Raw genomic sequence first — 57671 nt, forward strand, 5'->3', positions numbered from 1 at the left:
TGTTCTGGCCATGGTGCATGGTCACCGGGTTCGGACCGGTGACCATGCAGGCTGGCCGGGCAAGTGTTCACGATGTTCTGAGACATAAACTGTTCACGATGTCCTGGGCTGGGACAGCCGGTTCTAAGTGGCCGCAACACTCACGAGGCGGGCGGGCTGGGTCGTTACTGGCAGGCTTCGCAGTCCGGGTCGTCGATGCGGCAGGCGGCGCCGTCGACGGTGGCGAAGTCCATGTCCTCGAGCACCGCCATCGGCTTCGGCTCGGCCTTGACGGCGGGAGTCGCGGGGACGACGGCGACCGGCGGGGTCACCGGAACCGCGGGCACGGCGGCGGCCGGTGACGGCGCGATCGCGGGGGCCGGAGCCGACGCAGCCGACGTGGCCGTGGCGGTGTTGGCCGAGACGGCGTTGAGCTTGCCGTCGGTGCCGCGCAGGGTGGACTTCTCCACGTGCGTCGCGGACTGGGCCCGTAGGTAGTACGTGGTCTTCAGGCCCTTGTGCCACGCGTAGCGGTACAGCTCGTCGAGCTTGCGTCCGCTCGGCGCCGCGATGTACAGGTTCAGCGACTGCGCCTGGTCGATCCACTTCTGCCGGACCGAGCCCGCGTCGACGATCCACTTGCTCTCGATCTCGAAAGCCGTGGCGTACAACGCCTTCAGGTCCTCGGGGACCCGGTCGATCTGGCCGAGGCTGCCGTCGAAGTACTTGAGGTCGGAGACCATGACCTCGTCCCACAGGCCGCGTTCCTTGAGGCTGGCGACCAGGTGCGGGTTGATCACGGTGAAGTCGCCGGACATGTTCGACTTCACGAACAGGTTCTGGAACAGGGGCTCGATGGACTGCCCGACCCCGCTGATGTTGGAGATCGTCGCCGTCGGCGCGATCGCCATCACGTTGGAGTTGCGCATCCCCACGGTCTTGACGCGCTCACGCAGCGGCGCCCAGTCCAAAGTGGACGAGGTATCGATGTCGAGGCCGTCGCCCTGGCGGGCGTCGATGAGCAGCTGCAGCGAGTCGATCGGCAGGATTCCCTTGCTCCACAGCGAGCCCTCGAACGTCTGGTACTGCCCGCGCTCGGCGGCGAGGTCGGTCGAGGCCGAGATCGCGTAGTAGCTGACGTGTTCCATGCTGACGTCGGCGAACTTGACGGCGTCGGCGGAAGCGAACGGCACGCCGATCTCGAACAGCGCGTCCTGGAAGCCCATGATGCCCAGGCCGATCGGACGGTGACGCAGGTTGGAGCGACGGGCCTCGGGGATCGTGTAGAAGTTGATGTCGATCACGTTGTCGAGCATGCGGACCGCGGTGCGCACGGTCTTCTCGAGCAGCGCGGTGTCCAGGCCCTCGGACGTGACGTGCTTGAGCAGGTTCACCGAACCGAGGTTGCAGACCGCGACCTCGTCGACGCTGGTGTTCAGCGTGATCTCGGTGCACAGGTTGGACGAGTGCACGACGCCGATGTGCTGCTGCGGCGAGCGCAGGTTGCACGGGTCCTTGAAGGTGATCCACGGGTGGCCGGTCTCGAACACCATGGTCAGCATGCGGCGCCACAACTCGACGGCGCGGACCGTGCGGAAGACCTTCATCTCGCCGCGCGCGGCCATCGCTTCGTACTCGGCGTACCGGGCCGAGAACTCGTTGCCGTAGAGGTCGTGCAGGTCGGGGGCCTCGTTCGGGGAGAACAGGGTCCAGTCCGCGTCGGCCTCGACCCGGCGGAGGAACTCGTCGGGCACCCAGTTCGCGGTGTTCATGTCGTGCGTGCGGCGGCGATCGTCGCCGGTGTTCTTGCGCAGGTCGAGGAACTCCTCGATGTCCACGTGCCAGGTCTCGAGGTACGCGCAGGCGGCGCCCTTGCGCTTGCCGCCCTGGTTGACGGCGACGGCGGTGTCGTTGGCGATCTTGAGGAACGGCACGACGCCCTGGGACTGGCCGTTGGTGCCCTTGATGTGCGCGCCGAGGCCGCGGACCGGGGTCCAGTCGTTTCCAAGGCCGCCGGAGTACTTCGCCAGCAGCGCGTTGTTCTTGTACGCCTGGAAGATCGAGTCGAGATCGTCGTCGACCGTGGTCAGGAAGCACGAGGACAGCTGCGGGCGCGTGGTGCCCGAGTTGAACAGCGTCGGGGTGGACGCCATGAAGTGGAAGCTCGACAGGAGTTCGTAGAACTCGATCGCGCGGGCTTCCTTGTCGTCCTCGCGGATCGCCAGGCCCATCGCGACGCGCATGAAGAACGCCTGCGGCAGCTCGAATCGGACGCCGTCGTGGTGCTGGAAGTACCGGTCGTACAGCGTCTGCAGGCCGAGGAAGCCGAAGTCCTGGTCGCGCTCGGGCTTGATCGCGGCGGTGATCTTGTCCAGGTCGAACGCGTTCAGTTCGGCGTTGACCAGCTCGAGCTCGATCGCGCGCTTGAGGTAGGCGCGGAAGTACTTGGGGTAACCGGCGGTCATCTCCTGCTGGCTGGCCAGGGTCGGCTTGCCGGTGAGCATGGTCAGCGCCTCGCCGCGGAGCTTGTCCAGCAGCAGCCGTGCACTGACGTAGGAGTAGTTCGGCTCCTGCTCGACGAGCACGCGGGCGGCCATGATCTGGGCCAGCGCCAGCTCGTCGGCGCTGATGCCGTCGTAGAGGTTGCGCTTGGCCTCGGCCAGCACCGGTACGGCGGAGACGTCCTCGAGACCGTCCACGGCCTCACCGACGACGTGCGACACGCGGGCCCAGTCGAGCGGCTGGAGCGTGCCGTCGGCGATCCGGACCTTGATCGCGACGTCGGAGTGGACCGGCTCGGCCGACTTGCGGGCCTTGGAGCGCTCTTCGCGGTAGAGGACGTACGCGCGGGCGACCTTGTGGTGCTCGCCGCGCATGAGCGCCAGTTCGACGATGTCCTGGATCTGCTCGATGTGCAGCGCGGTCTCGGGGCCGGCGTGGCGCAGCAGCGAGGCCTCGACCTGTTCGGTCAGCTCGGCGACGACGTGGTGGATGCGGGAGGACGCGGCGGCGTCGTCGCCCTCGACCGCGAGGAACGCCTTCGTCAGGGCAACCGAGATCTTGCCGGAGTCGAAGGGCGAGGAGCTGCCGTCGCGCCGGATGACTCTCACGGACACGCCCGCCGAATCCGCGGAGGGTGGGCGCTGACTGGTTTCCACTGACATAGATGTCTCCAAAAAGGGCGCGTCGAATCGGCACACCGTCTATCAGGACGGGATGCTGCGGTACTTCCAGGTGGTGCCTTCAAGGTCTGCCGGCCTGGGGCTGGGGCCCGATTGCGTGCTGAGGAGCGGTCTCCCGTCGCTCCTGCGCTGCCGGTTCCAAGAGACTACATGTAGGGGTCGGAGTCTGCACGTGCCCCAATGGGTGGCGTGTCGCTGTGATGTGCTGGGCTCACCCAGCCGGGTTAGGTGGTCACGGAACGCGCCCGCCGAGGGCGGTTTAAAGGCGTACTTGAGGGAGTCCACGAGGTGGAACGCGTCCTCTAAATAGCAGCCCGGCGCACCGACGGGTGAGAGCGCGACGGGGAGTGGGTTTCTCCGCCGAACTTGATCTCGAAGTCGCGGAGGATCATGCTCGCCACCGGCCTGCGGCCGGCCAGATAACCGAGCGGACCGTCCGGGTTGATGTTCCAGTTCGCCGACGCGAGATGCGGTCGCGCCTTCGCGCGGACCGGGCTGCGTCGGGGCCGGCCGCCCAGAGTCTGGACGACGTCGAAGGCGGCCGGGGCCGCAAGGGGGACGCCGACGCGGCGGGTGAACGCGGCGGTGGCGTTCCAGTCGTCCTCGGTGCTCGCGGACGCGGTGAACGTGCGGCCTTCGTGGAACGGCAGCGTCGCGAGGTCCTTCGGGATGCCCCACAGGGCGCGTCCGCCGGCGAGCGAGACCTTGCTGTCGACCCAGATCTCGGTGATCGAGGCGGCGGCCCGCCTGCCGCGGACGGCGACGGTCGACAGCAGCTCGTGGTAGGTCAGCTGCCCGGGCTTCCGGTAGTCGATCCAGGCGGTGACGACCACGGCTTTGCCGCCGAGGACGACCGGCTCGGCACCCTCGGGCAGCGCGGGCAGATCGGGGAGCGGGACCCGCCACGTCGAGACGTACGCCTGGCCGGCGAGGTTCCAAGGCTCGGGCGGGTAATCGGTCACTGTTCTTTCCAGGGCAGGAACTTCGGCAGGTCGGTGTCGACGCGCATCTTGAACTCCGGCGGCCGCTTCTGGAGGAACGACATGACCCCCTCGGCGGCGTCCGGGTTGATCGGCAAGCTCCCGATCAGGCGGGAGTCGAGGTCGTGGACCTCGAACGGTGACGGCGCGCTCGCCATGCGGTAGAGCAGCTGGCGGGTGACCGCAACCGAGACCGGCGCGGTGCTCGCGATGAGTTCGCGGGCGAGTTCGTAGGCCTTGGCGAGCAGGTCCTCGCGCGGGTACAGGTGGTGGACCAGGCCTTTGGCCAGCGCTTCCTCGGCGCCGAACACGCGGCCGCTGATCATCCAGTCCGTCGCCGTGCCCATGCCGACCAGGCGCGGCAGGAACCAGGCGGACGCGCCCTCGGGATAGATGCCGCGGCGGACGAACACGAACCCGAACTTCGCGTCGTCCGAGGCGAGCCGGTAGTCGCAGGAGAGAGTGATGGTGATGCCGCCGCCGACGGCCGCGCCCTGGATCGCCGCGATGACCGGCTTGTCCATCGTGAAGATGCGCTTGGACGCCCGCCCGGCCGGCTCCTGCCAGCCCTCGGGTGAGCCGTTCTCGACGTCGAAGTCGAACCCGCCGCCGGACAGGTCGGCGCCGACGCAGAAGTCCTTGCCGTTCGCGGCGAGGACCACGACGCGGACGTCCTCGTCGAGGTCCGCCCGGTTCACGGCGTCGCCGAGCTCGTCCGACATGCGCACGGTGTAGCCGTTGCGGGCGGCGGGTCGGTTCAGGGTGATCGTCGCGATGCGATCGGCCACCTCGTAGGTGATGTCGGCGTAGTCCACTCCGCCACGCTAGCCACCCCACCCGCTACTGGCAAGGTGTCAATAGTGCAGGTGGGGCGAAGCCCCCTCGGGGCCACCCTTGTGGCGTTAGAAGCCACAAGGGTGGCCCCGAGGGGTCCTGGAGCCGCACGTCCAAAAACAAGCATGCGCGCTTGATTTTTAGTGGGAGCGGTGCGAGGGTGGAGGGGACGCGAGGAGGCGGGCTGTGGCTGATCTTGGTGCGATCCTGGGGGATCTCGCGACGGAGACCCAGGTGATCGACGACGTGGTGGCGGCGCTCCCGGCGTCGGGCTGGGCTCGCGCGACGCCGGCGGAGGGCTGGACGATCGCGCATCAGATCGCGCACCTGGCCTGGACAGACCGGAAGTCGCTGGTCGCGGCTTCTCGACCGGAAGACTTCCCCGGCGAGGTCGAGAAGGCGCTCAGCGTCGGTGCGGACTTCGTCGACCAGGGTGCGGCCGAGGGCGCCGACAAGGCGCCCCGCGAGTTGCTCGCCGAGTGGCGTGAGGGCAGGACGGACCTCGTCGTCGCGCTGGCCGCCGTGCCGGACGGCCAGAAGCTGCCTTGGTACGGCCCGCCGATGAGCGCGGCGTCCATGGCGACAGCGCGGATGATGGAGACCTGGGCCCACGGGCAGGACATCTTCGACGCGCTGGGCCAGGAACGTGTGCCGACGGCCCGGCTCTGGCACATCGCCCGCTTCGGTACCCGCACCCGGGACTTCGCCTTCAAACTCAACTCGCTGGCCCCGCCCGTCGACGAATTCCGCGTCGAACTGACCGCGCCGGACGGCTCCACCTGGGCGTTCGGGCCCGAGGATGCCGAGCAGCGGGTCACCGGCAGCGCACTGGACTTCTGCCTCGTCGTGACGCAGCGCCGCCATCCGGACGACACGGACCTCGTCGCCACCGGCGAAGGCGCGCGGGAGTGGCTCGGCATCGCCCAGGCGTTCGCCGGGATGCCCGGCGCCGGCCGGAAAGCGGGCCAGTTCTCGTGACCGGTCCGCTGCGCGTCGGAAACGCGTCAGGGTTCTACGGTGACCGGTTTTCGGCGGTCCGCGAGATGCTCACCGACGGTCCGCTGGACGTGCTGACCGGTGACTATCTTGCCGAGTTGACCATGTTGATCCTCGGCCGCGACCGGATGAAGGACCCGAACCGCGGCTATGCCAAGACGTTCCTCCGCCAGATGGAGGAGAACCTCGGTCTGGCCAAGGAAAAAGGCGTCAAGATCGTCAGCAACGCCGGTGGGCTCAACCCGGCGGCGCTGGCCGAGGCGTTGCGTGAGCTGGCCGCGAAGCTGGGGTTGGACATCGCCGTCGCGCATGTCGAAGGTGACGATCTGGTCGCTCGCGCGGGCGAGCTGAAGCTCGGGAAACCGTTGACGGCGAACGCCTATCTCGGTGCGTGGGGCATTGTGGACTGTCTGAACGCCGGTGCGGACGTGGTCGTCACGGGTCGGGTCACCGACGCTTCGGTCATCGTCGGGCCGGCCGCCGCGCACTTCGGCTGGGCTCGCGACGACTACGACGCGCTGGCCGGCGCGGTCGCTGCCGGGCACGTCATCGAATGCGGCGCGCAGGCCACCGGCGGCAACTATGCATTCTTCGCCGAACACGAACTCGGCGTGCCCGGTTTCCCGATCGCGGAGATTCACGGCGACGGGTCGAGTGTGATCACCAAGCACGAAGGCACCGGCGGCGTGGTCAACGTCGGCACGGTCACCGCGCAACTGCTCTACGAGATCACCGGCGCCCGGTATGCCGGCCCGGACGTGACTACCCGTTTCGACACCATGGAACTTGCGCCGGAGGGCCCGGACCGCGTCCGGATCAGCGGCGCGCACGGCGAGCCGCCGCCTCCGACGTTGAAGGTGTGCCTCAACAGCCTCGGTGGTTTCCGCAACGAGACGACGTTCGTCCTCACTGGACTGGACATCGAGAAGAAGGCCGAACTCGTGCAGTCGCAGCTCGAGCTGGCGTTGAAGGCGAACCCGCCCGCGGAACTCAAGTGGACACTCGCCAGGACCGACCACCCTGACGCCAACACGCAGCAGCGCGCGAGCGCGCTGCTGCACTGTGCGGTCAAGGACGCCGACGCGAACGTGGCCGGCCGCGCCTTCAGCGGCGCGGCGATCGAGCTCGCGCTGGCGAGCTATCCCGGCTTCCATGTCACCGCACCACCGTCGAACGCTTCACCGTACGGCGTCTACACGGCGTCCTTTGTGGATGCGAAAGAGGTTCCGCACGTCGCGGTTCGCCCGGACGGGACGCGTGTCGACATAGTGCCGATCGTCGAGACGCTGCAGTTGTCCGATGTGGACGATCCGGAGCTGCCGCCTCGGCCGACGTCCGGGCCGACGCGACGCGTGCCGCTGGGCACGATCGTCGGTGCCCGCAGTGGAGACAAGGGCGGCAATGCGAACCTCGGCGTCTGGGTGCGGTCGCGCGAGGCGTGGGACTGGCTCTGCCACCGGCTGACGGTCGCCGAGTTCCGGTTGCTGCTGCCCGAAACCGCGGACCTGCCGGTGCGGCGCTACCTGCTGCCGAACCTGCTCGCGATGAACTTCGTGGTCGAGGGGCTGCTGGGTGAAGGGGTCGCGTCCCAGGCGCGGTTCGACCCGCAGGCCAAAGCCCTCGGCGAGTGGTTGCGCGGGCGCGAGATCGACATCCCGGAGGCGCTCCTGTGACCGATCCCTTCAGCACGCCGGAACGGGTCGCGCTGCGCAAGACCGTCCGCCGGTTCACCGAAACCGAGATCCTGCCGTACCTCGACGAGTGGGAGCGCGCCGGAGAACTGCCTCGCGAACTGCATCGCAAGGCTGGTGACCTCGGCCTGCTCGGCGTCGCGTTCCCGGAGAGCGCGGGTGGCGGCGGAGGTGACTATGTCGACGCGCTGACCATCACCGAGGAAATGCACTACGCGGGCGGTTCCGGCGGGCTCACGGCGTCGTTGTTCACCTGCGGGATCGCCGTGCCGCACCTGGTCGGCGCCGGGGATCCGGTGCAGATCGAGCGCTGGGTGCGGCCGACGCTGGCCGGCGACAAGATCGGGTCGCTGGCGATCACCGAGCCGGACGGCGGTTCCGACGTCGCCGGGATCCGCACCACGGCCCGCCGTGAAGGTGACGAGTACGTCATCAACGGCGCCAAGACCTTTATTACTTCGGGCTGCCGCGCCGACTTCGTCACCACGGCCGTGCGGACGGGCGGTCCGGGCGCCCACGGGATCTCGCTGATCGTCGTCGAACGCGGTACGCCCGGTTTCACGGTGACGCGCAAGCTGGAGAAGATGGGCTGGCTCTGCTCGGACACTGCCGAACTGTCGTATGTGGATGTACGGGTGCCGGTGGAGAACCTCGTCGGCGCCGAGGACAGCGGGTTCGTGCAGATCGCCACGCAGTTCGTCACTGAACGGCTTTCCATGGCAGTAGAGGGTTACGCGCACGCCCAGCGCGCCCTCGACCTGACGCTGGATTGGTGCCGGCTGCGGGAGACGTTCGGGCGTCCGCTGATCTCGCGTCAGCTCGTGCAGCACAAGCTCGTCGAGATGGCCAGGAAGATCGACGTCGTCAGGACCTACACCAGGCAGATCGCGCTGCGGCACGTCGCCGGTGAAGAGGTGATCGTCGAAGCCTGCTTCGCGAAGAACACCGCGGTCGAAACGGCAGAGTGGGTGGTCAACGAGGCCGTGCAGCTGCACGGCGGGATCGGCTACCTGCGGGAGTCCGAAGTGGAACGCCACTACCGCGATGTCCGGATCCTGGGCATCGGCGGCGGAACCAACGAGATCCTCGCCGGGCTGGCCGCGAAGCGATTGGGATACACGTCATGACCACGATCAGGTCCACAGTGGATGTCGAAGGCACGGATTTCGCCGAAAACCGCGAGTCGATGCTAGAGAAGCTCTCCGCGCTGGAAACCGAGCACGGCAAGGCGATCGCAGGCGGCGGTGAGAAGTACGTCGAGCGCCATCGCAAACGCGGCAAGCTCATGGCCAGGGAACGCATCGAGCTGCTGATCGACGAGGATTCGCCGTTCCTCGAACTTTCGCCGCTTGCCGCCTGGGGTTCGGCCTACCACGTCGGTGCCAGCGTCATCACCGGGATCGGGGTGGTCGAAGGCGTCGAATGCATGATCGCCGCGAGCGACCCGACGGTGAAGGGTGGCGCGAGCAACCCGTGGACCACCAAGAAGTCCTTCCGGGCCGCGGACATCGCCGCGCAGAACCGGCTGCCGATGATCAACCTCGTCGAGTCCGGCGGCGCGGACCTGCCGACGCAGAAGGAGATCTTCATCCCGGGCGGGCGCGTGTTCCGCGACCTTACGAGGTCTTCCGCGGCCAAGGTGCCGACCGTCGCGCTGGTGTTCGGGAACTCGACGGCCGGCGGCGCGTACCTGCCGGGCATGTCGGACTACGTCGTCATGGTCAAGGAACGCGCGAAGGTGTTCCTCGGCGGACCGCCGCTGGTGAAGATGGCCACCGGTGAGGAGTCCGACGACGAGTCGCTTGGCGGCGCGGAGATGCACGCGCGGACATCCGGGCTCGCCGACTACCTGGCCGTCGACGAGCAGGACGCGATCCGCCTCGGCCGGAGCATTGTCCGGCGGCTGAACTGGCGCAAACACGGCTCCGCGCCCGTCGCCGGCTACGCCGAGCCGGTGTTCGACGAAGAGGACTTACTGGGCATCGTGCCCGGCGACCTCAAGATCCCGTTCGACCCGCGTGAGGTCGTCGCGCGCGTGGTCGACGGCTCGGACTTCGACGAGTTCAAGCCGCTCTACGGTTCCAGCCTGGCGACCGGATGGGCGTCGATCCACGGCTACCCCGTCGGCATCCTGGCGAACGCGCGCGGTGTCCTCTTCGGACAGGAAGCGCAGAAGGCCGCGCAATTCATCCAGCTGGCCAACCAGACCGACACCCCGCTGCTGTTCCTCCACAACACCACCGGCTACATGGTCGGCAAGGAGTACGAGCAGAGCGGCATCATCAAGCACGGCGCGATGATGATCAACGCGGTGTCCAACTCGAAGGTGCCGCACATCTCGGTGCTGATGGGCGCGTCCTACGGCGCCGGGCACTACGGCATGTGCGGGCGGGCGTACGACCCGCGGTTCCTGTTCGCCTGGCCGAGCGCGAAGTCCGCGGTGATGGGACCGGCCCAGCTGGCCGGTGTGCTGTCCATTGTGGCTCGTCAGGCCGCCGCGAGCCGGGGGCAGGACTACAGCGAAGAGAACGACGCGGCCATGCGCTCGATGGTCGAGGCGCAGATCGAAGCGGAGTCGATGCCGATGTTCCTGTCCGGGATGCTCTACGACGACGGGATCATCGATCCCCGCGACACCCGCACCGTGCTCGGGCTCAGCCTGTCCGCCATCCACAACGGACCAGTGAAGGGCGCCGAAGGTTTCGGCGTCTTCCGGATGTAGGGGCGACACCAGTGATCACCAACTTGCTCGTCGCCAACCGGGGCGAAATCGCGCGCCGGGTGTTCCGCTCGTGCCGTGACGCCGGGATCGGCACGGTCGCGGTGTTCTCCGACGCCGACATCGATTCGCCGCACGTCTACGAGGCCGACGCCGGCGTGCGGCTGCCCGGCAACGCGCCTTCGGAGACCTACCTGCGCACCGAGCTACTCGTCAAAGCCGCGGTTACGACCGGAGCGGACGCCGTGCATCCGGGTTACGGCTTCCTGTCCGAGAACGCCGCGTTCGCGCGTGCCGTGCTCGACGCCGGGCTCGTGTGGGTCGGCCCGCCGCCCGAAGCGATCGACACCATGGGGTCGAAGGTCGAGTCGAAACGGCTGATGTCGGCGGCCGGGGTACCGGTACTGTCCGAACTGGACCCGGCCGAGGTCACCGAGGACGATCTCCCGTTGCTGGTCAAGGCTTCCGCGGGTGGGGGCGGTCGCGGCATGCGGATCGTCCGGCACGTCGGTGAACTCGCCGAAGCCATCGAAGGCGCCCGTGCCGAAGCCGGGTCCGCCTTCGGCGACCCGACCGTGTTCTGCGAGCGGTACCTCGAAACAGGACGGCATATCGAGGTCCAGGTGATGGCCGACCGGCACGGGACGGTGTGGGCACTCGGGGAGCGGGAATGCTCCATCCAACGCAGGCACCAGAAGGTCATCGAAGAGGCACCGTCACCGCTGGTGGATCCGGCGATGCGCGAAGAGCTGTTCGAAGCCGCACGTAAAGCGGCCAAGGCGATCGACTACGTCGGCGCGGGCACGGTCGAGTTCCTTGCCGGGCCGGACGGCCGGTTCTACTTCCTCGAGATGAACACGCGCCTGCAGGTCGAGCATCCGGTGACGGAGTGCACCACCGGGTTGGATCTGGTCGCGTTGCAGCTTCGGGTCGCCGACGGCGGACGGCTCCCGCTCGATCCACCGGAGTCGACCGCGCACGCGATCGAGGTCCGGCTCTACGCGGAGGATCCCGCCGCGGGATGGCAGCCGCAGAGCGGGACGTTGCACCGGTTCGAGGTCCCCGGAGTCGACGCGGAGTTCGAGATTCCGGCGAAGTTCGGGTTGCGCCTGGACTCCGGGGTGATCAGCGGATCGGTTGTCGGCGTGCACTACGACCCGATGCTGGCGAAGGTCATCGCGTGGGCGCCGGATCGTGCCGAAGCCGCTCGACGTCTCGCCACCGCGCTGGCGGGCGCGAAGATCCACGGCGTGGTCACCAACCGGGACCTCCTGGTGAACGTGTTGCGGCACGACGCTTTCCTGGCTGGCGAGACGGACACCGCCTTTTTTGACAGGCATGGTCTCGACACCTTGTCGCGGCCGTTGGCGAATGACGAGGCGACACGGCTTTCGGCGCTCGCGGCGGCTCTCTCCGATGCGGCAGCCAATCGTGAGTCGGCGAAGACGCAGTCGCGCTTGCCGAGTGGCTGGCGCAACGTACCGTCGGCTCCACAACGTAAGCGGTACTCGGCGGGTGGGGTGGAATACGAAGTCGCCTACCGGCTGGGCAGGTCCGGGTTGGTCGCCGAGGGACACTCCGATGTGGACCTTGTCGAAGCCCGGCCCGGAACCGTGGTACTCGACGTCGCAGGTGTCCGGCGGACGTTCGGTGTCGGCCGGTACGAAGGACTGTCGTGTGTGGACTCGGCGTTGGGCTCGGTCGCGTTCGTCGCCGAACCTCGCTACGCCGATCCCGACGCCGCGCTCGCGGCGGGCTCACTGGTCGCGCCGATGCCGGGCACGGTCGTGCGGGTCGCGGTGTCCGATGGGGACACCGTCGCCGCCGGGGACCCGTTGCTGTGGCTGGAAGCGATGAAGATGGAACACAAGATCTCGGCGCCGACAGGCGGAGTGGTCTCCGAGCTGGTGGCCGTGGGCAAGCAAGTCGACCTGGGCACGATTCTGGCTGTGGTGAAGGAGCAGGAGTGACGACGAACTTCCAGGAGTCGCAGGAGCGGGCCGATCTGCGCACGGCGGTCGCGGCCCTCGGCGCCAAATACGGCCACGATTACTACCTCAAGCAGGCGCGGTCCGGCGGCAAGACCAACGAGCTGTGGGACGAGGCCGGACGGCTGGGCTACCTCGGTGTTTCGGTGCCGGAGGAGTTCGGCGGCGGTGGCGGCGGGATCGGCGACCTCGCGGCGGTGTGCGAGGAGCTGGCCGCGGCCGGGACGCCGTTGCTGCTGATGGTGGTGTCCCCGGCCATCTGTGCCACGGTCATCGCGCGGTTCGGCACCGGCGAACAGAAGCAGCAGTGGCTGCCGGGCTTCGCCGGAGGCGAGGTGCGGATGTCCTTCGCCATCACCGAACCGGACGCCGGCTCGAACTCCCACCGCATCACCACGACCGCCGCCCACGACGGCGACGGCTGGGTCCTCAACGGACGCAAGGTGTACATCTCCGGAGTGGATGAAGCCGACGCGGTTCTTGTCGTCAGCCGGATGGCGGACGCGAAGACGGGCAAGCTCAAGCCGGCGCTGTTCATCGTCCCGACCGGCACCCCGGGCTTCGAGTACCGCCAGATCGACATGGACATGGTGTCGGCCGACAAGCAGTTCGGCCTGTTCCTCGACGACGTCAAGCTGCCGCGCGAGGCGCTTGTCGGTTCCGAGGACGCTGCGATCGCGCAGCTGTTCGCCGGGCTGAACCCCGAACGCATCATGGGCGCGTCGTTCTCCTGCGGGATCGCCCGATACGCGCTGGACAAGGGCGTGGCTTACGCGAAAGAGCGCAACGTCTGGGGCACGCCGATCGGGGCGCACCAAGGTCTCGCGCACCCGCTCGCGCAGATCAAGATCGAATTGGAACTGGCGAAGCTGATGACCCAAAAGGCCGCCGCGCTCTACGACTCCGGGGACGACTTCGGCTCGGGTGAGGCGGCCAACATGGCCAAGTACGCGGCCGCGGAGGCGGCGATCCGCGCGGTGGACCAGTCCGTGCAGGTCCATGGCGGCAACGGGCTGGCGTCGGAGTACGGCCTCGGCACATTGCTTTCGGCCGTCCGGCTCGGCCGCATCGCCCCGGTGAGCCGGGAGATGGTGCTGAACTTCGTCGGCCAGCACAGCCTCGGCCTGCCCAAGTCCTACTGAAAGCCTCACCGAACCAGGAGCGCACGTGTCGAATCTTGCAGGGAAGACGATCATCATGTCCGGCGGCAGCCGCGGGATCGGCGAGGCGATCGCGATCCGAGCCGCCAGGGACGGCGCGAACATCGCGCTGCTCGCGAAGACGACCGAGCCGCACCCGAAGCTTCCGGGCACCCTCTACACCGCCGCGAAGGCGATCGAGGACGCCGGCGGCCACGCGCTGCCGATCGTGGGCGACGTCCGTGACGACGAGGGTGTCGCGGCGGCCGTCGCGCAGACCGTGGAGCAGTTCGGCGGGATCGACATCGTGGTGAACAACGCGAGCGCCATCGATCTCACCCCGACCGACTCGGTGAGCATGAAGCGTTACGACCTCATGCAGGACATCAACGCGCGCGGTTCGTTCCTGCTGTCGAAGACGGCGATCCCGCACCTCCGAAAGTCGTCGAACGGCCACGTGCTGACGCTGTCGCCGCCGATCAGCCTCGACCCGAAGTGGTTCGCCGCCGGGCACCTCGCGTACAGCATCGCGAAGTACTCGATGAGCCTGGTGACCGTCGGTCTGGCGGCTGAGCTGCGCAAGGACGGAGTCGCGGCGAACTCGCTGTGGCCGCGGACGACCATCGACACCGCCGCGATCCGCAACGTCGTCGGCGCGGAGCTGGCCGACCGCTCGCGGACGCCGGAGATCATGGCCGACGCCGCGTACGTGATTCTCACGAAGTCGAGCCGGGCCGTCTCGGGGAACTTCTTCATCGACGACGAGGTGCTCGCGGCCGAGGGCGTCACCGACTTCGCCAAGTACCGGATCGGCGGCACGGAAGAGGACCTCCAGCTGGACTTCTGGGTGGAGCCCTGAGCGGGGCGATCCGGGAGCCCCAGCAGGAGCGCAGCCGGACCACGCGGCGGCGTCTGGTCGAGGCCGCGGTCGAGTGCATTGCCGAGCTCGGCTGGTACGGGACGACGGTCGCGGTGATCGCCGAGCGGGCCGGGGTTTCTCGCGGCGCCGCGCAGCACCATTTCCCGACCAGGGAGGACCTGGTGGCCGCGGCAGTGGAACATGTCGGCGAGGTGCAGATCGTCGAGCTTCGTCGGCGGGCGGGGGAGCTACCCACGGGTGAGTCGCGCACCGAGCGCGTGGTCGACATGGTGCTCAACCTGTACGCGGGACCGCTGTTCCGCGCGGCGTTGCACCTGTGGGTCGCGGCGTCGACCGACGAGGCGCTGCGGCGGACGCTGGTACCGCTGGAGGCGCGGGTCGGACGCGAGGCGCACCGCGTCGCGGTCGAGCTGCTCGACGTCGACGAGTCGCACCCGGGCGTCCGGGAGATGGTTCAGGCCACGCTGGATCTTGCCCGCGGGCTCGGCCTGGCGAACCTGCTGACCGACGACACGAAACGGCGTCAGCAGATCGCTCGGCAGTGGATCCAGGTCCTCGGACCGGCCGTCGGCGAAAAATGACCACTCACCGCTACGGATACTGATGGGTCTAGACAACATCTGAGAGATCGTTAACACTTTTGGAGCAGCGGGCGATAACCCGGTGTAAGTGTTTTGGGGTTTCTGGCGAGAGGTAGTCCGGTGTCCGGTTCCAGTGTCGAGCTTTCCCATCGAGCCATGGCGATGCTTCGGGCGGTGGCTTCCCACCGCGCGCAGATGTCGTGCAGCTGCGAGCCCGACCTGTTCATCGACGGCTTCGCCTGCTGTGACCAGATGACCGCACACCAGCTCGCCACCGCCGGCTACATCCGCCCCGCGGATCTGACCGTGGCCACCGGCCGTGTCCCCGCCGAGCTCACCGAAGCCGGCTTCGCAGCCCTCGCCATCACGGCCACCACCGCCGCCTGAGTGCACTCGGCGCACACCTGCGTGCGCCCTGCGCGCACTCGCATGCGCTTCGCGTCCGCCTAGCGGGCACTTTTCCACTTTTGTGCCCTCGTTGCACGCGCCGATTATTGCGCACGCGCCCTACCCCGCAAAAGCGCAAAAGTGGGAGCCCAGGCCTCCGCAACTCGACGGCGACTTGCGATCGTTGCAAGCCCTAAGTACCGCAACTCGCCGTCGAGTTGCGATGGCTAGGGTGGGGGCGTGACTACCGATCCTCGCCAGGCAAGGTTCGGCGTGTCGGTCGTGTTCGCCGTCTGCGGCGCCGCGTTCGCGACCTGGGCCGCGCGGATTCCCGCGGTGCAGGAGAAGCTCGGACTGAGCGCGGGACAGCTCGCGATCGGCCTGTTCGGGCTCGCGGCGGGCGCGGTGATCGCGCTGCTGGGCGCGGGAGGTTTCATCACCAAGGTCGGCAGCCGGGTCGGTGTCGTCGTGGGTGCCACGGTCCTCTGCGCCGGGCTTCCGCTGGTCGCCTTCGCCCCAGGGTTGCCGTGGTTCGTGGCGGCGCTGGTCGTCCTCGGCTTCGGCAACAGCCTGCTCGACGTGTCGATGAACGCCCACGCCGCACGGGTGGAGAGCGAGTACGGTCGCCCGATCTTCGCCGGGTTCCACGCCTTCTGGAACGTCGGCGGGCTCGCCGGCTCGGGCCTGGGTGCGTTGATGGCCATGTGGCGCGTCCCGCTGGAACTGCACTTCTCGGCGACGGCTGTCGTGCTCTTCCTGGCCGGGATCTGGGCGGTGACCACGCGTTTCCTCTCCGGCGCCGAGCAGGGTCAGGGCGAAACCGCGTTCGCCCTGCCGAGCCGCGTCCTGCTACCGCTCGGGTTGGTCGCCTTCTGCGGATTCTTCGCCGAAGGGACGGTGAACGACTGGAGCGCGGTGTACCTCACGAACGTCTCCGAGGCTTCCGCCGCGTTCGCCTCGCTCGGCTACTTCGCCTTCTCCATCACGATGATCGTCGTTCGCCTGGGTGCCGACCGGATCGTGCTCCGCACCGGGGCCGTGCTGTTCATGCGGGTCGCCACCGTCATCACCGTCGGTGGTTTCGCGCTGCTGGTCGCCGTGCCTGTCCCGGCCGTGGGCATCGCCGCGTTCGCCGTGATCGGACTCGGGGTCTCGGGCATCGTGCCGCTGGCGTGGAGCGCGGCCGGGCGCAAGCAGCCGGACTCGCCTGGCAAGGCCATCGCGGCCGTCGCCGCCTGCGGTTACCTGGGCTTCCTGGTCGGCCCGGTCATCATCGGGGCGCTGAAGAACCTCGTCGGACTGCATCTGGCCCTGGCCGCCGCCGGGCTGCTCACGGCCTCGATCTACTTCGTCGCGCCCGCTATGCGCGTCTCACGAGGCTCGCTCGTCGATCAGGTCGAGCAGCGTTCGTAACGCCCGGCTGGGCGGCCGATCCGCGAGCGTCACGATGGTGAACGGCCAGACCAGCGCCAGCTCGGCGATCGGCACCGTGACCGCGCCCTGATGCCGCAGGCCGCCGACGTCGGGGATCACCGCGACACCCAGGCCCTCCCCGACGTAGTTCGGCACCGTGCTCAGGTCAGCCACCTCGATGCTGACGCGGCGGGGTGCGTCGAGCAGCTCGAACGCGCGGTCGATGGCCATGCGGTTGCTGAACCCCGGCGGGGCGTCGACGAACCGTTCCCCGGCCAAGTCCGCCAGCGTCACGGTTTCGGCGTCCGCCAGCCGGTGACCGAGCGGGACGACAGCGATGTAGGGCACGGTGCCCAGCCGCCGCGACCGCAACCCGGACAGCTCCGGCTCGGACGCGCCGACCAGCGCGACGTCGAGCCTGCCGTGCCGGACGTCCTCGGCGAGGCCCGTCGACCCGGTCGGGGACACCGAAACGGCGATCTCCACCAGCGGGTATCGCTGGTGGAACGCGCCGAGCAGGCCCGGCAGGTCGAGTACGCCGACGCTGGACATCGTGCCGAAGCGGATGCTGCCGCGCAGTCCCTCGGACGCTTCCTGGACCACCGATCTCGCGCGGTCGAACGCTTCGAGCGCGGCCTTCGCCTCGGGCAGGAAAGCGCTGCCGGCCGCGGAGAGCGCCACTCGCCGGGTCGACCGGTCGAACAGCGACGTCTTCAGTTCGGCTTCGAGCGACTTGACCGCGGCGGACACGGTGGATTGCACGGCGAACAGCCGTCGCGCGGCGCGGGTGAAGCTCAGCTCCTCGGCCACCGCGACGAAGTATTCGAGCTGACGCGTCTCCATCGGTCAATTATCGCCTATCTCGATAAATAGCACCATTATCTTTCGTTGGACTTGATGCATAGCCGGGGCGATGGTGGAGTCATGACACACACCACCGCACTCCGTCCCGTTGCTCCCTCAGCACGTCCCGACCGCCTGCGGGTCGGCCACGGTGGCGGCTTCTGGGTCGTCGCTGCCGCGTTCGGGATTTCACTCGCGTTTTCGACCATGCCAACCCCGCTCTACGGGCTCTACCAGCAGCGCGACGGCTTTCCCACGCCGGTGATCACGGTCGTTTTCGCCGCGTACGCCGTCGGCGTCGTCGCCAGCCTCTACCTCGTCGGGCACGTCAGCGACTGGTTCGGACGCCGCCCGGTCATCCTCTTGGCCTTACTCGCCGAAGCGCTCGCCGCGGTCGGGTTCCTGACCTGGCCCGATCTACCGGGGTTGCTGCTCGCCCGGCTGATCAGCGGGATCGGAATCGGCGCTGTCACCGCGACGGCCACCGCGCACCTGTCCGAGCTGCGGCTGGTTTCCCGGCCCGGCGAGGATGTCGCCCATTCCGGGCTGATCGCGACGGTGGTCAACCTCGGTGGGCTTTCGCTCGGCCCGCTCGTCAGCGGTCTGCTGACGGCGTACGTGGGGAGGCCGCTGACCACGCCGTTCGTCGTGTTCCTGGTGCTGCTGCTGGTGAGCGCCATCGCCATCACGTTGGTCCCGGAAACCGTTGTCCGGCTTGAGGAACGTCCGGCCTACCGGCCGCAGCGCGTGTCGCTGCCTGCTGCCGCCCGGCCCGCTTTCGTGGGCGCTGCCCTCGGCGCGTTCGCGGCGATGGCCCTCAGCGGGCTGTACATGGCGCTGGCACCGACGTTGCTCGGACAGCTCCTGCACGAGTCGTCCCGGTTGGTCGGCGGGCTCACGACGTTCTCGTTGCTCGCCGCCGGCGCCTTGGCCCAGCTGGTGTTCGCGTCGAAGTCGACGCGGTCGCAGTTGCGGATCGGGTTGACCCTGATCTCGGTCGGGCTGGTCGCCATTCCGGCCGCCGCGCTGGCCGGCAGCCTGTGGTTCTTCCTGGTCGGCGGGATCCTCGCCGGTGCCGGGCTCGGCCTGAACTTCCGGGCGTCGGTCGCGACGGCCGCGTCCCTGGCCGAAGCACCGCAACGTGGTGAAGTGCTCGCCGCGCTGTTCCTCGCCGCTTACGTCGGGCTCGCGATCCCGGCGGTCCTCATCGGGCTCGCCCTGATCTGGGAGCCGAGCTGGGCGGTGCTGGTGGCGTTCGCGGCGATCGAGCTGGTGCTGGTGCTCTGGGCAGGCCGCCGCACCCTCGCCGCTACCGTTCCTGCTTGATCACCTTCATCGTCAGGTGGGAGTCGACGCGGGCCAGGCCAGGGGTGTCTTCGAGCTTCGTGGTCACGAAGGTCTCGAAACTGGTCAGGTCCGCGGTGGCGATCCGCAGGAAGTAGTCGGGCAGCCCGAACATGCGGCGGAACTCGATCACCTCGTCGTAGGTCGCCACGTGGGCTTCGAAGCTCTCGACGGTCGCCCGGTCCTTGACAGCGAGGTCGACGTTGACGATCACTTCGAACGCCCGGCCGTCCGCCTCGGGGTCGACGCTCGCGTGGTAGCCGGTGATCACGCCGTCTTGCTCGAGGCGCCGGACCCGGCGCAGGCAGGGTGCCGGGGTGAGGCCGACCCGATCGGCCAACTCGGTGTTGGCGATCCGGGCGTCACGGCGTAACTGCTCGATTATTGCGCGATCTACTCGATCCATGCGGCTAATAGTGCTCAAACCTGACCAGCCAGGGCAATAGTCGCAATCGTGTGACGCGGGTTCTGCCCTAGCGTTGCGTCCATGACCAGTACTCACCGCTGTACCGACTTCAGGGTGTCCTTGGCGGAGACCCTCCCGGTTGGGGTCGGGATGTTCCCGCTGGGGATCACTTTTGGGCTGCTGGTGGTGCAGTCCGGGCTGGCGTGGTGGTGGACACCGATCTTCAGCGGCCTGATCTACGCAGGTTCGCTGGAGTTCCTGCTCGTCGGCTTGGTGGTCGTGGTGACGCCGTTGCCGTCGCTGGCGCTCACCACACTGCTGGTCAACTCCAGACATCTGTTCTACGGCCTGTCGTTCCCGTTGCATCGCGTTCGCGGCAGGCTCGCCAAGGCGTACGCGATGTTCGCGCTCATCGACGAGGCCTACGCACTCACTGCCGCCCGTGCCGCCGATTCCCTTTCCAGCAAGCGCATCCTGTGGACACAGGCCTTTCTGCAGTCCTACTGGGTCGGTGGCGGGCTTGCCGGCGCGGTGGTCGGAGGTTGGCTCCCCAGCCCGATCCGGGGTCTGGACTTCGCGCTGATCGCGCTGTTCACCGTGCTGGCACTGGAAACCTGCCGAAAAGGGCAGGACCTCCCCGGCCCGGTACTGGCCGTCGGCTGCGCGGTGGTGGCGCGGCTGGTCGTTCCCGATGCCACGCTGGTCGTCGCGATGGCGCTGTACGTGCTCGGGCTGCTCGCGCGATACCGGTTCACCGACCGCGCCGGAGCCGACGGAGCCGTTGATGCCTAGCAACGGGTACGTCGCCGCCGCGGTGGTGCTCGTCGCGTCGATCACCTTCGCCTTGCGCGCGTTGCCGTTCGCCCTCCTCGGCCCGCTCCGGTCGTCTCGGCTGGCGGCGTTCCTCGCTCGGCACATGCCGGCTGGGATCATGGTGATCCTGGTCGTGTACCTGCTGCGGCCGGTGACGGTTTTCCGTGCGCCCTACGGGATTCCCGAAGCGCTCGGGCTCACCGTGACGATCGGTTTGCACCTGTGGCGGCGCAGTGGTGTGCTCAGCATCCTCGGCGGCACCGCCTGTTACGTCGTCCTCGTGAACTGCGTGCCGGCCTTCTCCGGATGATCCGGGACCGGTCCCGAATCTCGTGTCCTACGATCGGGCGATGATCGAACGTCGTCTTGCCGGGGTCGTCGTCGCGGTGGTGGCCGCGGGCATGCTCGCCGGGTGCACGGAGAGTGTGGGTGGGTCGCCGTCGGCCACCACGGTCCCCACCGTCGCGACCACGCCGTCGTCGAAGGCGGACTCGCCGAAGCCGCACGTCGTCATCTTCACGATCACCGGTGACGGTCCGGTACCGGAGTTGACGTATCTGGACCACGGCAAGTCGGTCACCGAACATGACATCAAACTGCCATGGACGAAGACGGTGCTGGTTCCCGCAGGTCAGGGCACCCAGAAGTGGGACCTGGACATCCCGCACAGTGGGTCCTCCGCAGCTAACGTGACCGTGGACGGGCAGCCGATGGGCGGCAGTTCAGGCTCGGGTTCCGGAGGTGGGCCCGACCTGCACCTGAGCGGTTGGATCGACGGGTGAGTACCGGCGCTGACCTGGCGCGACTTCGCACCGAAGGTCGATACCGGGCGTGATCCGCTATCGTTACTTCAGGTGACGGTCCGGGTGTAGTCAGGTCACGCCGAGGGGAGCTTGGGTGGACGTCGGCCAGCTGATCTCCGGCCGCTACCGGCTCGTCGAGCAGATCGGTTCAGGCGGCATGGGCGTCGTTTGGCGCGCCCATGACGAGAAGCTCGACCAGACGGTGGCGCTCAAACAAGCCCAGTTGAACAGCCCCACGGCCCAGCGGCGGCTTCGCCGGGAAGCGCGGATCGCGGCCGGGATCACCCATCCGAACGTCGTCACGTTCCTCGGTGTGGTCGACGGCGAGGGCGGCGAGCTCTGGCTCGTGATGGAGTACGTGCCCTCACGCAGCCTGTCCGAGCTGCTCGACGGCGGGCAAACGCTGTCCGTGCGGCAGGTCCGCGCGATCGGCAGGCAGCTCGCCGGCGCGCTGGAGGCGTTGCACGCGCAGGGAATCATGCACCGCGACGTCAAACCGGGCAACGTGCTGATCACCGAATCCGGCCTGGTGAAGCTCACCGATTTCGGTATCTCACGGTCGGTGGCCGGTGACGAGACGGCGACCGAGACGGTCGGCGCCGGCGGGACCCCCGGATACCTGGCGCCGGAGATCGCGAACGGCGGTGAGCCCACCCCGGCATCCGACGTCTTCTCGTTGGGAGCCACGCTCTTCGCCGGCATCGAGGGTGGGTCACCGTTCGGCGGCGACAACCCGTACGTCATGTTGCGCCGGGCCGCGGCCGCCGAGATAGCCAGCTCGAAACGCGCCGAAGAACTGACCCCGGTGCTCGCTTCGCTGATGCGGCCGGAACCGGCCGAGCGGCCTACCGCGGCCGGGGCGCGCGAGCTGCTCGAAGCCGCCATGCCGGGTACGGACGAGGACACCGTCCCAGTGGCGTCGCTGGTCCCGCGTCGACGTCGACGCCGCGGGATCCTCGCCGCGGCCACCGTCATGGTGGCGGTGATCGTCGTGGCGGTGGTGCTGGTCATCGTCGTGCCTGAACGGGCCGCGACGAAGACCGCGGCCCCACCACCCTCTCCGCAGTCGGCGACCTCGGCGGCCGTCGTGCCTTCGAAAGCCGACCTGAGCACGGCCGACGTCCGCGCGGCCGATCCCTGCGGCCTCGTCGACCCCTCCGCGTACTCGACGCTCGGAGATTCCGCGGTGGACCCGGCGTACGGCAACTTCGACCGCTGCGACGTAGTGATCCAGCGGCCCGGCGGTCAGACGGTCGACGCCATGGTGGAGTGGGTGCTGCCGCCGGCTTCGGGTGGGCCGCCGCAGGGCCAGCCGGTCAAGTCGTCCGGGTTCGACGTCGTCCGGGCCCCGGCCGCGGACCGCCAATGCGACCGGACGCTCCTGCTGCCGAAGAACTACCAGCTCGCGATCACCGTAAAAGTGGACGCCAAGGACACCGTCGACCTGTGCCCGATCGCCGATACGATGACCGCGGGCGCGTCGAAAATGCTGGCCGCTACGGGCATTCCGCGTCGAACCGCACCGTTCGCCGCTGATTCACTGGCCAGGATGAACGCGTGTGCCCTGCTCGACACACCCAGCCTGAGCAAGATGTCCAAAGTGGACTCGCCGAAGGTCTCGCCAGGGTTCGGGAACTGGGCCTGCAAATGGGACAGCACCGACTCGGACAACTCCGTGTTCGTGGTGTTCGACCAGGGGCAGCCGCCGACGACCCAAGACGACGGCCGGGAGGTGAAACTGTCGGGGCACAGCGCCTTTGTGCTGACCGACGACTACGCCTCGAACACCTGCCAGGCCAGGGTGGTCGACCGCTCGTTCACCAACGGCAACGGCGACCAGGTGGCGGAGACGGCGCTGGTGGTCGTCTATGGCAAGGGGCCGTCCAGCGGGTTGTGCGGCCCGGCCACGCAGTTGGCCGGTGTGGTGGCGGCCAAGCTGCCGCGGACGTGACGGGAAGAACCGGGAGGAACGGCGTGCAGCAGAGCAGAGTGGACGATGGCGGCCGTGCCCTTCCGCCGTCCCACGGCAGCCTCGCCTTCGGGGTGCCGCCGTCGGCGCCCGGCACGATCTACGTACTGGGTATCGCCGGCGGCTTCGTGGTGGCGCCGAGGGAGGGCCGGACCATCCTGTTCGGACGCAACCGGCCCGACGTGCACGTGTGTGTCGGCGAGGACGACCGCAAGGTCAGCCGGGTGCACGGCATCGTGATCCGGCGTGAGGGCCGCTGGTGGATGCGCACCACCGGGAAACGCCCGATCCGGCTGCCCGGCTCGATGGAGCTGCACCCCGAGTCCGAGCCGGTGCCGCTCGCGGAGGGCTACACGGCGGTGTTCGTGCGCGGTTCCGGGCAACGGGAACACCTGCTGGAGTTCTACGTCGCCGGGTCGGACGGGCAGCGTCCGGTGTTGCGGACCTACGACGAAACCGATCCGCCGCAGGTCTGGCGGCTCAGCCCCGACGAGCGGCTCGCGCTCGTCGCGCTGGCGCAGCGCTACCTGCTGCAGGAGTCGTATCCGCAGCCGCTGACCTGGCGCCAGGTCGCCCACCAGCTCTCCGAGCTCCAGCCGGACGGGCGGTGGACGGTGAAGCGGGTCGAGCACGTCGTCGTGCCCGTACGCGCCCGGCTTTCCCGCGCCGGCGTGTCCGGCCTGATGCGGGAGGAGGTGGGCGAGCCGGTGGGCAACACCTTGAACGACAACCTGATCCGCGAACTGATGCTGTCGAACTCGTTGGTACCGCCCGATCTCGCCCTCCTCGACCGCCCCGACGAGGGCTGATCCGCGCTTTCGGATGCGGGCACGTCGCAGTGTCGTCAGTGAAGCAGTGCCGTCAGTGAAGGTGCGCGGCCAGGCCGTCTAGGACGTAGCCGAGGCCCTGGGTGAAGGTGATGTCCGCGGCGAGCTGGGTCGAATCGGTCATGGCGCGGCCGAGCATCGGGTAGCGGCCGGTGGCGATCATCCGGGCCATGTACGGCGCCATCGAAACCTCGCGTGGAAGCTCGCCGCCGTGCGGACGGGCGCTGCCGGCCCCGACCTCCTGGCCAGCTACGACGCCGAGCGGCGTCCGGTGGCCTGGCTCTGTCATGAGCAGCTGTTCGCCCGGAACGACGGGCACGCCCAGGGTGCTGCCGCCGCAGACGTGGCGATCATCGGCAACGTCGCGATGTCAGTCGGCCATCTGCACCGCTCGTCGGCGGTGCTGGGGGCAGGGGAGGATCTGCCGCAGGCGCGGCGGCCGAGCGAGTGGGGCGGCCGGTCCGGCACCCGCGCGCCGCACCTTTGGCTGCCCGGTGCCGATTTGTCTACATTGGACTGGTTCGGCCCGGTGGGGCGGCATTGGTCCGGCCGGACGGGATCATCGCGTGGCGGACCTCGGCCGTGCCGGAAGACCCGCGGTCCGTGCTGGCCGACGTGCTGGCGCAGCTGGTGTCCCGGCCGGCACTCGTGTCCGCGTGACGGCGTCCCGAGCGGTGGTCACGGCAAGTCGGCGGCGAGTTGCGCAGGTGTGGCGCGGTCGTCTGTTATGGACGATTTGGCCTTGCCCCGTAAGGGATCGGTAACGCTCGGCGGTCCGGCTCGGTGTCAGGGGAGACGTAGGCTGCAGAGGCGAAATCTTTCCGATGGCGAGGAGCTGTGCATGATCACCCTGGTCATCGTCGGGTTCCTGGCGGGCGTGATCACGAGTATCTCGCCGTGTGTCCTGCCGGTGCTTCCCGTGGTTTTGACGAGTGGCGCGGTTCGCCGCGGCGCCGGGACCGGGGAGGCGGGGGCTACCGGGGACACCGAAGCCGCCGAGCCGGTGCGCACCAGGTCGTGGCGGCCGTACGGGGTGGTCGCGGGGCTGGTGGTGAGCTTCAGCTTGTCGACGCTGTTCGGTTCGCTCGTGCTCAGCGCGTTGCACCTGCCGCAGACCCTGCTGCGCGACGCGGGGATCGTGGTGCTGGTGATCATCGGGCTCGGGCTGATTTTCCACCGGGTCGGCGATCTCCTCGAGCGCCCGTTCGCGCGGTTGCGGGGGCGGCCGGTCAACCCCGACAGCAACGGTCTGGTCGTCGGCCTCGGGCTCGGCCTGCTTTTCGTCCCCTGCGCGGGTCCTGTGCTGGCGACGATCGCGGTGGTCGGGGCCAGTCACCATGTCGGGTTCGGCGCTGTCGTCCTGACCATCGCTTTCGGCGTGGGGACCGGGGTTCCGCTGCTGATCCTGGCGTTGGCGGGCAACGCGCTCGCCCGCCGCACGGGGTTCCTGCGCCGCCGCGCCCCGGCCCTGCGGATCAGCGCCGGGGTGGTCATGATCGTCGTGGCGGCCCTGATCGGGTTCAACCTCACCGACGGGTTGCAGCGCAGCGTGCCCGGTTACACCGCAGCGCTGCAGCAGTCGGTCGAGGGCGACCCGGGGGCGACGAACCAGTTGCACCAGCTCACGTCCGGCGGCGGCAGCGCGACTGCCACCGGCGTCGGCAACACCTGCACCGAGACCGAGCCGACCTTGCAGGACTGCGGGACAGCGCCGGCGTTCACCGGGATCAACGGCTGGCTGAACACCCCGGGGGACAAGCCGCTCACGCTCGCCGGGCTGCGCGGCAAGGTGGTCCTGATCGACTTCTGGACCTACAGCTGTATCAACTGCCAGCGGACGCTGCCTCATCTCGAGGCCTGGTCCCGGGCGTATGTGAACGCGGGCCTGGTCGTGATCGGGGTGCACACACCGGAGTTCGCGTTCGAGCACGACACGGCGAACGTGACCCAGCAGGCGCACAGCCTCGGGGTGAACTACCCGATCGCGATCGACAACGACTACGGCACCTGGAACGCCTACGCCAACCAATACTGGCCCGCCGAGTACCTCATCGACCAGTCTGGCCAGATCCGGCACACCAACTTCGGCGAGGGCGACTACGGCGGCACCGAGGAACTGATCCGGCAGCTGCTTTCGGACTCCGCCACATCCGGCTCACTGCCCCCGGCGACCGAAGTCCCGGATACGACGCCGACCGAGCAGCAGACCCCGGAAACCTATCTGGGCTATCAGTACGCGCCGCTGCACACTTCGGGGCAGGCGCCGCAACAGGGCCAGTCGCAGCCGTACGACTTCCCGCCCGGCCTCGAAGCCGATACCTTCGCCCTGTCCGGAACGTGGAACGCCCAGCCCGAACAGATCACGGCCGGCCCGGACGCCAAGCTGGAGCTCGACTATGAGGCCAGCGATGTCTACCTCGTCCTCGGCGGGACGGGCACCGTGGCCGTTCAGGTCAACGGAAAGACCAGCTCGATCACCGTGTCCGGGCCGCCCAAGTTCTACACCCTCGTCAGCGGACCCACGGCCCAGCACGCCGTGCTGAGCCTGTCCGCGACCCCCGGCGTCCAGGCCTACGACTTCACCTTCGGCTAGTCCCAGCCACTTTTCGGGCTCCTGTCGCGGGGGCCCGCGGCCCTGTCCGTCCACTTCGGACGGACCTGCGGAGCTCGGTGTCCGGCTGGAACACCACCGAGGCCGACGTCGACCTGAGCGTCGAAGCGGTCGACCGCGCGGTCGGCGGCTGATCCCGGCGATCGGAACACGGTCGCGTATTCGGTGCCGCTGAACGGGTTCCGATGTCCCGGGCAGCGGGAAGGCGTCCGGGATAGGTCACTTTTCCGGCGATAGCGCTAGTGGGAAACCAGTGGTCTGCACCATGATCGACCCATGACACCAACAAGGGAAGTCGTCGTCACCGGTGGTGGCACAGGAATCGGGTACGCCGTCGCGGCCTTGTTCGTGAAGGCGGGGGATTCGGTGACCATCACCGGCCGCCGGGAAAAGGTGCTCGCCGAAGCGGCCGCTCTGCTGGGTGCGAAGTACGTGGCGTTCGACGCCGCCGACCCGGTCGCGGTCCGCGGCGCGCTGGCCGGGCTACCCGAACAGGTCGACGTACTGATCAACAACGCCGGCGGCAACACCGACCGGGTCCGTGACGCCGTCGCCCCCGGTGACCTCGACGGGATCGCCGCGAACTGGGAAGCGAATTTCCAAGCCAACGTGCTGACCGCGGTCCTGATGACCGAGGCGCTGAAGCCGCGCTTCGCCGACAACGCGCGCGTCGTCACCATCGGCTCGATCGCGGCCAAGCAGGGGTCCGGCTCCTACGGCGCCGCGAAGGCCGCGATCGAGGCGTGGAACGTCGATGTGGCCAAGCAGTTGGCGCCGAAGGGGATCACGGCCAACGTCGTCGCGCCGGGGGTCATCGCCGACACCGAGTTCTTCCACGGCACGGTGACCGAGGAGTGGGTGGCCGAGCGGGTCGCTGTCGCGCTGAACAAGCGCGCCGGCAAGCCGGAGGAGGTCGCGGACCTGCTGTTCTTCCTGGCGAACCCGGGTGCCGGACACCTCACCGGGCAGGTCGTCCACGTCAACGGCGGCGCGCACACCGCCCGCTGACCGGGATTTCCGGTGGCGGGCCGAGACCCGCCACCGGAATCACCCAGCACTAGGACTTGTGGTCGGCGAGCTCCTGGCAGATCCAGTCGCGCAGGACGTCGATCCGCGCGGTGGTCTCGTCGCCCGCGTGCGGGCAGTCCGGTCCGCTGACCTCGGTGGCGACCAGGCGCGGCGACCCGTACGGGGTTTCGGCGAAGTACGGGGCACCTGAGTCGAACGGGCAGGCGCTCGTGGTCTCGGTCGGCCGGTACCCGGCGACGTAGACCTGCGAGGCGTCGGCGCTGGTCACCTTGAACTGCCCGGTCTGCATGCGGTCGGGTCGATGGGTCAGATCGCCGGTGGCGTCGGCGTCACCCCAGCCGACGAGCCGGAGGATGTCCCCGGCAGCGGGAGCCTTTGTCGACAGCGCGAGCGGCTTCACCCCGCGGACCGGGGTGGCGAGCTTCGCGATCGCCATATCGGACGTCGGGCTCTGCACGACGTCGACGAGGTCCACCTTGGTCCCGGTGGTGCCGGACAGCGTCGCCTGCCCGATGGTCGCGATGACCTGGTACCGCGGCGGGCCGCTGACCCGGTGGCGGTCGCCGTCGTGCAGGCAGTGCCCGGCGGTGATGATCCACTGTGGATCGATCAGCGCGGCCGAGCAGGCGCTGGCCCGGACGACACCGTTGGATTGGGTGATCTTCGGCATCGACAGGGCGACCGAGAAGCGGTAGGCCCCGTCGGGTACATCCTGTCCGTTCGCGATCGCCGCGGCCGGCGAGGCCTGCACGATCGCCGCCGCGAGCAGCGCGCCGACGGCGACGGCCAGCGAGCGTTTTCTTCCTGTCACGAGCAGCTCCCAGTTGTTCAAGGTTTGTGTCCCACCAGTGCAGAGGACAGCAGACCTGGTCTTCGGGCCGGACGCAACCGATTGGTCCTCAATGGCTCCGTGAGCTTGCGGACAGAAATCCCGCCTTGACAGCGGCGGTGTTGGTAACGAAACTGAACCGGTAAGAAAAATGAACCACATGTAGTTGAATCGGAAGCCGAAGGGGATTCGAATGACCGACTCCGTGATCACCCGGCCGGACCTGACTCGCGGCGGGGCATCCGGTTTCGAGGACCTGCGTCGTGCCGCGTCCGAGAGCTCCGACCTGGCCCGCGAGCTTGCGGCGACCACCGAACAGCAGCGCTCGCTGGCGCCCGAGGTGCTCGCGAAGCTCAAGGATTCCGGCCTTTTCCGCGCCGGCCTGCCCACCGGGCTCGGTGGCGTCGGCGTGCCGCCCGCGGTGATCCTCGAAACCGCGGAGACGATCGCGCGCGGAGACGCGTCGACCGGCTGGTGCGTGTCGATCGCCGTCACCAGCAGCCTGCTCGGGGCGTACGTGTCACCGGAAGCCGGGCAAGAGATCTTCGGCGATCCGCGCACGGTCGCGGCCGGGGTGTGGGCGCCCCGCGCGAAGGGACGCAAGGTCCCGGGCGGGGTCGTGGTGTCCGGTCAGTGGTCGTTCTGCAGCGGCATCACCCACGCGGACTGGATGTTCGGCGGTTTCATGCTGGCCGGGGCCGAAGGTGAGGCGCCGGTGATCCGCACTGCGGCGTTTCCCAAGTCCGACCTGCAGGTCCTCGACACCTGGCACACCTCGGGCCTGCGTGGCACCGGCAGCCACGATTCGGTCGCCGACGAGGTGTTCGTGCCGGACCACCGCGTGTTCTCGGTGATGGACGGCCCGCCGGCGGGTGCCGAGCCGTTGCACCGCTTCCCGGTCTTCGGATTTTTCGCGCTGTCGATCGCGGCCGCCGCGCTGGGCAATGCCCGCGGGGCGATCGACGAGCTGGTCGAGCTGGCCACTTCCAAGGTGACGCTCGGTTCGAGCCGGTCCATCGCCGAACGTTCGCAGACCCAAGCCGCCGTCGCCCAGGCGGAAGCGGCGTTGCGAGCCGCGCGCGGGCTGTACTACCAGGCCATCGACGACGCCTGGGTCGCTGCCCAGGAGTCTGAGCCGGTCTCCGAGTCGCTGCGGATGGGCCTCCGGCTCGCCGCGTCGCACGCCACCCGAACCGCCGCCGAGGTCACCGCGTCGATGTATGACCTGGGCGGCGGCTCGGCCATCTACGAGAAGTCGCCGCTGCAGCGCCGCTTCCGCGACGCGCACACCGCGACCGCGCACTTCCAGGTCAACCCGGCGAGCTTCGAGCTGACCGGGCGGATCCTGCTCGGCCTGCCCACCAACACCGGGCAGCTGTGAGCAAGGCCGAACTCGGCGTGGTGATGCCGTACTGGCTCGACCGGCCCGACGAAGAAGCCGTCGACATCGCCATCGAGGCGGACAGGCTGGGCTTCCCGACGGTCTGGGTCGGCGAGATGGTGACCTTCGACGCGTTCGCGCTGGCCACGGCGATCGGTCTCCGCACCGAGCGGATCGGCCTGCGGGTCGGGCCGCTTGCCGTGGGCGTCCGCAGCCCGGTGGCGCTCGCGTTAGGACTGTCCTCTGTGGCCGGTCTCATCGGACGCCCGGTGGATCTCGCGCTCGGCGCGGCCAACCCGGCGATCGTCAGCGGCTGGCACGACCGGCCGTGGGACTCGCCCGCGCCGAGGATGCGGGAGTCGGTCCGCGCCGTGCGCGCGCTGCTCGACGGCGAACGTGCCGACTTCGACGGAAAACACGTGCGGTCGCACGGTTTCCGGCTCCGCAGCCCGCAGCCGTCGGCGTCGATCTCGGTTGCCGCGTTCGGCCCGGCGATGACGCGTGTCGCCGCCGAAGAAGCCGACGAGATCGTCCTGAACCTCGTCACACCTGAGCACGTCGCCCGGGTACGCGCCGCCGTCGACGCGCACGCCCGTGCCGCCGGACGGCCCGCGCCCCGTATCGCGGTCTGGGTGACCGGCGCGCTCGATCCCGGTGACGCGGCGATCGCGCAGCTCGCCGGGCAGCTCGCGGTCTACCTCAAACCGCCCGGCTACGGGGAAATGTTCAGCGAGCTCGGGCACGGCGCGCTCGTGGAACGCGCCCGTGCCGGCACGCGACGGGCCACGCTCGCCGCGGAAATCCCCGCCGAATTGATCGCGTCCGTGTGTGCCATCGGGTCGGCCGCGCAGGTTTCCGACCGCCTCGCGGCCTACCACGCGGCAGGCGCCGATCACGTCGGCGTCGTACCGTGCACTGCTGAAGACCCCGCGGGACACAATGTCCTCGCGGCCTTGTCACCCCTGGAAAAGGAGCTCACCGCATGACTCTCGCCAACGCCCAGTACCTGCTCGCGGCTCGCCCGGTCGGCCTGCCGAAGCCGTCGGACTGGGAGTACCGGGAAGAGCCCGCCGCGGAGGCGGGCGAGGGCCAGTTCCGGGTCCAGCTCGACTACCTTTCGCTCGACCCGGCCATGCGCTCGTGGATGAACGCGGGCCGCTCCTACGTGCCGCCGGTCGAGATCGGCGAGGTGATGCGCGCGCAGGGGATCGGGCACATCATCGACTCGAACCACCCGAAGTTCGAGGTCGGCGACACCGTATCGGGCGCGTTCGGCGTCCAGCGGTACGCCGTCTCCGACGGCAAGGGCGTCCAGCAGATCGACACCTCGCTGGCGCCGGCTCCGGTGCAGCTCGGTGTGCTGGGCATCAGCGGGATCACCGCGTACTTCGGGCTGATGGACGTCGGGAAGATCAAGGAGGGGGAAACCGTCGTCGTGTCGGCGGCCGCCGGTTCGGTCGGCAACGTCGCCGGGCAGATCGCGAAGATCAAGGGCTGCCGCACGATCGGGATCGCCGGGGGCGCGGAGAAGTGCCGCGTGCTCGTCGAGGAACTCGGCTTCGACGCCGCGATCGACTACAAGGCCGGTGACGTCCGCAAGCAGCTTCGTTCGCTTGCACCCGACGGCGTCGACGTCTTCCTCGACAACGTCGGCGGCGAGATCCTCGAAGCGGTGCTGGCGTGCCTCGCTCGCGGCGCGCGAGTCGTGTTGAGCGGTGCTGTTTCGCAGTACAACTCCGCGGAGCGGCCGAAGGGCCCGGCCAACTACATGCAGCTGCTCGTCGCGCGCGCGTCGATGACCGGGTTCGTCGTCTTCGACTACGTCAAGCGCTACCCCGAGGCCATCGCGGAGCTCAGCGGCTGGATCGGCTCCGGGCAGCTCAAGTCGCGCGAGCACGTCGTCGAAGGCGGGATCGAGAAGTTCCCCGAGACGCTCCTCCAGCTGTTCACCGGCGGGAACACCGGCAAACTCGTCCTGGCTTTGTGATGCGCTCCGAACAGGACCTGACCCACCGGTTCGAAGGAGAATCGGTGGGACGCGCGCTGGGCCTGGTCGGTGAGCGGTGGACGTTGCTGATCCTCCGCGAGACGTTTTTCGGCGTGCGGCGCTACGGCGAGTTCGCGCGCAACCTGGCCATCCCGCGGCCGACGTTGTCCGCGCGGCTCAAGACGCTCGTCGACGCCGGGCTGCTGGACCGGGTCCGGTACGCCACCGACCCGGACCGGCACGAGTACCGCCTGACCCAGGCCGGGCGGGACCTGTTCCCGGCGATCGCGGCGCTGATGCGCTGGGGTGACACGTACCTGGCGGGGCCGGAAGGGCCGCCGATCGTGTTGCGCCACAACGACTGCGGCCACCTCGACGAGCCGTTCCTGGCTTGCGGGCACTGTGGGGGCCCGATCACCGCGGACAACGTCTCGTCCGAACCCGGCCCCGGCTTTCGAAACAACTGAGTCGTATCCCCTGAACCGGACCCCTTACCGCGCAAACGCTTGCGTCGGGGTCTTTGCCGGGCGCGCGGTCCAGGCGGCGTCGGCGCGGTGGAGCAGGAACACGGCCGCCGCGCCGATCAGGGTGAAGGCCATGCAGCCGAGTACCGCGGTGTTCCAGCCTGCGACAAGGCTGCCTGCCGGGTCCGTCGACGGGTGCACGGCGACGATGGTGACCACGGTGACGCCGATCGCCGCGCCGACGTAACGGCTCGTGTTGTTGATCCCGCTGCCCGAACCGGCACGCGCCGCGGGGACGCTCGCGACGGCTTCGCGGGCGAGGCTCGCGTTGACCACCCCGGTGCCCACACCGGCGACGAGCATGCCGCCGACGAGGTGCCAGGTCGTCGAACCCGGGGTGAGTGTCGTCAGCGGCACGAGCCCGACCGCGACGACGACCAGTCCCACGCTCAGCTTCACGCCGCCGGACACGCTCGCCGGGATGCGGCGGGTGAGCAGCGCCGACACCACGCTCGTCGCGGACCAGGCGAGGAGAAGCACCGAAGCGGCGATCGTCGAGCGGGCCATTCCCCGCTCCAGCAGGGTGCCCAGGAACGACATCAGCGCGGTGATCCCGGCGCCGCTGACGAACGCGCCCAGCGTCGCCGCGTTCAGCGCCGGCCGCCGGAACAGCGTCAGGTCCAGCATGGCGCCGCTCGCGCGCCCCTGATGAGCGACGAACGCGACCAGGAACACCACCGCGCCGGCGATCAGACTCAGTTCGAGTGGGCTCGTCCAGCTTTGGCGGCCTTGGGTCAGCGCGGCCAGCAGACTGGCGAGCCCGATTCCGAGCAGCGCGGCGCCAACGCCGTCGATCGTCCGAGCGCGTCCGGAATGGGACTCGCTGAGCCGGAACCGACCCAGCGCGGCGAGGCCGAGCGAGAGAACGGTGAGCAGCAAATAGGTGTAGCGCCAGCCGAAGGCCGTGTCGAGCAGCGATCCGGCGAGCGGGCCCAGCGCGATACCGGCGCCGAGGCACGCGCCCCAGATCCCGGTCGCGTGGGCGCGAGCCGGGCCGGGCGGGAAGGTGTGACTGATGATCGCCAGCCCGCAAGCGATCACCGCCGCCGCGCCGATCCCCTCGGCGACGCGGCCGACGACGAACGTGAGCGCGTTCGGCGCGACCCCGGAGACCGCCGAGCCGAGGGCCAGGACGATCGCGCCGCCGGTGAACACCCGGCGTCTGCCGAAGTCGTCGCCGACCGCGCCCGCGGTGAGCAGTGCGACGGCGAGGCCCAGGCTCATCGAGCTGAGGACCCACGACGTCGCGGTCGTGCCCGCATGGAGGCCGCCGGCGACCGACGGCACGATCGAGAGCGGCGTGGAGAACGCGGCCAGGCCGAGCAGCGTCCCGCCGGCCGTGATCGCGAGCGTCGCGCCGGTCCGGGTGTCGGGCGTGTCCATGCGGGTCCTCCAGGCAGGTCCACTCGGATTGGTTCGTTCAGTGAACTCAGCGGAGGCTAGCACGATTGGTTCGCTGAATGAACTCTTCTGTGACAGACTTGGCCGCATGGCGCTTCCCCGTGAATACCTCGGCCAGTCCTGCTCGATAGCGCGAGCGCTCGAGGTCGTCGGTGAGCGATGGTCACTGCTGATCGTCCGAGACGCGTTCTTCGGCTTGCGTCGGTTCAGCGACTTCTCAGCCCACCTGCAGATTCCGCGCGCGGTGCTGACAGAACGGCTGGAGTTCCTGGTCGGCGAAGGCGTCCTAGGCAGGACTCCGGGGCCCGGACGTCGTTTCGAGTACGAGCTGACGGACAAGGGGCTGGAGCTGTGGCCGGTTGTGCGCACGCTTTCCCAGTGGGGTGACGCGCATTACGCGCCCGACGGCCGGCGCCGGGTGTTCGTCCACGCCGGCTGCGGCGGTGAACCCGATCCGCTCGGCGGGTGCCCCGTCTGCGGCGAGACCGTCGTGCCCGCGGCGATGGTGATGGTTCCCGGTCCCGGTATGGCGACCGGCCCCGACGCGGACCCGATCTCCGTCGCCTTGTCGCTCCCGCGTCCCTTGCTGGAACCCGTCACCTGAGCTATACAGTACGGACGTACTATTTGCGCGTCCGGGGAGGACAGAGCGATGAGGTTTGGGCTGCATCATGTCCAGCTGGCGATTCCGGCGGGCAGTGAGGACGACTGCCGGCGGTTCTACGTCGACGCGCTGGGCATGACCGAGCTGGTGAAGCCGCCGGCGCTGGCGGCGCGCGGCGGGCTGTGGGTGCGGGCCGATCGGCTCGAGATCCACCTGGGTGTCGAGCCGGACTTCCGTCCCGCGCGCAAAGCGCATCCGGGAATCCTTGTCGACGACCTCGACGGCCTGGCCGCGCGTCTCAGCGAGCGGGACGTCGAAGTCCAGTGGGACGAATACTTCCCGGGCTACCGCCGGTTTTATGCCTTCGACACCGTGGGCAACCGGCTGGAATTCCTTGCGTCGCGTGATCCCGGCGGGCAGGTCGGCTGACCCGCCGCCGGGGCATGATCAGGACGGGGACGGCAGGGGGAGCGGCGCGCATTGCACGTCCGCCTGGCGTCCCGGCTTTCGCGCCGGCAGGCTGCCGGTGGCGAAGTACGCGGCGATTTTCGAGTCCACGCAGGTGTTTCCGCTCAGCGACCCGGCATTGTTCGTGCCGCCGGTGACGCTGACGAGCGAAGCACCGGGGAAGCGTGAACGCACCTCCAGGCTGCCTTCGAACGGCGTCGCCGCATCCAGTGTCTCGTCGACGAGCAGAGCGCTCTTGACGCCGTAACCGTTGACCCGTACGGGAATTCCGGCCTTGGCGTGCCAGAAGAAGCACGGTGCGTTGGCCCAGGTGTTGCCCCAGGTCGTGTCCGGCGCCTTCAGGTCGGTCGCGACGGAGTCGTTGTGCCACTTGCTCCAGTTCGCCGGCCACGGCGCGTCGGTGCACACCTGCGCGAGCTCGTTGGCGAGGACGTTGTCGTTGCCGTGCTGGAGGAACTGGGAGAACATCGCCTTCAGCGGTACGCCGTCCCCGGTGCGGACGTAGTTCGCGAACGCCGAGCCCATGATCGGCCACGTCGACTGGAAGTACGGCGTGAACAGCATCATGTCGGCCCACTCGTCCGGCCCGACCGCGCCGTCCGCCGGGGCGACCCGCAGCTTCGCCAGCTGCGCGTTCCACGTCGTCGTCACCGCATCACGCGTCGCACCGAGGTGATAGACGTCGTCGTGGGACGCCAGCCAGTCGAACCAGAGCCGCAGGTTGTTCTCGAGGGGGACGGCCTGGTCGAAGGCCGCCGCGCCGTACCAGACCCGGCTCGGGTTCACGTTGCTGTCGAGCACGATCCGCCGGACGTGGCTCGGGAACAGCGTCGCGTACACCTGGCCGAGATAGGTGCCGTAGGACTGGCCGAACAGGTTCAGCTGGTTGACCCCGAGCGCCGCCCGGATGTTTTCCAGGTCCGCGGCTTTGTCGGTGGTCTTCAGGTGGTCGAGCAGCGCCGGCTGGTTCTTCGCGCACGCGTCGGCGTAGCCCTTGACGCGGTCGAGCCAAACCTGCTCCGCGGCCGGCGTGGTCGTCACGTAGTCGGACCGGTTGAAGTCCAGGTAGTCCGGGATGCAGGAAAGCGTCGGCACGCTGGGCGCGAGACCGCGCGGTGCGAAGCCGACCCAGTCGTAGGTGTCGCCGGCGCCGTTCGGCAGGCGCCCGCCGGTGAGTGACTGGTTCACGCCCGTCCCGCTCAGCGCGTCCGGCAGTGACACGGCGACGCCCTGGTACGCGTTGTCCGGCGACTTGTGCTTGACGCGGGAAAGCGCAAGCGTGATCTGCGTGCCGAACGGGAGGACGTGATCGAGCGGGACGGAGAGCGTGCCGCACTGCGCCCCGCCTTGGACCAGCGTCGGGTCCGAACAGGCGCCCCACACGATCGGGTTGAGCGGGGTGGCGGCGGCTGGGCCGCTCACCCCGGTCAGTGTCGCCGCCGCGAGTGCCGCGGACAGCACAACGCCGGTAACGAGACGTTTCACCAGGTGTTCCTCATTTCGTGCCAGGATGCCGCAAGCGCTTCCGCGGTTGCGTCGAGAGCAGGATTTCCCTTGCCCTGCACGGAGTATCCCCGGCGCGGCACGCTTTGCCCGAAATGTGTGGAGCGCCACAAACCGCCGTCAAGAGGTTCGATAGAGCCCGCCGCGGTGGTCGTTGAGGTGGGCGTCCGGGTCGTCGAACCAGTGACCGTCGGGGCCGAGGTACCGGAAGCACACCGTCGTCCCGGACGGCACCTCCACCGACGCCGACCGCGTGCCGTTGGACCGCTTCCGCAGCTCGTGTCGTCCCGGGCGCCAGTCGTTGAAATCGCCGACCACGCTGATGCGTCCGGCAGGCTCTTCGCCTGGCAGGACGAAGGTCAGTTTGACGGTCTCGTTCTTGCCACGGTTGGTGCGGATCACCGCTGTGGTTCCTCTCTCCGGCAGGCCTGCTGAGTTGATCTTGATGATGGCAGGTCCGGAGACCCGGCTCGGGGAAACCGGCCGGAGGCGCTGCCCGATCCACTCGACCGTGTTTGCGACGGCCGAGATCCATCGCAACTCGCCGTCGAGTTGCGATGCTTAGCGTGCGCAACTACCGCAACTCGCCGTCGAGTTGCGGTTATCGACTTCGGCCAATCGGCGGCAAAAGGGAAGCCCGCCAACGGGGGATCCGTTGGCGGGCTTCTCCTTGCTGGGTGGCGACTAGCCGATCAGGCCCGAGAGGCCGACGCCCTTGAAGGAGCCCCAACCGGTGACCTGGTCGTAGCCGGTGCCGGCGGTGAAGCCGGTCGTGCCGTTCAGGGTGTTGTTGCCGGTGGTGACGTCGTTGAAGCCGGTGGTGCGCGAAGAGCCGTTACCGATGCTGTAAAGCGTCGGGTTCAGGTTTCCGAGCGAACCGCCGTGGATCTGGTTCTGCAGTACGGCGAAGCCTGCCCACAGCGGGGTGGCGCCAGAGGTGCCCCACACGTTCCCCCACGAACCGGCGGAGAAGATGGTGTAGGCGGAGCCTTCAGCGGCGTCGGCCGCGACGTCCGGGACCTTGCGCTTGGTCGTGGACTGCGAGGACTGCCAGGACGGGGCGGTGAACAGGGTCGAGATGCCGCCGCCGGTGGAGCCGCCGGACGCGCCGTCGTTCCAGGTCTTCTCGCTGCTGTAACCGTTGGACGAGGTCACCGTGAGCTGGGTGCCGCCGACGCCGGTGATGTTCGGGCTGGACGCGGGGAAGTCCACGGCCTTGCTGGTGCTGCCGGTCGAGCGGACACAGTCGGTCGTACCGTCGTCGCCCGCGGCGGCGAAGTAGGAGATGCCCTCAGCGGTGCCCGTCGCCAGTGCCGAGTTCACACTGTTGGCCGCGCTGGACCCTTCTGACGATTCACAAGAGCCCCACGAGATCGAGACGACCTTGGCCTTGTTGTCCGAGGCGATCTTCTGGTACATCGCCAGCTCGCCTGCGTTGGAGTTCGGTGCCTCGTAGACCAGGGCGTTGGCCTTCGGGGCGATGCCCTGGACGACCTCGACGTCGAGCTCGACCTCGGTCTGGCCGCTACCGGGGTTAGAGTCGTAGTTCTGGCCGCTGACCGGCACCGTGGTCACGGTGCCGGTGGAGAGCCCGTTGGTGGAGTCGAACGTGCTGAGGTTGCTCTTCTGGTAGCCGTCGAACTCCACGAAACCGACGGTGACGCCGGCGCCGGTGGCCGAAAGGCTTCCCGTGCCGTAGGCCGACTTCAGGATCGCCGGGGTGACCGCCTTGACGACCTTGGGGCTCGCCTTCGGGGTGGCGGGGTGCTGCTTGAGGGAGTGGTTGTCCAGGCCGACGACGTTCGCTACTACCGAGGAAACGTTGGCGGGCAAGGCCGGCGCGGCGTCGTTGGCGTAGAAGTGGCGGCCGGTCGCCGCGTCGGTGTAGTTGCCGATGCTGGTGTGGAAGGCCGACTCGAGCTGCGCGGCGCTACCACTGAAGGTGATGACCTGCCGGTTGGCCGAGACCTCGATGTTCGACACGCCGCTCTGCTTGAGGAACGGCAGCGCCTGGTCCACGTCCGCCTGCGTCGGGCCGAAGGCCGCGTTGAACTGCGGCGCGGTCAGGAAGTGGTGGTACTCGGCCGACTTCGGGTTCTGGACGTCGGTGAGGAACTTGTCGAGCGCCGCCTGGTTGTGCAGCTTCAGCGACAACGCGGCGGTGATCTGCTCGCCGGTCGCGACGTCGCCCGTTCTGGCGCTCTGTGCCAGTGGGGCGGTGTTGCCGGACAGCGTGACCAAAGGATTGGGCGCCGCGGAGGCGGTGCCGATCAGGGACATACCCAGCAGAGCCGGCAGTGGGACGATAGCTGCGGCGAGCGTGCGCAAGCGCATGCTGATTCCTCTCAGCGGTGGGGGACCGTCGCCCGGGAGCATTGACTGCCGCAGGCTCGCGCTGAGTTTAAGAAGGCGGGATCATGCGGAGATACCTACTTTTGGCTGGCCTTTCCGATATCCCATTTTTGTTTCCGGCATGTTTCCTGTGCTATATGCCGAGTGATCCATCCTGAATTGTCACGAAATGTCCTTCTTGCCCGGATGTGTCAGCCTTTGTCTGCGTACGTGCTGGTGAGGCGACTGGCGATCACGGCCGGTGTCGGGAATTCTTCGATAAATGGTCTGTTGGTGAATTCATTGCTCTTTTTGGTTGAGGACAGGAGTGCCGATATTGTGAACGCCCCCTCGGCGCGCCGAGGGGGCGTTCGTCAAACGCGGATCAATCAGGCCAGCGAAAGACCGTAGGACTGCAATTCGAGAGTGAGCGGGTAGAAGTAACTCGTCACCGTGTCGCCACCGGACAGGGTGCCGAGGCCGGTCGAGCCGTCGTATGCCGGTCCGCCCGAGTCGCCGTGGTCGGTGTGCGCGGTGGTGCCGAACTCGTGGTCGAGCACGCCGACGTCGAAGTTCACCGACTGGTCGACAGAGGTGACCTGGCCACTGCCGCCGCCGGTGGTCGAACCCTGCTTTTCCATCTGCTCACCGACGGTCGGGGTGCCCGCGCTGGTGATCGCCTGGCCGGTGTTGATCGCGCCGGGCCCGCTGCCGTTGGGGCGGGTCAACAGGCCGGAGTCGGCTCCGGGGCAGTCGCTCTGGACGACCTGCGCGCCGCTGACGTCACCGCCGGACCAGGTGCCGCCCAGGTTCGTGCAGTGGCCGGCGGTCAGCAGGAACGGCGAACCGTCGCGGGTGACGTTGAAGCCCAGCGAGCAGCGGCCCTGGTCGTTCTGGATCGCGTCGCCGTCGGCGATGTGGAGGTCGAGCCTGCCGGTCTTCTGCTCGATGCGCACGCCGGCGCCGAGCTTCTGAGCCGCGCTGGTCACCTTGGCCGCGGTCGCCGGGGTCGCCGCCGAATAGATCGTCACGACGACCTGGTTGGTGGAAGTGTCGATGCCCCAAGTGGTCTGCGGGACATTGCGCACGGCATCGAGGGCGTTCTTGGTGTTCGTCAACGCCGCGAAGCTGCGCGTGACCGTCTTCGCGGTCATCCCGGCCGCCTCGACCTTCTGCGCCGAAGCGGCGTCGAGCACGTTGACCACGACCTTGCCGTGGTCGAGGTAGTAACCACCGGACGCGTCGCCGAGGGTGTTCGTGACCTGGGTCGCCTGGGCGATCGCGGCGTGCTGCACCTGGGCCATATCCGCCGTGGCGGGCTGGCTTGCGTTGGCGGCGGTGGCGGTGGCGGACAGGCCCATCGCGAGCGTCACCGACGCGAAGACCGCGAGACCTGTGAGGGAGTTACGGGGAGTCATGCAGATCCTCCTGAGTGGCCAGGGGTGGGAACCGTGCGCGGCCAGGCCGCGCTTTGTGGGGAACGGCACCAGGATGCGTTCCCGGCAGCGGGAGCGATACCGACAAAGGTTGGTTATTAACCACAATTGTCGAATCGAGGTACCCGGGGTAACGTATTTCCGCAGGTCGATGGGCCGAATGGGCTAGCGCTACGCTTCTCGGCGACTTCTCGCGTCCGATCGCCGCCCGCGGTTACGCCTAACGGACGGTGAGCCGAGGGCGCGACGCTATTGCTGAGCGTCACCGATGAACGGGATCGGTGGTAGGGAAGGAAAACGGCCACCGCAGTTGGTCAACCGGCAACCCCGGCCGCGCCGGCTGCCAGCCGGATCGTGAAGCCTTCGCCGTCGTGACTCATGGTGACGTGCTCGCAGAGCTGGTGCGCGATCCAGAGACCGCGCCCTCCCGGCGAACCGGGGCGTACGGGGACAAGGCCCGCGAAGGGATCCGACACTCCGGGTCCGCGATCGGTCACGGCCACCACGAGCCGGTCTTCGCCGGTCCACAGCCGGAACAGCACGGGGGGCAGGCCGTGGCGGAACGCGTTGGCGACGATTTCGCTCACCGCGATGGTCAGATCTTCGATTTCGGCGGCGGGGACCCGGCTGTCTCGGGCGGCACTGACGACGGCCTTGCGCGCGGACGACGGACTGGGATTGAGCAGTTCCACCGACGGCGGCGCCGACTCCAGCGGGTCGCGCTGCCCGGTGTCGAGCTGCGCGAGAAAGGCTGTCGGGTCTTCGTAAGCGTCGTTCTCGCGGTGTTCGCCGTCGGCCGACGCGATCCACGGGTGTGTGCGGGCGACGTCGCAGAGCGCGCCGGCCGGCGTGGTGCGGGTGTCGTAGGGGCACAGGCCCCAGAGCGGGAAGTCTTCGTAGGCGTGGTTGACGGTCGCTTCATAACGGGCCCACCAATCCCACGGGCTGCCTGTGCCCGGGTGTGGGACATCGCCGACGACGCGGATCTGACGGGCGCCGCCCGCGACGTGCGAAGCCAGCAGGTCGCGGTACAGCTTGATGGCGGCCGCGGGACGCGCGTACTGGGTGGAACCGTTCAGGAAGGTGATGCCGGCCGTGTCCGTCAGCACGGAGCGGACCAGCCGCTGGTTCGGCGCGTCGAAGGCGACCAGCGTCGGTTCGCCGCCCTGGACACCGTCTTCGAGGAACGGCACGACGATGTCCAGCAGTTCTTCGTCGGATCGGTAGAACGCCGCCTCGTGGAAGTAGCCGCGATGACCCCTGGCGGCGCCCGTTCTCACCCCTGCGCCCAGCACGGAGACCGACGGGGCTCGAAGCCCCGGGCCGCTTCGATCACCCCGGAAAGACGCACCAGCCCAGAATACCCGGCGCCGGGTACTCCGGCTGACCAGCGGAGGAGGACCTCCGGGCGGCGGGCGGCGCCGGTTTGTGTGAGACGATGGCATTCGGACGATCTTGGGCTGTCCTGCTGGTGAGGACGTACGGACGCTGGAGGGGACGCCATGACGTGGGCTCGGCTGTGGGCGCTGCTGGCGGTGGGCGCATTGCTCGTCGTGGCCGCCAGCGGGTCGGTCGTCGGTGTCGACTCGGCCGTGTCGACCGTGGCGTCGCCGTCCGCGGCGGTGATCCCCGACTACGGCCAGCCGAGTGCGAACCGTCCGGACACCCAGCAAGAGCGCCACGACGGCGGTACGAGTGTGCTGTCCACCAGCGCTCCGGCGCCGTCCGCGTCGGCCGTTCCGCTGCCCGGGCCTGGTCCGGACAACAAGGTCTCGCCGGAAACCGACACCGCCCAAGCGCCCGTCCCGTCGAGCCACTTCGCCGTCGGTGCCCTCTTCTCCGGTGCCGAGCACTACTGCTCGGCAAGCGTCGTCCACAGCCCCGCCGGCGACCTCGTGCTCACCGCGGCCCACTGCGTCCACGACGGCGCCGGTGGCGGCTACTACACGGACATGGTCTTCGAGCCCGGCTACCACGACGGCGTCGCGCCGTTCGGTAAATGGGCCGTCACGCAGTCCTTCGTCGCCCCGGGCTGGGCCGCCACCTCCGACCCGGACCTCGACTTCGCCTTCCTCACCGTGCACCAGGACGGCAACCCCGACTCCCTCGAAAGCCTCACCGGCGCGGAGGAGCTCGGGCTCGACTTCGGCTTCACCAACGACGTCACGCTGACTGGTTACCCCGATGACGGGGAGGTGCCCGTGACCTGCGAGAACACCACCACGCAGCAGGACTTCTACCAGCTTCAGATGGCCTGTACCGGCTTCCCACAGGGCACCAGCGGCGGGCCGTGGATCGTCGATGCCGACCCCACCACCCATCTCGGCAAGGTCATCGGGGTCATCGGCGGCTACGAGTCCGGCGGGGACAATGATGTCTCGTACAGCAGCTACTTCGACACCGACATCGCGGCGCTCTACAAGACCAGCACCTCCGCGTAACCACCAGGAGCACCGATGACCCGCCGCCACTGGGCCGGCGACACCCGACGCTGCATCGCCGCCACCGTGCTGGCGATCGCCAGCGTCGTGGTGACCCGGCTTTACGGCAGGTTCGGCGCCGAGGCCATGGCCTGGCAGAAAGCCGTCACGGTCGCCGGGACGCTGCTGTTCCTGGCGCTCGCGGGCGTCGCGATCCGTAACCTCGGCAATGTCGTCGTCCGGCACACCCAGAGTCATATCGGGATGAGCCACGCCGGCCTCGTGCGCGTGGGGATCTCGCTGGTGGGCGCCCTGCTGGCGCTGTTCACCGGGCTGGGGATGCTCGGGGTGGGCATCGGGCAGCTCCTCGTCGGCGGCGCGTTGACCGGGGTGGTGGTCGGGATCGCGTGCCAGCAGGCGCTGGGGAACCTGTTCGCCGGGCTCGTCCTGCTCGTGTCGCGGCCGTTCACCATCGGCGACCAGGTCATCGTGCATTCCGGTGCGCTCGGCGGTCCGCACAGCGGCATGGTGCTGGAGATGGGCCTGGTCTACGTCGTGGTCGACACGGACGACGGGGTGCTCAGACTCCCCAACAGCGCCGTGCTCGCCTCCGGCGTCGGCCCCCGACCCGCCGAACCCGCCGCGGAGGACTCGTGAGTGTTCCAGCCGGTTCTAACCTGGTTCTAACCGGCCGGAACACTCACGAGTCCTGACCAGGGACTACTCGATGGTTGCGGGCAGTTCGAAGGCCGCGAAGACCTGGGGATCCTGGAACACGACGTTGCCCGCGATCCCGGCCGGGGTCACGGTGAGCACCTGCAGGGTGTGCAGCCGATAGGTGCCGTCGTCGCTCCGGCAGTAGGCCGCGACGGCCGGTTGGGCGTTTGCGGAAGTCCGAACCTGCTTCCAGTCATTGCCGCGGATGGCGAAGATGCGTGCCATGAAGCGTTCGTAGTCGGCCTTCCCGAGATACCAGAGCGGGACGGGCGGCATTTCGAGGACGGCGTCGTCGGTCAACAGCGACACGAGCGCGTCGACGTCGGCAGCTTCGAACGCCCGGATGTAGCGATCCACGGTGTCGCGGACGGCGGCGTCGTCCGGTTCGGCGACCTCGTCCTCGGTGACGGTGGCGCCGGACAACCCGGCCCTGGCCCGTTGCAGCGCGCTGTTCACCGACGCCGTCGACGTATCCAGTAAGCCCGCGACCTCGGCTGCGCTGAACTCCAGGACGTCGCGAAGGACGAGGACGGCCCGCTGTTTCGGCGGGAGCAGTTGCATCGCGGCGATCAGCGCGAGACGCAGGCTGCCCCGCCGAACCAGGCGCGTTGCTGGATCGGCGTAGGCCTCGGCAAACCGCGCGTCCGGGAACGGCTGTAGCCACGGCACCTCGAACGAAGGCACCAGCGGCATGTGCGGGTCGTCGCTCGGGCCGCCGAGCCCGGACGGCAGAGGACGCCGTGCCTTGCCCTCAAGAGCGGTCAGGCACGCGTTCGTCGCGATCTTGTAGAGCCAGGTACGCACTGAAGCCAGATTCTCGTCGTACCGGTCCTTCGCGCGCCAGGCCCGCAGCATCGTCTCCTGGACCAGATCCTCCGCTTCGTGGACCGAGCCGAGCATCCGGTAGCAGTGCACGACGAGCTCGTGGCGGTACTGCGCGGTCTGCGCGGCGAAGTCCTCGTCGATCGCGATCTGCACGCGGGTTCCCCTCACGATCCGGACGGCCAATGTTTCGTGAAGGCCACCATCACAGCGTAATGCGCGGTGAAGGTGGCCTTCACGAAACGCCGACCTACGGCCGCACCCGTCCGGAGCGCCCGCTCAGTTCGCGGGGGCGTTCGCGTAGGCGGCGATCAGCCAGCGGCCGTCCTGCTTGGCCAAGACCCAGGTGGCGAGCACCTCGCGCTCGGCGGGGCAGCTGTCCTCCCCGGCCATGACGATGCCCGACTTGCTGACCACGATCGCGGCGTTTCCCCCGAACACGCGGACGCTCAGCGGTTCGTCGACCGGACGGGAGCCCTTCAACGGCCCGGCGAACCCGCCGGCCATGCTGTCGCGCAGCGCGGCCCGGTCAGGATGGAACACCCCCGGCCGTACGACGGTGGCGTCTTCGACGTAGAGCGCGGCGAAGGCGTCAGCGTCGTTGTCAGTCCAAGCCGCGTACATCTGGCTCAGCACGTCGAGTACTGCCGCGGAGTCGGTCTGAGTGGCGTCGATGGTAGTCATGGGAAAGGTCCTTCCGGCACGAAGCGCTTGCTGCTTGGTCGAAGGGGTATACCGGCGCCCCGGCCGGAACTCATCGGTCCTCGGCAAGAAAGTTCAACTCGTGTCGTCGACTTCTCGTCGGCGAGAGCCTGCTCACTGTTGTGCATCCTGTGAGCTGAGGGACCACCGTCCGGCAGGCAGTCCATTAAGGACTGTCTGCCGGACGGTGGTCACCCGTGTCAGCAGCTGTAGCGCTGCAGGGTCCTGAAGATGTCGACGCCGTTGAACTCCGCCGGGTCGAAGACGAAGTGCGCGGCCCAATGGTAACGCGGCGGCGGGTTGCCGTCGTTCATCCGCGGGCTGTTGAACTCTCCGGCCGAGAACAGGTGGAAGCCCGCCGTGGTGTAGAAGTCGAGGTTGGTGTGCCAGACGTCACCCGAATGCGTGTGGCGGGTGAGCGTGTCCGCGCTCCAGTCGCCGGTCCCGTCCGAGTGCAGCACGATGGTGCCGTTGTCCTGCTGACAGTCCCCCGAGTGCAACTGCCCCCAGGTCGCGCTTCTCACCTCGAGCGTGCGGACGGCGTTCTGCGGGGCGGCCTGGGCCGCCGGAGCGGCCGCCAGCAGCGCGGTTCCGATCGCCGCGATGGCCAGCGCCGGTTTGAGTGACCGAACTTTCAGTTTCATCGTGTCCCCTTCACAAAGGCTGCGTCAGCACCTGCCGACCGGGTGGACCTTGGCAGCCGCCGTCGACAATCCATCGACAGTTCGTCGACGACGAGGACCAGACTGTGCCCGGCCAGGATGTATCCGGCGTCGCGCGGACGGCTCCTGTGCAGCAGGGCGCGGACTTCAGCGCGGCGGGCGGAGGAGCGGGGTGGGGGACACGACGGGCGAGGTCGGTTTCGGGGTGCTGGGGCCGTTCGAGGTCACGATCGACGGCGAAACGCTGGACGTCGGCGGCCCACGCCTGCGCACCATGCTGGCCATGCTCACCGCCGACGCGGCCAGGGTGGTGAGCGTCAGCGCGTTCGTGCGGGACCTGTGGGGCGATGAGGCGCCGGAGAACGCGGACCGGACCGTGCGGACCTACATGTCCCGGCTGCGCAAGACCTTGACGCCGCCGCACCGCACGAACACGAGGCCCGAGCTGATCACGACCAAGCCGCCGGGCTACGTACTGCGGCTGGATCCCGACGCGCTGGACGCGGCCCGGTTCGAACGCCTGGCCACCACGGGCCGTCAGGCTCTCGCGGCGGGGCGGACGAGTGCGGCCTCGGAGCACCTCGTCGCAGCGCTGGGTCTGTGGCGCGGAGTCGCTTACGCCGAGTTCGGTAGTGTCGAGGCGTTGCGGGCCGAGGGGATGCGGCTGGAACGCGTGCGCAACAACGCTGTGCAGGACCGGATCGACGCCGATCTCGCGTCCGGGAAGGCCGCGGAGCTGATCGCCGAGCTCGAGTCACTGACCAGCTCGTTTCCCGGGCACGAGCGGCTGTGGGTGCAGCTGATGACCGCCCTCTACCGCGCGGGCCGCCAGAGCGACGCGCTCGATGCCTTCCGCACGGCCAGGCAGGTCCAGATCGACGGCTCCGGGATGGAACCGTCACCGCTCCTGACCGACATCCAGCGCCGGATCCTCGCGCACGACGCGAGCCTGCTCGTCCCGCGCCCGGAGGCGCCTTCGCGCGCGAGCGACGGTCGGTCACCCGCTGACCTGGGTGTTTCGCTCGCGGAAGTCCTCCGCGCCGGGCAGCAGGCACTGTCCGAGGACGGTGACCTGCTGACCAGCCGGGAACACTTCACCACCGCCTACCGGCTCGCGGACCTGGACGGCGACGCCCGTGCTCGGGCGGCGGCAGCGGTCGGTCTCGGCGGCCTGTGGGTGCACGAAAACCGCACTTCCACCGGCTCGGCACTGCTGACGAGCCAGCTGCGGCATGCGCTCGCGGCGGTCGCCGCGACGTCTCCGCTCGCTTTGCGGCTGCGCGCCAGGCTGGTCGGAGAGAGCGACTACGAAGCCGGTGAGCACGGCCGGATTCTCGCGCTGGTCAGCGAAACCCGCCGCGCCGGCGGACCGTTGGCTCAGGCGGAGGCGCTCAGCCTGGCCCACCACTGCCTGCTCGGCCCTGACCACGTCGAGCTGCGTGACGCGCTTGCCCTTGAGCTGATCGTCGTGGGCGGCCGCACAGGGCGGCGACTCGACCAGGTCATGGGTTTGCTGTGGCACACCGTCGATCTCTTCCTCGCGGCGGACCCGCACGCCGAACGGTGCCTCAGCGAGCTCAAGGATCTCCTGTCCGCGCGGAAGCACCTCGCGGCCGGGTTCGTCGTGGCGGCGATCGAGGTCATGCTGGACATCCGGGGCGGCCGCCTGGACCAGGCCGAGGCGACCGCGCAATCCTGCGCCGAGCTCGGCAACGCGGCCGGCGACCTCGACGCGCTGGGCTGGTACGGCGCCCAACTGGTGGCGATCCGGTGGTTCCAGGGTCGGCTGGGGGAACTCGTGCCCGTCCTCGACAACCTGATGCACTCGCCGACGCTCAGCCCGATCGACAACTCCTACTACGCCGCGCTCGCGGCCGCGGCCGCGGCCGCCGGAGACCGGAGAACGGCCGCCGGCGCGCTGGCCAGGCTGTGCGGCAACGACCTGGCGGCGTTGCCCCGGTCGAGTACCTGGCTGCTCTCGATGTGCGGCGTCGCCGAGACCGCTTACCTGCTCGGCGATCGGGAAACGGCGGCTCGCGTGTACGACCTGCTCCGCCCGTTCGCCCACCTGCCCGTGATGGCGAGCCTGGCCGTCGCCTGTTTCGGTTCCACCCACTATCCCCTGGGTACCGCGTCGATCGCGCTCGGCGATCTGGACGGCGCCGTGCGCCACCTGCGCGCCGCCGTACAGCAGAACCTGGCCATCGCGCATTGGCCCGCCGTGGTGTTCGCCCGCCGCCGCCACGCGCGGGTGCTCCTGTTGCGTGCCAGCCCCGGCGACGCCACCGCCGCGGAACTCGAGCTGACCGCCGCCGACCGAGAGGCGCAGGCGTGGTGACGCTCTACGACCGCCTGGACAGACCGTCCGGATAGGACAGCCGCCGCGGTTCACGAAACCTCTGGTCCGAACGAACTCCATCACCTCGTCCTGGCCACAGTGGACGGCTGGATCCGGGTGCGCGACGCCAAACTCGGAGCCGCCGGCACCGTCCTCACCTCAGCGTAGAAGGGGGCCCTTACTTCGTTTCGTAGGCGAGATTCGGGCGCAGCCAGCGCTCGACCTCGTCGAGCGACAGGCCCCGCCGGGGCACGTAATCGTCGATCTGGTCCTTGCCGACCCGGCCGACGGTGAAGTACCGCGACGCCGGATGCGCGAAGATCAGCCCGCTGACGCTCGCGGCCGGGGTCATCGCGAAGGAGTCCGTCAGCGCGAGCCCGAGCGAGCCCGCGTCGAGCAGGTCGAACAGCTCCTTCTTCTCGCTGTGATCGGGGCTGGCCGGGTAACCGAGCGCGGGGCGGATCCCGCGGAAGCGCTCGGCGTGCAGGTCTTCCAGCTTCGGGTCGGCGTCCGGTTCGAACCAGTTCCGCCGAGCCTGGAGGTGGATGTACTCGGCGAACGCCTCGGCGAGCCGGTCGGCCAGCGCCTTGACCATGATCGCCCGGTAGTCGTCGTCCTGCTTTTCGTAGCTGGCGGCGAGCTCTTCGGCACCGTGGATGGCCACGGCGAACCCGCCGAGGTGGTCGCCGGACGGCGCGATGTAGTCCGCGAGGCTGCGGTTCGGCCGCCCCTCGGGCTTGGCCGTCTGCTGACGCAGCATCGGGAAGCTCGGACCGTCTTCGAGCAGGATGTCGTCGCCCTCGGCGTGGGCGGGCCAGTAGCCGTAAGCACCTTTGGCCTGGAAACTGCCGTCGGCGATGATCTGGTCGAGCAGCGTGTTCGCGTCGTCGAACAGCTCGCGCGCGACCGGCTGGTCGAGGATCGCCGGGTACTTGCCCTTGAGCTGCCAGGCCAGGAACAGGAACTGCCAGTCGACCATCGCGCGCAGCTCGCTCAGCTCCGGCGTGACCACGCGGACTCCGGTGAACGCCGGCGTGGGCAGGTCGTCGAACGAGACGATCTCACGGTTCGCCCGAGCCTGTTCGAGCGTCAGCAGTGGCTTCCGCTGCTTGTTCGCGTGCTGCTCGCGCAGGAGTTCCTGGTCGGCGCGGTTGCTCACGGCCAGCGTTTCGGCGCGCTCGTTGTCGAGCAGGTCCGAGACGACACCGACCACTCGCGACGCGTCGAGCACGTGGACCGTGGTGTTCTCGTAGGCGGGCGCGATGCGGACCGCGGTGTGCTGGCGCGACGTTGTGGCGCCGCCGATCAGCAGCGGCAGCTTCAACCCGCGGCGCTGCATTTCCGCGGCGACCGTGACCATCTCGTCCAGCGACGGCGTGATCAGGCCGGACAGGCCGATCGCGTCGGCGCCTTCGGTGACCGCGGTGTCGAGGATGACCGCGGCCGGCACCATCACGCCGAGGTCGATGACCTCGTAGTTGTTGCAGCCCAGTACGACCCCGACGATGTTCTTGCCGATGTCGTGCACGTCGCCCTTGACCGTGGCCATGACCACCTTGCCCTGCCCGCGGGTGGCTTCGACCCGGCCCTCCAGTCGGGCGAGCTCCTTCTCGGCCTCCATGAACGGTTCGAGGTACGCCACCGAACGCTTCATCACGCGCGCGCTCTTGACCACCTGCGGCAGGAACATCTTCCCGGAACCGAACAGGTCGCCGACGACCTTCATCCCGTCCATCAGCGGGCCTTCGATCACCTCCAGCGGCCGCTTCGCGACCTTCCTGGCCTCCTCGGTGTCGTCCTCGATGAAGTCGACGATGCCGTGCACGAGCGCGTGCTCCAGCCGCTTGTTCACCGGCGCATCGCGCCAGGCCAGGTCGACGACGCGTTGGGTGCCGGACCCCTTGACGTTCTCGGCGAACGAGACGAGCCGGTCGGTGGAGTCCTCGCGCCGGTCGAACAGCACGTCCTCGACGAGCTCGAGCAGGTCGGCGGGGATGTCCTCGTAGACCGCTAGCTGACCGGCGTTGACAATGCCCATGTCCAGCCCGGCCTTCACCGCGTAGAACAGGAACGCCGAGTGCATCGCTTCACGCACGATGTCGTTGCCGCGGAAGGAGAACGAGAGGTTGGAGATACCACCGCTGATGTGCACGCCCGGACAGCGCTCCTTGATCAGCGGCAGCGCGTCGAGGAACGCCTTCGCGTAGCCGTTGTGCTCGGAGATGCCGGTCGCGACGGCGAGGACGTTGGGGTCGAACACGATGTCCTCGGCGACGAACCCGGCCTTCGTGGTGAGCAGGTCGTAGGCACGGCCGCAGATCGACACCTTCCGCTCGGCGGTGTCCGCCTGACCCTGCTCGTCGAACGCCATGACGACCACGCCGGCGCCGTAGTCCCGGATGCGCCGGGCCTGGACGAGGAACGGCTCCTCGCCCTCCTTGAGGCTGATCGAGTTGACCACGCCCTTGCCCTGCACGCATTTCAGCCCGGCTTCCAGCACGCTCCACCGCGAGCTGTCGATCATGATCGGGAGGCGGGCGACCTCCGGCTCGGTCGCGATGAGGTTCAGGAACGTCGTCATCGCCTCGACGCTGTCGAGCAGGTCGGCGTCCATGTTGACGTCGAGCAGGTTGGCCCCGCCGCGGACCTGTTCCAGCGCGACGTCGACAGCGGCCTGATGGTCGTTGCCTTCGATCAGGCGCCGGAACCGCTTCGAGCCGGTGACGTTGGTGCGCTCGCCGATCATGACGAACCCGGTGTCCTCGCCGATCTTGAACGGCTCGAGACCGCTGAACCGGGTCTGCGTCGGCGGAGCGGGCACCGCGCGCGGCGGAAGCCCCTTCACCGCTTCGGTGATCTTCGCGATGTGCGCCGGGGTCGTACCGCAGCAGCCGCCGACGATGTTGACCATGCCCGCGGTGGCGAACTCGCCGAGCAGCCGGCCGGTTTCGTCCGGGGTCTCGTCGTAGCCACCGAACGCGTTGGGCAAGCCGGCGTTGGGATGGCACGCGGTGTAGGTGTCGGCGAACTTCGACAGCTCGGCGATGTGCGGGCGCACCTGCTCCGCGCCCAGCGCGCAGTTCACCCCGACGATCAGCGGACGCGCGTGTTCGACCGAGCTCCAGAACGCCTCCACGGTCTGGCCCGACAGCGTGCGCCCGCTCAGGTCGACGATGGTCACCGAGATCCACAGCGGCAGCTGCGGCGCGACCTCGCGCGCGGCGGCGATCGCGGCCTTGCAGTTGAGCGTGTCGAAGATCGTCTCGATCAGCAGCAGGTCGACGCCGCCGTCGGCGAGCGCCTTGATCTGCTCGGCGTAGGCGTCCCGGACCTGGTCGAACAGCACCGCCCGGTACGCGGGGTCTTCGACGCGAGGGGACAGCGAAAGGGTGACGTTGAGCGGCCCGATCGAACCGGCGACAAAACGCCCGCCCGCCTCGTCCGCGGCCTGGCGCGCCAGCTCGGCGCCGCGCAGGTTCATCTCCCGTGCGAGCGACTGCAGGCCGTAGTCGGCCTGGCCGATGCTGGTCGCGGTGAACGTGTTCGTGGTGGTGATGTCCGCGCCCGCGGCCAGGTACTGGCGGTGGACGTCGAGGATGACGTCCGGGCGAGTGAGGTTCAGCAGGTCCGGGTCGCCCGTGACGTCGTGGCTGTGGTCGGCGAACCGCTCGGAGCGGTAGTCCTCCGGGGTGAGCCCGGCGCCCTGCAGCATCGTGCCCCAGGCGCCGTCGAGCACCACAACCCGCTGGTCCATCAGGTCTCGCAGGGCTTGAGTGGTGCTTTTGCCGTTCAAGTCGCCTCCCAAATTGTGTCTGGGAGGCGCCCTTCGGAAGTAGCTCCGGCCGAGCGTGGCGGACCTCGGCCCGTTGCAGCGCCTCTCGACCTGGATAGCGAGTCTACCGGATTTGATCCACGGGGACTCGAGTCGTGATCCACGATCCTGCCCCTTGGTACGCCCGGCGGCCGGCGGCTGACGGACATGGCGCTGACCAGGGGGTTTTCCAGGGGTGAGGGACGCGACGTTGCGGGGAAACCGGACCGCGTCGTACCGTGAACTGTACGTTCAGTTCAGATAAGCACGGAGGATCAGAAATGACTTCGACCGATCGGGTGGCCGCGGCTTCGGGCACGTTCACCCTCGGCGGCGACCTGACCGTCAACCGCCTGGGCTACGGCACCATGCAGCTCACCGGCGACGGCGTGTGGGGCGACCCTCGCGACCCGGAGGAGGCTGTTCGCGTGCTGCGGCGCGCGGTGGAGCTCGGGGTCAACTTCATCGACACCGCGGACGCCTATGGCCCGTTCACCGCGGATCTCCTGCTCAAGAAGGCGCTGCACCCGTACACCGACGACCTCGTCATCGCGACGAAGGCCGGCTTCTCCCGCACCGGCCCCGGCCAGTGGGTCCCGATCGGCCGGCCGGAGTACCTCCGCCAGCAGGTCGAGCTCAGTCTGCGCCACCTCGGCCTCGAGCGCATCGACCTCCTGCAGCTGCACCGCATCGACCCGAAGGTCCCGGTCGCCGAGCAATTGGGCGAGCTCGCCGCGCTGCAGTCCGAAGGCAAGATCCGCCACATCGGGCTCAGTGAGGTCTCCATCGACGAAGTCGAAGAGGCAGCCAAGACGGCCACGATCGTGTCGGTGCAGAACCTGTTCAACCTCGCGAAGCGCGATGCCGAGCCGCTGCTCGACTACGCGGAGGCCAACGGACTCGGGTTCATCCCGTGGTTCCCGCTCGCCACCGGCGCGCTGGCCAAGGCGGGCGGCCCGCTCGACGCGATCGCCCGCGAGCACGGCGCGACGCCGTCCCAGCTGGCGCTGGCGTGGCTGCTCAAGCGCTCACCGTCGATGCTGCCGATTCCCGGGACGTCGACCGTCTCACATGTGGAGGACAACATCGCGGCAGGGAAGCTGGAGCTCTCCGACGACGAGTTCGCCGCCCTGAGCAAGGCCACCGAGTAGGTGTCGCCGTTGGCCGAGGAGCCCACGCATCCGCGCAGTGTCCGGGCGAAGGACTCGGTGCTGTGCGCGACGCGTGAGCTTCTCGACGAAGGCGGGTTGCCCGCGGCGTCCGTCGACGCGATCAGCGCGCGGTCCGGGGTCAGCAAGGCGACCATCTACAAGCACTGGCCCTGCCGGGCCGCGGTGGCGGCGGAGGCGTTCGGCCGGCGGATGGCGGACGCGATCCCGTTGCCCGACACCGGAAGCGCACGAGGTGACCTGGCCGAGCAGGTCCGGCGGGTCAGCGCGTTCTACGGCGGCGACAGCGGCAAGGTCTTCGCCCAGCTGCTCGCCGCGTGTGTGACCGACCCTGCGGGCGCGCCGTACTTCCGCCAGTTCTTCCTTGCCACCAGATGGGAAGGCATCGCGGAACTGTGGCAGCGTGCCCAGGACCGCGGCGAGGTCGACGCGGGCGTCGGCGCGGGCACGGCGATGGATGTCCTTTTCGGACCGCTGATCTTCCGGCTCCTGACCGGGCACGCACCGCTGACCGAGGCCGAGGCCGACACCTTGTCTTCGGCCGCCCTGGACGGCCTGCTCAGCTCCGTGCGCGGCGAGAGCTCGTGAGCGTTCCCGCCGGTTCTAAGCGGCCGGAACGCTCACGAGCCGATGCGGCGTCGCTACTCGTCGACGTCGACCTGGATCCAGCCGGGCTCCCAGGTCAGGTCGTCGACGGAGTGCCACGGCAGGCCCGTTCGCTCGGCGATGTGAGCGGCCAGCGTCGTCTTGACCGAACCCGTCACCCCGTAGATCAGGATCCGCTCAGCCACGCCAGCTTCGCACCCAGTCGACGAGGCTCGGGTCCAGCAGTGAGCAGCACGGCTCGGTGTCCATCAGCCCGTCGCAGTCGAAGACGACCGCGCGCGGAGTCCAGTCGTAGAAGTGCGTCGCCCTGCTCACCCATCGCGCCTTATCCCGGCGAAGCCGGTGACGTGTCGCACTCTCGGATGATCTCCCTGGACAGAGGGTGACGAGCGGCGTACCTGTAAGGAAAGCGTTCGGCAGGAATCAGGAGTGGCTGCATGACCACTGACGACGCGTTCTTCTCAGGAGTGGCTGCATGACTCTGGTATTGGTGCACGGCAATCCCGAAACCGACGCGATCTGGCGTCCGCTGATCACCGAGCTGGGGCGTGACGACGTCGTCTGCCTGTCCCCGCCGGGGTTCGGCGCGCCCGTTCCGGACGGGTTCGGCGCGACGGTCACCGAATACCGCGACTGGCTGGTCGGCGAGCTGGAGTCGTTCGACGAGCCGGTGCACCTGCTCGGGCACGACTGGGGCGGCGGGCACGTGGTCAACGTCGCGATGAGCCGTCCTGACCTGTTGCTCGGCTGGGCGACCGACGTGATCGGCCTGTTCGACCCGGAGTACGTCTGGCACGACCTCGCCCAGGTGTGGCAGACGCCGGGGGAGGGCGAGACGCAGACCGCGGCGATGATGGGCGGCTCCTCGGCGGACCGCGCCGAGCGGATGGTCGGGTTGGGCTTTCCGCCGGCTGTCGCCGCCGCGGTAGCGGCCGAACAGGGGGAGCGGATGGGCCGCTCCATCCTCGCGCTGTATCGGTCGGCTGCGCAGCCCGTGTTGGCGGAGCTCGGCCGCGGCTTGGAGTCGGCCGCGGCGCGGCCCGGGTTGAGCATCCTCGCGACCGAAGACCACTTCGTCGGCAGTGACGACATCCGTCACCGGTCCGCTTCCCGCGCGGGCGCCAAGACCGAGGTCCTGGACGGCCTCGGGCACTGGTGGATGCTGCAGGACCCCGTCCGCGCGGCCGCCGTTATCGACCGGTTCCTCACCGAAACCGCCGATTAGCCGCCACGCGACACTAGCTACGTTGGTCGCTTGCGGGCCCCGGGTTCGGCGTCGACAATGACCTGTTGACAAGGACGTCTTCAGGGGGTTCGGTGCGCACACGCAATTCGGTCAGGCGAGTCCGCAGGTCGGTGCTCGCGGTGGTGGGTGCGCTGCTGATGGTGGCCGGCGTGACCTCCGGGGTGGCCTCCGCGAGCGGCACGGCGTCGGACTGCTGCGGCGGCGCGGCCTCGTGGGCGACGGGCGACAAGAGCGCAGTGGGCACTTCGGCGACCACGGCCAGCACGGTGTGGTTCACCGTCGCGGACGGCGTCACCTCCGAGGTGTTCTACCCGCGCGCGGACACCCCCGAACTGCAGGACATGCAGTACGTCGTCACCGACGGCTCGACCTTCGTCGACCTCGAGCGCGACGCCACGAACCACGTGGTGTCGATGCCGGACGAGAAGGCGCTCGAATACACGGTCACCAACACCGCCAAGAGCGGGAAGTACCGGATCACCACCAGCTACGTCACCGACCCGAGCCGGGCCGCGCTGCTCACCAGCACGCGCTTCCAGTCGCTCGACGGCGGCACGTACAAGTTGTACCTGCTGGCCAACCCGTCCATGGCCGGTGGTGGTGGCAACGACAACGCGTGGTGGGACAGCGGTTCCGGCGCGCTCATGGCCGGCGGCACGGAGAATCTCTTCGGCACGAACACGACCGTCGACTCGGCGCTGCGCGTGTCGAGCGGGTTCACCGCGCACGACAACGGTTACAGCGGCGCGAACAGTGACTGCCTGGTCGACCTGCGGGCGGACAAGGTGCTGACCAACCAGTTCGACACGATCGCCGGCACCGGCAACGTTGTCCAATGTGGACAGATCGCGGTCGGTGTGGACACGACGTTCACCGTCGCACTCGGTTATGGCGCTACGGCGGCCGCCGCGTCTTCGGCCGCGAGCGGTTCTCTGTCGGCAGGCTTCGCCGGTGCGGAGACGACCTATCGCACCGGTTGGAACAGCTACCTTGGCGGGTTGAAGCCCGCGCCCGCCAGCGTCGCGAGCGACACGCAGCGCCGTCGCGCTTACTACGTCGCGGCGATGGCGCTGCACTCGGCGGAGGACAAGACACACCCCGGCGCGAGCGTCGCGGGCTTCGCCACGCCTTGGGGCAACTTCACCAACGGGGACAGCCTCAACGACGGCTACCACCGCGTGTGGGGCCGCGACCTCTACCAGCAGGCGACCGGCCTGCTCGCCGCGGGCGACACCGCGCAGCCGAAGCGGATGGCGCAGTTCCTCTGGAACTCGCAGTGGATCGGCACCCCCACCGCCGGCGACGGCACGACCTATCCCGCCGGATCGTTCCCGCGGTACAGCCCGGTGAGCGGTGTCGCCGGAGCCAGTGCCCAGTTGCTCGGTTGCTGCGAGCAGCTCGACCAGGACGCCGACGCGATCATGCTCGCCTGGCAGACCGGACTCACCGACGCCGGCACGTACGCCAAGGTGAAACAGACCGCGAACCACATCGTCAGCGCGGGGCCGGACACCACCGAACGCTGGGAAGAGCAGTACGGCAAGTCGCCGTCGTCGATCGCGGCAGAGATCGCGGGTCTGGTCGCCGCGGGCGCGATCGCCCGCTCCAACGGCGATACCGCGAGTGCCACGACATGGGAGTCCACGGCGGACTCCTGGCGTAACTCGCTGAACGGCTGGACGGTAACGACCTCCGGTTATTGGGGCGGGCACACGTATTACGAGCGGCTCGACAAGGGCACCAACCCCAACGACACCGGTCAGATCTGCTTCGACGACGGCTGCTACTACGAACACGACGTCGTCGACGCCGGTTTCCTCGACCTGGTCCGGCTGGGTGTCCGGTCCGCGTCGGACCCGACGATCGCCGCGTCGGTGGGCCCCACGGCTGCCGCCTTCGACGCCAACTCGCCGATGCAGGTGACGCTGCCCAACGGCGACATCTACTTCCACCGCTACGTGCACGACAGCTACGGCGAGAGCAACGCCGACTGCAGCGGTTGGCCCGCCAACGCGGGTCAGCGATCCGGGCGGCTCTGGCCGGTGCTTTCCGGTGAGCGCGGCGAGTACGAACTCGCGAACGGCCGTCCGGCCGCGGTCTACCTCAAGTCCATGGCCGACTCGACGAACGACGGCTACTTCGTGCCTGAGCAGGTCTGGGATCGCTCGGGCATCGCGTGCTTCGGCCTCGGCAAACCGACCGGCAGCGCGGCGCCGCTGATGTGGGCCGAGGGCCAGTACCTGCGGCTGGCACAGAACATCGACGCCGGCCAGAACCTGGAGACGCCGTCAGTGGTCAAGGCCCGCTACGGCAGCTGAGCGTCCAGGACTCACGAGTCCTAGGCCGTGCCACCTCGGCGGAAGTCCTGGATCGCGGCCCACAGGGCCAGTACCAAGCCGGCGAGCATGGCCGTGGACAGGATCCAGAAGTCGACCACCACGGTGCCCGACGTCGTCCCACCGAAGCCGCCGCCCCCGGGCGGCCGGAGCTGCTGCCCGCCCTGCCCGCCCTGCCCGCCCTGCCCGAACGGTTGGCCGGTGTCACTGTTGCGCTGGAGCAGGCGCCCCGGATCGACCACGCCGGGCGGTTCTGTAGCGCCGCTTTGGTTCGTGCCCCCGGGGAATCCGCCTGGCAGGCCACCGCGCGCGCCGCCGGGGAACCGGCCGCCGGGGAAACCGCCGGCTCCGCCTTGCCTCGAGTTCAGCAGGTAGGGCGCATAGGCGCCGAGTGAAGCGAACTGTTCCAGGATCGGGAATGCCCAGAGGCGTCTGGGCAGGTAGAACGCGGCGATCACGCTCAGCGCGTCGGCGGGGTAGAAGTAGCGTTCGTGCATCCCGGGCAGGAAGTACGGCACCAGCGTCACCGAAATGGCGGCGACCAGGACGATCCGGGCGGGCGTCAGCTCGGACCGGTACACCACGACCGGCGCCATCAGGGCGACCAGGATCAGGCCGGTCACCATGATCCCGACGATCTGCAGCACTGACGACGTCGTGCCCGAGCCGAGGTACTGGTAGATGTTCGGAGCGTTCAGGGTGAGCTGGTCGTAGGTGCCCGACTGGGTGACGTAGACCTTGATCAGGTCGCCGACGTTCGCGCCTGCCAGCAACGCGGGCACCTCCAGCAGCAGGTAGACGCCCGGGATCAGCAGCAGCCCTTGCCAGGGAATCTTCTTACGCAGCACGAAAAGCAGCAACGCGGGGAAGAAGAAAACCGCCTGCAGCTTGAAGGCGAACGCGAGTCCGAAGAACACGCACGCCAGCCATGGCCGTTTGCGGAGTACGAAGTAGACACCGCCGA

General features: G+C 68.8%; 52 protein-coding genes (1 of these 52 running past the window's edge). 32 read left to right on the plus strand and 20 right to left on the minus strand.

From position 1 onward, the window contains the following. Window positions 1–164: 164 nt before the first annotated feature. From JWQ81_RS26690 to JWQ81_RS26700, 3 genes are all read right to left on the minus strand, one after another. A complete protein-coding gene (locus tag JWQ81_RS26690) occupies window positions 165–3143 on the minus strand; it encodes a ribonucleoside-diphosphate reductase subunit alpha (protein WP_297545702.1) in 2979 nt (992 codons plus the stop codon). A 320-nt stretch (window positions 3144–3463) separates the two neighbouring features. Then, entirely contained in the window at window positions 3464–4123 is a 660-nt protein-coding gene (locus JWQ81_RS26695) for an acetoacetate decarboxylase family protein (RefSeq protein WP_297545703.1), read from the minus strand. Then, on the minus strand, window positions 4120–4956 hold the full coding sequence (locus tag JWQ81_RS26700; RefSeq protein WP_297545705.1) for an enoyl-CoA hydratase-related protein: 837 nt from the start codon (window positions 4954–4956) through the stop codon (window positions 4120–4122). The genes JWQ81_RS26695 and JWQ81_RS26700 overlap by 4 nt, the downstream gene beginning before the upstream one ends. Window positions 4957–5161: 205 nt before the next feature. On the opposite strand from JWQ81_RS26700, the gene JWQ81_RS26705 reads away from it, so the two are divergent. The 10 genes from JWQ81_RS26705 to JWQ81_RS26750 all read left to right on the plus strand — a co-directional run bounded on the left by JWQ81_RS26705 (window position 5162) and on the right by JWQ81_RS26750 (window position 16769). Continuing rightward, window positions 5162–5953: a TIGR03084 family metal-binding protein gene (locus JWQ81_RS26705; protein WP_297545707.1), complete on the plus strand. Its 792-nt coding sequence runs from the start codon at window positions 5162–5164 to the stop codon at window positions 5951–5953. Next, window positions 5950–7644, plus strand: a complete 1695-nt coding sequence (locus JWQ81_RS26710) for an acyclic terpene utilization AtuA family protein (RefSeq protein WP_297545709.1) — start codon at window positions 5950–5952, stop codon at window positions 7642–7644. Before JWQ81_RS26705 ends, JWQ81_RS26710 begins: the two co-directional genes overlap by 4 nt. Continuing rightward, the gene (locus JWQ81_RS26715; RefSeq protein WP_297545711.1) at window positions 7641–8789 is read left to right on the plus strand and encodes an acyl-CoA dehydrogenase family protein; all 1149 of its coding nucleotides are present in this window, start codon (window positions 7641–7643) and stop codon (window positions 8787–8789) included. The genes JWQ81_RS26710 and JWQ81_RS26715 overlap by 4 nt, the downstream gene beginning before the upstream one ends. Beyond that, complete coding sequence (locus tag JWQ81_RS26720) at window positions 8786–10384, plus strand: carboxyl transferase domain-containing protein (protein WP_297545712.1); 1599 nt, start codon at window positions 8786–8788, stop codon at window positions 10382–10384. The genes JWQ81_RS26715 and JWQ81_RS26720 overlap by 4 nt, the downstream gene beginning before the upstream one ends. A gap of 11 nt (window positions 10385–10395) precedes the next feature. Then, window positions 10396–12351 (plus strand): biotin carboxylase N-terminal domain-containing protein, encoded by a 1956-nt coding sequence (locus JWQ81_RS26725; RefSeq protein WP_297545714.1) that lies wholly within the window; start codon window positions 10396–10398, stop codon window positions 12349–12351. Beyond that, entirely contained in the window at window positions 12348–13511 is a 1164-nt protein-coding gene (locus JWQ81_RS26730; RefSeq protein WP_297545716.1) for an acyl-CoA dehydrogenase family protein, read from the plus strand. The genes JWQ81_RS26725 and JWQ81_RS26730 overlap by 4 nt, the downstream gene beginning before the upstream one ends. Before the next feature lie 25 nt (window positions 13512–13536). Continuing rightward, a complete protein-coding gene (locus JWQ81_RS26735; RefSeq protein ID WP_297545718.1) occupies window positions 13537–14367 on the plus strand; it encodes an NAD(P)-dependent oxidoreductase in 831 nt (276 codons plus the stop codon). Between the two features lie 8 nt (window positions 14368–14375). Further along, entirely contained in the window at window positions 14376–14969 is a 594-nt protein-coding gene (locus JWQ81_RS26740; RefSeq protein WP_297545805.1) for a TetR/AcrR family transcriptional regulator, read from the plus strand. A gap of 120 nt (window positions 14970–15089) precedes the next feature. Further along, window positions 15090–15356 (plus strand): hypothetical protein, encoded by a 267-nt coding sequence (locus tag JWQ81_RS26745; protein WP_297545720.1) that lies wholly within the window; start codon window positions 15090–15092, stop codon window positions 15354–15356. A 240-nt stretch (window positions 15357–15596) separates the two neighbouring features. Continuing rightward, on the plus strand, window positions 15597–16769 hold the full coding sequence (locus JWQ81_RS26750) for an MFS transporter (RefSeq protein WP_297545722.1): 1173 nt from the start codon (window positions 15597–15599) through the stop codon (window positions 16767–16769). Here the strand turns inward: JWQ81_RS26750 and JWQ81_RS26755 are convergent. Continuing rightward, window positions 16728–17612 carry a LysR family transcriptional regulator gene (locus JWQ81_RS26755; RefSeq protein WP_297545724.1) on the minus strand — a complete coding sequence of 295 codons (885 nt, stop codon included), beginning with the start codon at window positions 17610–17612 and terminating at the stop codon, window positions 16728–16730. The genes JWQ81_RS26750 and JWQ81_RS26755 overlap by 42 nt on opposite strands. 81 nt (window positions 17613–17693) lie before the next feature. Between JWQ81_RS26755 and JWQ81_RS26760 the strand changes: the two genes are divergently transcribed. Further along, window positions 17694–18938 carry an MFS transporter gene (locus JWQ81_RS26760; protein WP_297545726.1) on the plus strand — a complete coding sequence of 415 codons (1245 nt, stop codon included), beginning with the start codon at window positions 17694–17696 and terminating at the stop codon, window positions 18936–18938. Here JWQ81_RS26760 and JWQ81_RS26765 read toward each other — a convergent pair. After that, window positions 18922–19362: an Lrp/AsnC family transcriptional regulator gene (locus tag JWQ81_RS26765; protein ID WP_297545728.1), complete on the minus strand. Its 441-nt coding sequence runs from the start codon at window positions 19360–19362 to the stop codon at window positions 18922–18924. The genes JWQ81_RS26760 and JWQ81_RS26765 overlap by 17 nt on opposite strands. 81 nt (window positions 19363–19443) lie before the next feature. Here JWQ81_RS26765 and JWQ81_RS26770 point away from each other — a divergent pair, with 81 nt between their 5' ends. The 5 genes from JWQ81_RS26770 to JWQ81_RS26790 all read left to right on the plus strand — a co-directional run bounded on the left by JWQ81_RS26770 (window position 19444) and on the right by JWQ81_RS26790 (window position 23756). Further along, complete coding sequence (locus JWQ81_RS26770; RefSeq protein WP_297545730.1) at window positions 19444–20154, plus strand: AzlC family ABC transporter permease; 711 nt, start codon at window positions 19444–19446, stop codon at window positions 20152–20154. Next, window positions 20147–20485 carry an AzlD domain-containing protein gene (locus JWQ81_RS26775; RefSeq protein WP_297545731.1) on the plus strand — a complete coding sequence of 113 codons (339 nt, stop codon included), beginning with the start codon at window positions 20147–20149 and terminating at the stop codon, window positions 20483–20485. The genes JWQ81_RS26770 and JWQ81_RS26775 overlap by 8 nt, the downstream gene beginning before the upstream one ends. Window positions 20486–20525: 40 nt before the next feature. Further along, window positions 20526–20957 (plus strand): hypothetical protein, encoded by a 432-nt coding sequence (locus JWQ81_RS26780; protein ID WP_297545732.1) that lies wholly within the window; start codon window positions 20526–20528, stop codon window positions 20955–20957. A gap of 115 nt (window positions 20958–21072) precedes the next feature. Next, window positions 21073–22929 carry a serine/threonine-protein kinase gene (locus tag JWQ81_RS26785; protein ID WP_297545734.1) on the plus strand — a complete coding sequence of 619 codons (1857 nt, stop codon included), beginning with the start codon at window positions 21073–21075 and terminating at the stop codon, window positions 22927–22929. Window positions 22930–22952: 23 nt separating this feature from the next. After that, entirely contained in the window at window positions 22953–23756 is an 804-nt protein-coding gene (locus JWQ81_RS26790; RefSeq protein WP_297545736.1) for an FHA domain-containing protein, read from the plus strand. Window positions 23757–23808: 52 nt separating this feature from the next. Here JWQ81_RS26790 and JWQ81_RS26795 read toward each other — a convergent pair whose 3' ends face one another. Next, the gene (locus JWQ81_RS26795) at window positions 23809–23958 is read right to left on the minus strand and encodes a TetR/AcrR family transcriptional regulator C-terminal domain-containing protein (RefSeq protein ID WP_297545738.1); all 150 of its coding nucleotides are present in this window, start codon (window positions 23956–23958) and stop codon (window positions 23809–23811) included. A gap of 263 nt (window positions 23959–24221) precedes the next feature. On the opposite strand from JWQ81_RS26795, the gene JWQ81_RS45105 reads away from it, so the two are divergent. From JWQ81_RS45105 to JWQ81_RS26805, 3 genes are all read left to right on the plus strand, one after another. Further along, window positions 24222–24434 carry a hypothetical protein gene (locus JWQ81_RS45105; RefSeq protein WP_366942340.1) on the plus strand — a complete coding sequence of 71 codons (213 nt, stop codon included), beginning with the start codon at window positions 24222–24224 and terminating at the stop codon, window positions 24432–24434. A gap of 181 nt (window positions 24435–24615) precedes the next feature. Further along, window positions 24616–26367 carry a cytochrome c biogenesis protein DipZ gene (locus JWQ81_RS26800; protein WP_297545808.1) on the plus strand — a complete coding sequence of 584 codons (1752 nt, stop codon included), beginning with the start codon at window positions 24616–24618 and terminating at the stop codon, window positions 26365–26367. Window positions 26368–26661: 294 nt separating this feature from the next. Further along, entirely contained in the window at window positions 26662–27393 is a 732-nt protein-coding gene (locus tag JWQ81_RS26805) for an SDR family oxidoreductase (protein ID WP_297545740.1), read from the plus strand. Window positions 27394–27442: 49 nt separating this feature from the next. Here JWQ81_RS26805 and JWQ81_RS26810 read toward each other — a convergent pair whose 3' ends face one another. Continuing rightward, window positions 27443–28225, minus strand: a complete 783-nt coding sequence (locus tag JWQ81_RS26810; protein WP_297545742.1) for a S1 family peptidase — start codon at window positions 28223–28225, stop codon at window positions 27443–27445. A gap of 211 nt (window positions 28226–28436) precedes the next feature. Between JWQ81_RS26810 and JWQ81_RS26815 the strand changes: the two genes are divergently transcribed. From JWQ81_RS26815 to JWQ81_RS26830, 4 genes are read left to right on the plus strand one after another with little or no spacing between them, the layout of a single operon-like run. Beyond that, window positions 28437–29624 carry an acyl-CoA dehydrogenase family protein gene (locus JWQ81_RS26815; RefSeq protein ID WP_297545744.1) on the plus strand — a complete coding sequence of 396 codons (1188 nt, stop codon included), beginning with the start codon at window positions 28437–28439 and terminating at the stop codon, window positions 29622–29624. Further along, window positions 29621–30610: an LLM class F420-dependent oxidoreductase gene (locus tag JWQ81_RS26820; RefSeq protein ID WP_297545745.1), complete on the plus strand. Its 990-nt coding sequence runs from the start codon at window positions 29621–29623 to the stop codon at window positions 30608–30610. The genes JWQ81_RS26815 and JWQ81_RS26820 overlap by 4 nt, the downstream gene beginning before the upstream one ends. Continuing rightward, window positions 30607–31611, plus strand: coding sequence for an NADP-dependent oxidoreductase (locus JWQ81_RS26825; RefSeq protein ID WP_297545747.1), 1005 nt, complete (start codon window positions 30607–30609; stop codon window positions 31609–31611). The genes JWQ81_RS26820 and JWQ81_RS26825 overlap by 4 nt, the downstream gene beginning before the upstream one ends. A 44-nt stretch (window positions 31612–31655) precedes the next feature. Then, on the plus strand, window positions 31656–32078 hold the full coding sequence (locus JWQ81_RS26830) for a helix-turn-helix domain-containing protein (RefSeq protein WP_366942338.1): 423 nt from the start codon (window positions 31656–31658) through the stop codon (window positions 32076–32078). Between the two features lie 24 nt (window positions 32079–32102). Here the strand turns inward: JWQ81_RS26830 and JWQ81_RS26835 are convergent, their stop codons facing one another. Beyond that, window positions 32103–33518 (minus strand): MFS transporter, encoded by a 1416-nt coding sequence (locus JWQ81_RS26835; RefSeq protein WP_297545751.1) that lies wholly within the window; start codon window positions 33516–33518, stop codon window positions 32103–32105. A gap of 106 nt (window positions 33519–33624) precedes the next feature. Between JWQ81_RS26835 and JWQ81_RS26840 the strand changes: the two genes are divergently transcribed. Then, entirely contained in the window at window positions 33625–34140 is a 516-nt protein-coding gene (locus tag JWQ81_RS26840) for a helix-turn-helix domain-containing protein (protein ID WP_297545752.1), read from the plus strand. Between the two features lie 48 nt (window positions 34141–34188). Beyond that, window positions 34189–34569 (plus strand): VOC family protein, encoded by a 381-nt coding sequence (locus tag JWQ81_RS26845; protein ID WP_297545754.1) that lies wholly within the window; start codon window positions 34189–34191, stop codon window positions 34567–34569. Between the two features lie 18 nt (window positions 34570–34587). On the opposite strand, the gene JWQ81_RS26850 is transcribed toward JWQ81_RS26845, so the two are convergent. The 5 genes from JWQ81_RS26850 to JWQ81_RS26870 form a co-directional block, all read right to left on the minus strand. Continuing rightward, on the minus strand, window positions 34588–36093 hold the full coding sequence (locus JWQ81_RS26850) for an alpha/beta hydrolase (RefSeq protein WP_297545756.1): 1506 nt from the start codon (window positions 36091–36093) through the stop codon (window positions 34588–34590). A 138-nt stretch (window positions 36094–36231) separates the two neighbouring features. Continuing rightward, a complete protein-coding gene (locus tag JWQ81_RS26855; protein ID WP_297545757.1) occupies window positions 36232–36513 on the minus strand; it encodes an isoamylase early set domain-containing protein in 282 nt (93 codons plus the stop codon). Between the two features lie 282 nt (window positions 36514–36795). Then, entirely contained in the window at window positions 36796–38445 is a 1650-nt protein-coding gene (locus JWQ81_RS26860) for a S53 family serine peptidase (RefSeq protein WP_297545758.1), read from the minus strand. A gap of 386 nt (window positions 38446–38831) precedes the next feature. After that, window positions 38832–39860, minus strand: a complete 1029-nt coding sequence (locus JWQ81_RS26865; RefSeq protein WP_297545759.1) for a S1 family peptidase — start codon at window positions 39858–39860, stop codon at window positions 38832–38834. A 332-nt stretch (window positions 39861–40192) separates the two neighbouring features. After that, a complete protein-coding gene (locus JWQ81_RS26870) occupies window positions 40193–41158 on the minus strand; it encodes a sensor histidine kinase (RefSeq protein WP_297545761.1) in 966 nt (321 codons plus the stop codon). Between the two features lie 222 nt (window positions 41159–41380). Between JWQ81_RS26870 and JWQ81_RS26875 the strand changes: the two genes are divergently transcribed. After that, window positions 41381–42319 (plus strand): trypsin-like peptidase domain-containing protein, encoded by a 939-nt coding sequence (locus tag JWQ81_RS26875; RefSeq protein ID WP_297545762.1) that lies wholly within the window; start codon window positions 41381–41383, stop codon window positions 42317–42319. A 15-nt stretch (window positions 42320–42334) separates the two neighbouring features. Continuing rightward, the gene (locus JWQ81_RS26880) at window positions 42335–42955 is read left to right on the plus strand and encodes a mechanosensitive ion channel domain-containing protein (protein WP_297545764.1); all 621 of its coding nucleotides are present in this window, start codon (window positions 42335–42337) and stop codon (window positions 42953–42955) included. A 63-nt stretch (window positions 42956–43018) separates the two neighbouring features. Here JWQ81_RS26880 and JWQ81_RS26885 read toward each other — a convergent pair whose 3' ends face one another. The 3 genes from JWQ81_RS26885 to JWQ81_RS26895 all read right to left on the minus strand — a co-directional run bounded on the left by JWQ81_RS26885 (window position 43019) and on the right by JWQ81_RS26895 (window position 45183). Then, on the minus strand, window positions 43019–43993 hold the full coding sequence (locus JWQ81_RS26885) for a sigma-70 family RNA polymerase sigma factor (RefSeq protein WP_297545765.1): 975 nt from the start codon (window positions 43991–43993) through the stop codon (window positions 43019–43021). 123 nt (window positions 43994–44116) lie between these two features. Beyond that, window positions 44117–44521 (minus strand): SgcJ/EcaC family oxidoreductase, encoded by a 405-nt coding sequence (locus JWQ81_RS26890; RefSeq protein WP_297545766.1) that lies wholly within the window; start codon window positions 44519–44521, stop codon window positions 44117–44119. Between the two features lie 218 nt (window positions 44522–44739). Further along, complete coding sequence (locus tag JWQ81_RS26895) at window positions 44740–45183, minus strand: DUF6294 family protein (protein ID WP_297545768.1); 444 nt, start codon at window positions 45181–45183, stop codon at window positions 44740–44742. Window positions 45184–45373: 190 nt separating this feature from the next. On the opposite strand from JWQ81_RS26895, the gene JWQ81_RS26900 reads away from it, so the two are divergent. Further along, a complete protein-coding gene (locus tag JWQ81_RS26900; RefSeq protein ID WP_297545770.1) occupies window positions 45374–47539 on the plus strand; it encodes an AfsR/SARP family transcriptional regulator in 2166 nt (721 codons plus the stop codon). A gap of 178 nt (window positions 47540–47717) precedes the next feature. On the opposite strand, the gene metH is transcribed toward JWQ81_RS26900, so the two are convergent. Continuing rightward, window positions 47718–51332 (minus strand): methionine synthase, encoded by a 3615-nt coding sequence (metH, locus tag JWQ81_RS26905; protein ID WP_297545771.1) that lies wholly within the window; start codon window positions 51330–51332, stop codon window positions 47718–47720. Between the two features lie 299 nt (window positions 51333–51631). Between metH and JWQ81_RS26910 the strand changes: the two genes are divergently transcribed. Together JWQ81_RS26910 and JWQ81_RS26915 are read left to right on the plus strand one after the other, a co-directional pair. Next, the gene (locus JWQ81_RS26910; protein ID WP_297545773.1) at window positions 51632–52501 is read left to right on the plus strand and encodes an aldo/keto reductase; all 870 of its coding nucleotides are present in this window, start codon (window positions 51632–51634) and stop codon (window positions 52499–52501) included. A 9-nt stretch (window positions 52502–52510) separates the two neighbouring features. Beyond that, window positions 52511–53107, plus strand: coding sequence for a TetR/AcrR family transcriptional regulator (locus JWQ81_RS26915; protein WP_297545776.1), 597 nt, complete (start codon window positions 52511–52513; stop codon window positions 53105–53107). Between the two features lie 53 nt (window positions 53108–53160). Here JWQ81_RS26915 and JWQ81_RS26920 read toward each other — a convergent pair whose 3' ends face one another. Both JWQ81_RS26920 and JWQ81_RS26925 read right to left on the minus strand, forming a co-directional pair. Continuing rightward, window positions 53161–53310 (minus strand): hypothetical protein, encoded by a 150-nt coding sequence (locus JWQ81_RS26920; protein ID WP_366942339.1) that lies wholly within the window; start codon window positions 53308–53310, stop codon window positions 53161–53163. Beyond that, complete coding sequence (locus JWQ81_RS26925; RefSeq protein WP_297545778.1) at window positions 53303–53440, minus strand: hypothetical protein; 138 nt, start codon at window positions 53438–53440, stop codon at window positions 53303–53305. Before JWQ81_RS26925 ends, JWQ81_RS26920 begins: the two co-directional genes overlap by 8 nt. 160 nt (window positions 53441–53600) lie before the next feature. Here JWQ81_RS26925 and JWQ81_RS26930 point away from each other — a divergent pair, with 160 nt between their 5' ends. Next, window positions 53601–54350, plus strand: a complete 750-nt coding sequence (locus tag JWQ81_RS26930; protein WP_297545779.1) for an alpha/beta hydrolase — start codon at window positions 53601–53603, stop codon at window positions 54348–54350. A gap of 92 nt (window positions 54351–54442) precedes the next feature. Beyond that, on the plus strand, window positions 54443–56689 hold the full coding sequence (locus JWQ81_RS26935) for a glycoside hydrolase family 15 protein (protein ID WP_297545780.1): 2247 nt from the start codon (window positions 54443–54445) through the stop codon (window positions 56687–56689). Between the two features lie 20 nt (window positions 56690–56709). On the opposite strand, the gene JWQ81_RS26940 is transcribed toward JWQ81_RS26935, so the two are convergent. Further along, on the minus strand, window positions 56710–57671 hold the 3' portion of the coding sequence (locus tag JWQ81_RS26940) for a glycosyltransferase 87 family protein (RefSeq protein WP_297545782.1). It continues 457 nt past the right edge of the window; the window shows 962 of its 1419 coding nt (coding positions 458–1419); its start codon lies beyond the right edge, outside the window — the gene reads right to left on this strand; it ends in the stop codon at window positions 56710–56712.

Origin of the sequence: Amycolatopsis sp. (assembly GCF_025464955.1) — a bacterium.
Classification (GTDB): domain Bacteria; phylum Actinomycetota; class Actinomycetes; order Mycobacteriales; family Pseudonocardiaceae; genus Amycolatopsis.

What these genes read in the sequence shown, in the direction of transcription:
- JWQ81_RS26780 (WP_297545732.1), top strand. Translation starts at nt 20,526, where the DNA reads ATGATCGAACGTCGTCTTGCCGGGGTCGTCGTCGCGGTGGTGGCCGCG.
- JWQ81_RS26835 (WP_297545751.1), bottom strand. Translation starts at nt 33,518, where the DNA reads ATGGACACGCCCGACACCCGGACCGGCGCGACGCTCGCGATCACGGCC.
- JWQ81_RS26910 (WP_297545773.1), top strand. Translation starts at nt 51,632, where the DNA reads ATGACTTCGACCGATCGGGTGGCCGCGGCTTCGGGCACGTTCACCCTC.
- JWQ81_RS26805 (WP_297545740.1), top strand. Translation starts at nt 26,662, where the DNA reads ATGACACCAACAAGGGAAGTCGTCGTCACCGGTGGTGGCACAGGAATC.
- JWQ81_RS26880 (WP_297545764.1), top strand. Translation starts at nt 42,335, where the DNA reads ATGACCCGCCGCCACTGGGCCGGCGACACCCGACGCTGCATCGCCGCC.
- JWQ81_RS26845 (WP_297545754.1), top strand. Translation starts at nt 34,189, where the DNA reads ATGAGGTTTGGGCTGCATCATGTCCAGCTGGCGATTCCGGCGGGCAGT.
- JWQ81_RS26760 (WP_297545726.1), top strand. Translation starts at nt 17,694, where the DNA reads ATGACACACACCACCGCACTCCGTCCCGTTGCTCCCTCAGCACGTCCC.
- JWQ81_RS26930 (WP_297545779.1), top strand. Translation starts at nt 53,601, where the DNA reads ATGACTCTGGTATTGGTGCACGGCAATCCCGAAACCGACGCGATCTGG.
- JWQ81_RS26800 (WP_297545808.1), top strand. Translation starts at nt 24,616, where the DNA reads ATGATCACCCTGGTCATCGTCGGGTTCCTGGCGGGCGTGATCACGAGT.
- JWQ81_RS26755 (WP_297545724.1), bottom strand. Translation starts at nt 17,612, where the DNA reads ATGGAGACGCGTCAGCTCGAATACTTCGTCGCGGTGGCCGAGGAGCTG.
- JWQ81_RS26825 (WP_297545747.1), top strand. Translation starts at nt 30,607, where the DNA reads ATGACTCTCGCCAACGCCCAGTACCTGCTCGCGGCTCGCCCGGTCGGC.
- JWQ81_RS26765 (WP_297545728.1), bottom strand. Translation starts at nt 19,362, where the DNA reads ATGGATCGAGTAGATCGCGCAATAATCGAGCAGTTACGCCGTGACGCC.
- JWQ81_RS26865 (WP_297545759.1), bottom strand. Translation starts at nt 39,860, where the DNA reads ATGACTCCCCGTAACTCCCTCACAGGTCTCGCGGTCTTCGCGTCGGTG.
- JWQ81_RS26875 (WP_297545762.1), top strand. Translation starts at nt 41,381, where the DNA reads ATGACGTGGGCTCGGCTGTGGGCGCTGCTGGCGGTGGGCGCATTGCTC.
- JWQ81_RS26770 (WP_297545730.1), top strand. Translation starts at nt 19,444, where the DNA reads ATGACCAGTACTCACCGCTGTACCGACTTCAGGGTGTCCTTGGCGGAG.
- JWQ81_RS26815 (WP_297545744.1), top strand. Translation starts at nt 28,437, where the DNA reads ATGACCGACTCCGTGATCACCCGGCCGGACCTGACTCGCGGCGGGGCA.
- JWQ81_RS26895 (WP_297545768.1), bottom strand. Translation starts at nt 45,183, where the DNA reads ATGAAACTGAAAGTTCGGTCACTCAAACCGGCGCTGGCCATCGCGGCG.
- JWQ81_RS26795 (WP_297545738.1), bottom strand. Translation starts at nt 23,958, where the DNA reads ATGGCGCCGTACATGGCCCGGATGATCGCCACCGGCCGCTACCCGATG.
- JWQ81_RS26690 (WP_297545702.1), bottom strand. Translation starts at nt 3,143, where the DNA reads ATGTCAGTGGAAACCAGTCAGCGCCCACCCTCCGCGGATTCGGCGGGC.
- JWQ81_RS26890 (WP_297545766.1), bottom strand. Translation starts at nt 44,521, where the DNA reads ATGACTACCATCGACGCCACTCAGACCGACTCCGCGGCAGTACTCGAC.
- JWQ81_RS26840 (WP_297545752.1), top strand. Translation starts at nt 33,625, where the DNA reads ATGGCGCTTCCCCGTGAATACCTCGGCCAGTCCTGCTCGATAGCGCGA.
- JWQ81_RS26860 (WP_297545758.1), bottom strand. Translation starts at nt 38,445, where the DNA reads ATGCGCTTGCGCACGCTCGCCGCAGCTATCGTCCCACTGCCGGCTCTG.
- JWQ81_RS26775 (WP_297545731.1), top strand. Translation starts at nt 20,147, where the DNA reads ATGCCTAGCAACGGGTACGTCGCCGCCGCGGTGGTGCTCGTCGCGTCG.
- JWQ81_RS26720 (WP_297545712.1), top strand. Translation starts at nt 8,786, where the DNA reads ATGACCACGATCAGGTCCACAGTGGATGTCGAAGGCACGGATTTCGCC.